Origin of the sequence: Moorena sp. SIO3B2 (assembly GCF_010692525.1) — a bacterium.
Classification (GTDB): domain Bacteria; phylum Cyanobacteriota; class Cyanobacteriia; order Cyanobacteriales; family Coleofasciculaceae; genus Moorena; species Moorena producens.
The window spans coordinates 96,205-148,812 of sequence record NZ_JAAHHE010000022.1 but is presented as its reverse complement, the minus strand read 5'-3'; the positions used below and the strand labels follow the sequence as shown (position 1 = coordinate 148,812).

39 protein-coding genes and 3 pseudogenes are annotated in these 52,608 nt (G+C 44.4%); 33 read left to right on the top strand and 9 right to left on the bottom strand.

Going from position 1 to position 52,608, the window contains the following annotated elements:
* The first annotated feature begins 243 nt into the window (after positions 1-243).
* The 4 genes and pseudogenes from F6K38_RS07720 to F6K38_RS07705 all read left to right on the top strand — a co-directional run bounded on the left by F6K38_RS07720 (position 244) and on the right by F6K38_RS07705 (position 4,980).
* Complete coding sequence (locus F6K38_RS07720; RefSeq protein WP_008186960.1) at positions 244-2,448, top strand: pre-peptidase C-terminal domain-containing protein; 2,205 nt, start codon at positions 244-246, stop codon at positions 2,446-2,448.
* 15 nt (positions 2,449-2,463) lie between these two features.
* Positions 2,464-2,967, top strand: coding sequence for an S-layer family protein (locus F6K38_RS07715; protein ID WP_008186961.1), 504 nt, complete (start codon positions 2,464-2,466; stop codon positions 2,965-2,967).
* A 403-nt stretch (positions 2,968-3,370) separates the two neighbouring features.
* Positions 3,371-3,910, top strand: a complete 540-nt coding sequence (locus tag F6K38_RS07710; protein ID WP_008186964.1) for a universal stress protein — start codon at positions 3,371-3,373, stop codon at positions 3,908-3,910.
* A 535-nt stretch (positions 3,911-4,445) separates the two neighbouring features.
* Positions 4,446-4,980 (top strand): annotated as a pseudogene (locus tag F6K38_RS07705) (adenosine-specific kinase).
* An 845-nt stretch (positions 4,981-5,825) separates the two neighbouring features.
* Here F6K38_RS07705 and F6K38_RS07700 read toward each other — a convergent pair.
* Positions 5,826-5,963 (bottom strand): hypothetical protein, encoded by a 138-nt coding sequence (locus F6K38_RS07700; protein ID WP_008186969.1) that lies wholly within the window; start codon positions 5,961-5,963, stop codon positions 5,826-5,828.
* Between F6K38_RS07700 and ppsA the strand changes: the two genes are divergently transcribed.
* From ppsA to F6K38_RS07675, 5 genes are all read left to right on the top strand, one after another.
* Positions 5,964-8,480 (top strand): phosphoenolpyruvate synthase, encoded by a 2,517-nt coding sequence (gene ppsA / locus F6K38_RS07695; protein ID WP_008186971.1) that lies wholly within the window; start codon positions 5,964-5,966, stop codon positions 8,478-8,480.
* Positions 8,481-9,233: 753 nt separating this feature from the next.
* Positions 9,234-9,491 carry a hypothetical protein gene (locus F6K38_RS07690; RefSeq protein ID WP_008186976.1) on the top strand — a complete coding sequence of 86 codons (258 nt, stop codon included), beginning with the start codon at positions 9,234-9,236 and terminating at the stop codon, positions 9,489-9,491.
* Between the two features lie 82 nt (positions 9,492-9,573).
* Positions 9,574-9,843: a hypothetical protein gene (locus F6K38_RS07685; protein WP_008186977.1), complete on the top strand. Its 270-nt coding sequence runs from the start codon at positions 9,574-9,576 to the stop codon at positions 9,841-9,843.
* A 299-nt stretch (positions 9,844-10,142) separates the two neighbouring features.
* Positions 10,143-10,427, top strand: coding sequence for a hypothetical protein (locus F6K38_RS07680; RefSeq protein WP_008186979.1), 285 nt, complete (start codon positions 10,143-10,145; stop codon positions 10,425-10,427).
* Between the two features lie 86 nt (positions 10,428-10,513).
* Entirely contained in the window at positions 10,514-10,777 is a 264-nt protein-coding gene (locus F6K38_RS07675) for a hypothetical protein (protein ID WP_131827261.1), read from the top strand.
* A 177-nt stretch (positions 10,778-10,954) separates the two neighbouring features.
* On the opposite strand, the gene F6K38_RS07670 is transcribed toward F6K38_RS07675, so the two are convergent.
* Positions 10,955-11,131 (bottom strand): hypothetical protein, encoded by a 177-nt coding sequence (locus F6K38_RS07670; RefSeq protein ID WP_154659857.1) that lies wholly within the window; start codon positions 11,129-11,131, stop codon positions 10,955-10,957.
* Between the two features lie 35 nt (positions 11,132-11,166).
* Between F6K38_RS07670 and F6K38_RS07665 the strand changes: the two are divergent.
* Both F6K38_RS07665 and F6K38_RS07660 read left to right on the top strand, forming a co-directional pair.
* Positions 11,167-11,559, top strand: a pseudogene (locus tag F6K38_RS07665) (zinc ribbon domain-containing protein); the annotation flags it as partial.
* Entirely contained in the window at positions 11,549-14,347 is a 2,799-nt protein-coding gene (locus tag F6K38_RS07660; RefSeq protein WP_008186985.1) for a tetratricopeptide repeat protein, read from the top strand. The pseudogene F6K38_RS07665 and the gene F6K38_RS07660, both read left to right, overlap by 11 nt.
* A 25-nt stretch (positions 14,348-14,372) precedes the next feature.
* On the opposite strand, the gene F6K38_RS07655 is transcribed toward F6K38_RS07660, so the two are convergent.
* Complete coding sequence (locus F6K38_RS07655) at positions 14,373-15,107, bottom strand: hypothetical protein (protein WP_008186987.1); 735 nt, start codon at positions 15,105-15,107, stop codon at positions 14,373-14,375.
* Between the two features lie 187 nt (positions 15,108-15,294).
* Between F6K38_RS07655 and F6K38_RS07650 the strand changes: the two genes are divergently transcribed.
* From F6K38_RS07650 to gcvP, 14 genes are all read left to right on the top strand, one after another.
* On the top strand, positions 15,295-16,686 hold the full coding sequence (locus tag F6K38_RS07650) for an NAD-dependent malic enzyme (RefSeq protein WP_008186990.1): 1,392 nt from the start codon (positions 15,295-15,297) through the stop codon (positions 16,684-16,686).
* A gap of 85 nt (positions 16,687-16,771) precedes the next feature.
* Positions 16,772-17,101 (top strand): YbjQ family protein, encoded by a 330-nt coding sequence (locus F6K38_RS07645; RefSeq protein WP_044494012.1) that lies wholly within the window; start codon positions 16,772-16,774, stop codon positions 17,099-17,101.
* Positions 17,102-17,230: 129 nt separating this feature from the next.
* Positions 17,231-17,764 carry a peroxiredoxin gene (locus F6K38_RS07640; protein WP_287248494.1) on the top strand — a complete coding sequence of 178 codons (534 nt, stop codon included), beginning with the start codon at positions 17,231-17,233 and terminating at the stop codon, positions 17,762-17,764.
* Between the two features lie 229 nt (positions 17,765-17,993).
* Positions 17,994-19,340 (top strand): glutathione-disulfide reductase, encoded by a 1,347-nt coding sequence (gene gor, locus F6K38_RS07635; protein WP_008182520.1) that lies wholly within the window; start codon positions 17,994-17,996, stop codon positions 19,338-19,340.
* Between the two features lie 304 nt (positions 19,341-19,644).
* Positions 19,645-21,159, top strand: a complete 1,515-nt coding sequence (locus tag F6K38_RS07630; RefSeq protein ID WP_008182523.1) for a hypothetical protein — start codon at positions 19,645-19,647, stop codon at positions 21,157-21,159.
* A gap of 643 nt (positions 21,160-21,802) precedes the next feature.
* On the top strand, positions 21,803-21,985 hold the full coding sequence (locus F6K38_RS07625; RefSeq protein WP_131827260.1) for a hypothetical protein: 183 nt from the start codon (positions 21,803-21,805) through the stop codon (positions 21,983-21,985).
* Between the two features lie 405 nt (positions 21,986-22,390).
* Positions 22,391-22,852, top strand: a complete 462-nt coding sequence (gene rimP / locus F6K38_RS07620) for a ribosome maturation factor RimP (RefSeq protein WP_008182529.1) — start codon at positions 22,391-22,393, stop codon at positions 22,850-22,852.
* 170 nt (positions 22,853-23,022) lie between these two features.
* A complete protein-coding gene (nusA, locus tag F6K38_RS07615) occupies positions 23,023-24,309 on the top strand; it encodes a transcription termination factor NusA (RefSeq protein WP_287248488.1) in 1,287 nt (428 codons plus the stop codon).
* Positions 24,310-24,815: 506 nt separating this feature from the next.
* A complete protein-coding gene (locus tag F6K38_RS07610) occupies positions 24,816-25,091 on the top strand; it encodes a YlxR family protein (protein WP_044492698.1) in 276 nt (91 codons plus the stop codon).
* A 419-nt stretch (positions 25,092-25,510) separates the two neighbouring features.
* On the top strand, positions 25,511-28,750 hold the full coding sequence (gene infB / locus F6K38_RS07605) for a translation initiation factor IF-2 (protein ID WP_287248486.1): 3,240 nt from the start codon (positions 25,511-25,513) through the stop codon (positions 28,748-28,750).
* Between the two features lie 451 nt (positions 28,751-29,201).
* Entirely contained in the window at positions 29,202-29,405 is a 204-nt protein-coding gene (locus F6K38_RS07600; protein ID WP_044494522.1) for a hypothetical protein, read from the top strand.
* Between the two features lie 330 nt (positions 29,406-29,735).
* Complete coding sequence (gcvH, locus tag F6K38_RS07595) at positions 29,736-30,143, top strand: glycine cleavage system protein GcvH (RefSeq protein WP_009149787.1); 408 nt, start codon at positions 29,736-29,738, stop codon at positions 30,141-30,143.
* Between the two features lie 3 nt (positions 30,144-30,146).
* Complete coding sequence (locus tag F6K38_RS07590) at positions 30,147-30,317, top strand: hypothetical protein (protein WP_287248481.1); 171 nt, start codon at positions 30,147-30,149, stop codon at positions 30,315-30,317.
* Positions 30,318-30,796: 479 nt separating this feature from the next.
* Positions 30,797-33,766, top strand: coding sequence for an aminomethyl-transferring glycine dehydrogenase (gcvP, locus tag F6K38_RS07585; RefSeq protein WP_287356406.1), 2,970 nt, complete (start codon positions 30,797-30,799; stop codon positions 33,764-33,766).
* A 269-nt stretch (positions 33,767-34,035) separates the two neighbouring features.
* Here the strand turns inward: gcvP and F6K38_RS07580 are convergent, their stop codons facing one another.
* The 6 genes and pseudogenes from F6K38_RS07580 to F6K38_RS07555 all read right to left on the bottom strand — a co-directional run bounded on the left by F6K38_RS07580 (position 34,036) and on the right by F6K38_RS07555 (position 43,601).
* Complete coding sequence (locus F6K38_RS07580; RefSeq protein ID WP_287265406.1) at positions 34,036-34,590, bottom strand: CAP domain-containing protein; 555 nt, start codon at positions 34,588-34,590, stop codon at positions 34,036-34,038.
* A 622-nt stretch (positions 34,591-35,212) separates the two neighbouring features.
* Entirely contained in the window at positions 35,213-35,971 is a 759-nt protein-coding gene (locus F6K38_RS07575; RefSeq protein ID WP_287356409.1) for a DUF4365 domain-containing protein, read from the bottom strand.
* Positions 35,972-36,624: 653 nt separating this feature from the next.
* A pseudogene (locus tag F6K38_RS44110) lies at positions 36,625-36,805 on the bottom strand (hypothetical protein); the annotation flags it as partial.
* A gap of 146 nt (positions 36,806-36,951) precedes the next feature.
* Positions 36,952-38,319 carry a metallophosphoesterase family protein gene (locus tag F6K38_RS07565; protein WP_287356404.1) on the bottom strand — a complete coding sequence of 456 codons (1,368 nt, stop codon included), beginning with the start codon at positions 38,317-38,319 and terminating at the stop codon, positions 36,952-36,954.
* 35 nt (positions 38,320-38,354) lie between these two features.
* Positions 38,355-40,607, bottom strand: a complete 2,253-nt coding sequence (locus F6K38_RS07560) for a GumC family protein (RefSeq protein ID WP_287356402.1) — start codon at positions 40,605-40,607, stop codon at positions 38,355-38,357.
* Positions 40,608-40,811: 204 nt separating this feature from the next.
* Positions 40,812-43,601 carry an SLBB domain-containing protein gene (locus F6K38_RS07555; RefSeq protein WP_287248466.1) on the bottom strand — a complete coding sequence of 930 codons (2,790 nt, stop codon included), beginning with the start codon at positions 43,599-43,601 and terminating at the stop codon, positions 40,812-40,814.
* Between the two features lie 1,941 nt (positions 43,602-45,542).
* On the opposite strand from F6K38_RS07555, the gene F6K38_RS07550 reads away from it, so the two are divergent.
* The 8 genes from F6K38_RS07550 (at position 45,543) to F6K38_RS07515 (ending at position 52,296) form a co-directional block, all read left to right on the top strand.
* Positions 45,543-46,619 carry a glycosyltransferase family 4 protein gene (locus F6K38_RS07550; protein WP_287254282.1) on the top strand — a complete coding sequence of 359 codons (1,077 nt, stop codon included), beginning with the start codon at positions 45,543-45,545 and terminating at the stop codon, positions 46,617-46,619.
* Positions 46,620-46,748: 129 nt separating this feature from the next.
* The gene (locus tag F6K38_RS07545; protein WP_287254284.1) at positions 46,749-46,976 is read left to right on the top strand and encodes a hypothetical protein; all 228 of its coding nucleotides are present in this window, start codon (positions 46,749-46,751) and stop codon (positions 46,974-46,976) included.
* A 44-nt stretch (positions 46,977-47,020) separates the two neighbouring features.
* Positions 47,021-48,370, top strand: a complete 1,350-nt coding sequence (locus tag F6K38_RS07540) for a glycosyltransferase family 4 protein (RefSeq protein WP_502709570.1) — start codon at positions 47,021-47,023, stop codon at positions 48,368-48,370.
* Between the two features lie 255 nt (positions 48,371-48,625).
* On the top strand, positions 48,626-48,814 hold the full coding sequence (locus tag F6K38_RS07535; protein WP_287356400.1) for a hypothetical protein: 189 nt from the start codon (positions 48,626-48,628) through the stop codon (positions 48,812-48,814).
* Positions 48,815-49,194: 380 nt separating this feature from the next.
* A complete protein-coding gene (locus tag F6K38_RS07530) occupies positions 49,195-49,359 on the top strand; it encodes a hypothetical protein (protein WP_154659900.1) in 165 nt (54 codons plus the stop codon).
* 1,231 nt (positions 49,360-50,590) lie between these two features.
* Entirely contained in the window at positions 50,591-51,325 is a 735-nt protein-coding gene (locus tag F6K38_RS07525) for a Uma2 family endonuclease (protein ID WP_287297493.1), read from the top strand.
* A 148-nt stretch (positions 51,326-51,473) separates the two neighbouring features.
* On the top strand, positions 51,474-51,605 hold the full coding sequence (locus tag F6K38_RS07520) for a hypothetical protein (RefSeq protein WP_287356398.1): 132 nt from the start codon (positions 51,474-51,476) through the stop codon (positions 51,603-51,605).
* Between the two features lie 43 nt (positions 51,606-51,648).
* The gene (locus F6K38_RS07515; protein WP_287356396.1) at positions 51,649-52,296 is read left to right on the top strand and encodes a Uma2 family endonuclease; all 648 of its coding nucleotides are present in this window, start codon (positions 51,649-51,651) and stop codon (positions 52,294-52,296) included.
* Positions 52,297-52,608 lie beyond the last annotated feature (312 nt).

Genomic DNA, 52,608 nt, shown 5'->3' with positions numbered 1-52,608 from the left:
AGACGTTCAAGTCGTTAGACCCAATGGAGCAATATGTACGCTCTACATATTTTTTACGTTGCCTACTTATGATTAGATAGTATCTCTCTACTTTTAAAGTTTATTGTTTATGCTTTCATTATAGCACATCTCTTACAAACTTTCATTGAAAGCCGTCGAACGAAGGACGGGGCTTTAAACCCAAAATTTTCGGTAACTAATGTCAATGGCGGAAATATTGCCATCAATGGTGCTAACTTCGACATGTCAGCCAGTGAGTTACAAGCTGGATTGACCTCAGGAGAATCGATACCAGATGCAGTAGCTGGCAATATAACTATTAACGCCAAAGGCAATACCAATCTCAGTGACAGGAGTTTGATTGCTAATGATGTAGAAACTGGAGCGATTGGCAATGGCGGTTTCATAGAGCTAACCACTAGCGCCCTTACCATCACTGGTGGCTCAAGAATTCAAACCATTACCAATAGCAATGGGGCATCAGGAGATATTGAGATTAATGCCAATGGTGCCATTGAGATCTCCGGTTTTACTGAAGATGGTTTATTTAGCGGGATTCTAACTCGTTCCGCTGTTGACACTAGTGGCCCGGGAGGCAACATTACCATTAATAATTCCCAAGGGTCACTGAATCTAGCGAATCGGGGATTTATCGGTACAGTTACCAATAGTAGTAGTAATGGCGGTGCGATCGCACTCCATCTCAATAACTTAGTCCTTGACACTGGTGGACAGATTATCACCGCTACCACCAACCTAGGTAATGCTGGGGATATCACGATTAAGGCTAGCGAAAGTGTCACTATCTCTGGGGAAAGTCGGGATTTTCTCCCTAATCCTTTGTTGGAATTAGAAACCTTTGACCTAAATGCTCTGGAGTTTATTACTGAACCCAATCCCAACGTGGCGGAATCTGGACCTGGAGGAATTCCCTATGTTTCCATTGAACGGACTCCAGAACAGATTATTAATGGCACCACCGTATTGGGTGCAGCAGAAAATCAAATCGATTACTTCTCCTTCAGCATCACCACTCTTCACAGTCGAGCTATTTTCGACATCGACAATGGCTTTACAGGGGGAGACGGCAACGTAGATACCAAGATTTTCCTGTTTAATCAAGGCACAGGAGAATTATTAGAGGTCAATGAGGATTCTTTGACCGCTGATGGTGCCGGTGGAAGTTTACAAGTCTTTGGCAGTTTCACCACAGACTCCTTAATTGATACCACTATTACTGAGCCAGGGGTTTACTTAATCGGAGTCGGTGCCTTCCCCTCTGATGTTAGTAATAATGAATTGATCGAGGGCGCAACACCAGAAGTGGGGGACACTTACACCCTGCAAGTGTCTCTAGAAAACCTTGGCACAGAGGGAGTCTCGTTACCGGAAGACCGTTTCAATCCAGCTAACTTTAATCCTAATGTGGAAGCCAGGAGCGGCTTATTTTCAGAATCGATCGGCACAGGGGATGGTGGCAGCTTAACGATTAATACTGACAAATTGATACTGAACAATGGTGGTAGAATCTCCACCGATACCTTTGATGCTGGTGCTGGTGGCAATATTACCTTCAATGTCGGCTCATTGCTGGAAGTGAATGGATCAAGCTTAATCTCAAGCATTGTCCGGGGTAAGGGAAATGGGGGCAACCTCGTGATTGATACCAAAAAATTCCAGCTGAACGGGGGTATTGTAATTACCGAGACCTTGAGCTCCGGTAATGCTGGTCAGATTACCATGACTGCAAACGAATCTATGATGCTTTCAAGTACCGTTGAAGAGCGTGGGCGCATCGATAGCAACGCCACACTTGAAGCAACTGGCCAGCTTGGGAGGGTGGTTGTTGACACTCCAGTTTTGCAGTTGCGTGATGGCGCTCAAATTCGCTCCATTAATCGGGGTAATGGGGATGGGGACAGTGTAATAGTTAGAGCTAACTTAGTCGAAGCCATTGGTAGCTCACCTGATCGTCTTCTATTTGCCAGCGGCTTTTATACATCTACACAGGGCTCCGGGGATGGGGGCAATTTAACCATTGAAACTCAGCATTTGCTTGTCAGTGATCAAGCAAGATTTTCCTCTTCTACCCGTGGAGCTGGGGATGCTGGCACTATTACCATTCGGGCCAAGGCTGGTAATCTCGACATTACCGCTGAGTCGATTGTATTAGATCAATTAGGGAGCCTTTCTGCTGAAGTCAGTGCTGGGGAGCAGGGCAATATTATCCTGGATTCCCAGCTAATCCTAATGCGCGATCGCAGTAATATCAGTACCAATGCCGAAAATGCTGCCACTGGCGGTAATATTACTATTGATACTGACTTGCTAGTTGCCCTAGAAAATAGCGATATCACGGCCAATGCTGAAGATAGCTTTGGCGGACGAGTGATTATCAATAGACATCTCCAGAAACTCGGTTTTGACCCAGGCAGTGCAAGGGTTTGAGGTTAATTTTTGGAGATGTCTAATGCCTTAGGCATTTTTGGCACTGAATTTCGAGAACAAAAAACCCCAGATAGTGATATTACCGCTTCTTCCCAACTGGGAGCTTCCTTTAGCGGTACTGTGGAAATTAATGCACCTGACCCCGACCCTAGCGCTGCATTATTCCAGCTACCGGAAAATTTTGTTAATCCCAAACTGCTAGTTGCCACTGGTTGCGGTACCGATCTCGGCAATCAATTTACCCAATTTGGGCGGGGTGGCTTACCCACAGACCCCACTAAACCTCTTGTGGGTGAAACCCTGTGGATGGATTTACGGCCATTACCTCGCCACAGAACTCGCCGCCGGAAAAATCCTGATCATGCTGCTAAGCCCAATGCAGTTAACTCACGTCGGTCTAGAATTATTGAAGCTAATCGATGGATTCTTAATAAGGACGGAGTGGTAGAGTTAGTGCCTGATTCACCTCAGTCGAGTCCGTTCATTTCCTGGTTTGAACCTTATTATTGCGTAAGGTAACAGAAATGGGGCAATAACTCTACTTTTCTCTAGTTTTAGGGTTCCTTAATCATTCACCCTAATAATTATCATCTCATTGCTATTTCTAGACCAATACAATAAGTGTTACAAATAGTTAACCAGTATAATATCTGTCAGTAGTTTTTCTATAATTAAATTATAGAACCCTATCACATTGAGTAGCATCTGACTACAGCACTGACTAAACCACTGACTACAATAAATTATTCACTCAACGTCTTCAAGGTCAGGGATTATAGCTTCCAGCGAACCTCAGTATCTTACCCATCTTCCCTATCTTTACCAGACAAGGGCAACCCTTAATTTATTTTCTGGAAGTACTTAAATTCCATGTCTTCGAGCCCCCATTTGAATAATTTGAAGAGACGAGGAAAAACTAATCATGGCTTACAAAAAGATTCTGGTAGCAATGGACCGCTCATCCCAAGCAGAAGCAGTGTTTGAACAGGCTTTAGACCTAGCCGAAAAGGAACAGAGTACTCTGATGCTAGTACACTGCCTTAACTGGGAACCTCAGGAAATGATGACTCCTTACGTAGGTCTTGGCACCATAGCCGATGTAGACGTGTATGGTAGTATCCGAAAGGTTCAGCAAGAAAATCTCCAAAAACACCTTGAGGAAAACAAAGGGTGGCTAAGGAGTTATGCTCAACAGGCAAATGCTGATGGTATCGCTGCCGAAGTATCTTGTCAATTGGCAGATCCGGGTCTAGGAATTTGTGATCTAGCCCAAAAGTGGGGTGCGGATTTAATTGTTCTAGGTCGTCGAGGGCTTGGGGGTTTAAAAGAAATGGTGCTGGGTAGTGTGAGTAACTATGTTGTTCACCATGCTCCTTGCTCAGTGTTGGTAGTTCAAGGGGTAGCAACCCCAAGCATTGAGTTAAGCACTACAGCCACTCCAGTAACTAGAGATACAAAGTAGACATAGACACCCTTGACATTCTAAGGCTTTAGGGATTATGCATTTTTTACATAGATGGCTCAAATAGACTGATTAATCACTAATCATTCTTACTATCACCAGTGGTCTAGTCTCTTTTTGAGAACAGGACTTAGGCAATAACTCTACTAGTAGGGTGCGTTAATAACGCACCCTACTAGTTATAGGTTTTGGAGTCCAGTTTTGTGTAAGTTGTGGGAGTTATTTTGCCGGGAATTTCGCAACAACTGTGGCTTGTTGATGTTAGTTTGCTTGTATAGCAATCCGTGTAGGAATTGTGAGAATTTTGATCCGAAGTTCCCTGTTCCCTTTTCTATATTCATACTTAGGCATTTTTGTCAAGGCTAAGGTCATAATTAGATCTACAGAAGGCCACTTGCCATCAGAAGAAGTATCTATGATGCGGGGATATATTTGGCATTTTGGCAGTTATTTTACTTCGGCTGGGAATATTATATAAGTTTACCGTTTAATTTAGGGTTTTTAGTGTTTAACTAAGGCAGAGAGGTCGGTGGGAATCGAACTGAAAGTGGTTAGCATGGAAATTTCGTCAGGGGGAGTAACATCATCATTGTTAACGCCCACTTTATTAAAACCGTCCTTGACTTATATCAGGTCATGGTCGGAACTTCGACCCAGCTAAAATTTGCCATCACCTTCTGTGAAGCATCTGGCTCATACTTGATCCGAGCTACAGGAAATGATCCGACCCTTAAATCTAATCCAACTCATAATCCTCAAGGGATTGAGCAAAGTTCACCCTGTGCGATTGAGCTTTGCTCACGCTGTGGGAGCGCATCTGGACATAGCTTCCTGATTGTACTCAAAGAAGCATACCCAATCAACTTATTGAATCCTATCCAGCAGTGCCCAGAAGTCTGCCCTATCCATTCTTCCACCCCCCCAATCCGGTAAAGGAAATTGTAGCTGAAACCGAACAAGGGCGTAGCATCAAAGGGGTTATGGATGGGTTTTGACCACAAGGAGTAAAAGGTGCTGAGCAGGTCAAGACACCCAAGGATTTCCTGAGCCAGATCGGCAACAAGCTCTAGTACCAAGTCCAATTAATTACTGTCAAATTAATTACTGCCAAAATAGTCCCTGTATTGTTGAGAATCGATATAGCGGTTTTTAGCCTCATGAGGTACACATATTTTTTTACCTTTTCCCTCTTCTGACTTTACTGCTCCCTACTCCCTGCTCCCTGCTCCCTGCTCCCTAAAACCCAAAAAATTGTACCTTACTAGCTTAAAAAGCGCTATAATATGGGTAATAAGGGAATGGGTGACGGATGATTCTCAACTAGATTAGAAACGATAACGACCCCTTACATTACCCGTAATTAGTACACCTGACCATAAATTTGTGACCAGTTCTTTTGAAGATGAGGGTGTAAAGGGGTGAGGGGGTGATTTGTAGCGATCAGTTATTTCCTTGCCCGTTGCAGCAGAGAAGGGAAATATTAGTATAGATAAATATATGACTATTTTACCCAGCTTTTCTAGCCTATAGCAACTGCCAGAAAAATTATGTAAACTAAAATACAACTGCCAGAGAATTTATGTAAACTAAAATACAAAATTATGGGGAGCTAACCCAAATCATGAAAATTAACAAAAACTCATCCCCTTTTTTATATCTATAAAAAAAATCAATCATTTCTGGCTTATACTTAATCATTTCTGATTTATGTTTAAAAAACCTCTGTGTTGTATATAAAATAAAGTTAAGAAAGATGACCTCCTAAGAGGAAAATTGTCTAAACTAGTAGTATCAGCCCCGATAGAGTAGATAGCTCAATGAAGGGGAGCAATCAATGGCTAGGCTAGAGTTAAGACAATGGCATATTCGTGAACGTTATCATTAGGTAACGTTGAGAGTAGGTGAAGTTGTCTGCCTAAGAGGCTAAGCCTTGAGGTAATGCTAGTTCAGAAACTGCCACAACTTCAGGTGCTTCATCGGACTTTTCACAATCCCATTGAGGCAGAAAACCATTACTACTCCCCTTGGAAGTCAACCTCAGGAGAAGGATCATATGGTCACCACTGCTCCAGAAAAAGCCCCAACATCTGCCAAAGACAAAGCCTTCGTCCTCTGGTTTGAGCAAGTTGGGATTGCCGATATCCCCCTAGTGGGGGGAAAAAATGCCTCTTTGGGGGAAATGATCCGACAACTTACACCAGTAGGAGTTAGAGTACCCAGTGGCTTCGCTACCACAGCCTATGCCTATCGATATTTTATTGAGAAAGCTGGGTTAGAAGCTAAGCTACGCCAGGCATTCTTGGATCTGGATGTGGAAGATGTCAATAACTTGCGGCAACGGGGGATACAAGCGAGAAGCTTAATTCTCAATACCCCATTCCCAGAAGAACTAGCCAATGCGATCGCGCAAGGCTACCAACAACTATGCCAACGCTATGGGAATGATCCCCAGGAATTCTGTGAGCAGTTTGAGCCAGAGGATCGGGACACTTGCCTACAGTCAAATTACAATACAGATGTAGCAGTTCGTTCCAGTGCCACCGCTGAGGACTTACCTGATGCTAGCTTTGCTGGTCAACAGGAAACCTATCTCAACGTCCACGGAGTAAAAGGGGTTTTAGAAGCCTGTCACAAATGCTTTGCTTCCCTTTTTACCAACCGCGCCATCTCCTATCGAACTGTTAAAGGTTTTGACCATTTTGATGTCGCTATCTCTGTCGGTGTGCAGAAAATGGTGCGCTCAGACCTAGCGTCATCTGGTGTGATGTTCTCCATTGACACCGAAACCGGATTTAAAAATGCGGCTTTAGTAACGGCGGCTTACGGTTTGGGTGAAAACGTTGTCCAAGGAGCAGTCAATCCTGATGAATACCTGGTGTTCAAGCCGACTCTCCAAGAGGGGTATCGCCCTATCCTAGACAAACGTCTAGGCAGCAAAGAAGTCAAAATGGTCTATGATGACGGCGGTAAACTGACGAAAAATATCTCAGTTCCGCCATCAGAACGGGGAAAATACGCGATCAATGATGAGGAAATTCTCACCCTAACCAAGTGGGCTAGCATCATTGAAGACCACTATTCCCAGGTGCGGGGTAGCTACACCCCCATGGACATTGAGTGGGCTAAAGACGGGAAAACCGGTGAACTCTTTATTGTTCAAGCCCGTCCGGAAACTGTACAATCCCAGAAATCTGCCAATGTTATTTGTCATTATCAACTCAAAGGCGATGTAGAGACATTGCAAGCAACGCCTGTGCTAGCCACCGGTCGCGCTGTCGGTGAAATGATTGGTCAAGGCAAAGCAAGGGTAATTCTGGATGTTAACAAGATTGACCGTTTCCAAGCCAAAGAGGTCTTGGTCACGGACAAGACAGATCCGGATTGGGAACCTATCATGAAGAGAGCGAGTGCTATCGTAACTAACCAAGGAGGTCGCACTTGTCACGCTGCCATCATTGCCCGTGAGATGGGTATCCCCGCGATTGTGGGTTGTGGCAATGCCACTAACCAATTGAAGACAGGCCAACCAGTGACAGTTTCCTGTGCAGAAGGAGATGAAGGCAAGGTTTATCAAGGGTTGCTGCCCTTTGAGGTGCAAGAAACCCCCCTTGACAACCTACCGCGCACCCGCACCAAAATCATGATGAATGTGGGGAACCCAGAGAAAGCCTTTAGTCTGTCTTTTCTTCCCTGCGATGGGGTGGGGTTAGCCCGGTTTGAGTTCATCATTGCCAATCACATTAAGGCACACCCGATGGCGTTGATTCACTTCGATAAACTCGAAGATCCATCGGTCAAGGAAGAAATTGCTCAGCTGACAGCATTGTATGAGCATAAACCTGACTTCTTTGTGGATAAACTAGCCAACGGGATTAGCATCATTGCTGCTGCTTTCTATCCCAAACCAGTTATCGTCAGGATGTCAGATTTCAAGAGTAACGAATACGCCAATCTCTTGGGGGGTCAACAGTTTGAACCCAGGGAAGAGAACCCGATGCTAGGATGGCGAGGGGCGTCTCGTTACTGTGATGAAATCTACCGGGAAGCCTATGGTTTGGAATGTAAGGCACTCAAACGGGTACGGGATGAGATGGGACTCACAAACGTTATCCCCATGATTCCCTTCTGTCGCACCCCTGATGAAGGTCGCCGGGTGCTGGCGGAAATGGAAAAACATGGCTTGAAGCGAGGAGACAATGGGTTACAAGTCTATGTGATGTGTGAAATCCCCAGTAACGTCATCCTAGCCGACGAGTATAGCCAAATCTTTGACGGCTTCTCCATTGGTTCTAATGACCTGACTCAATTAACCCTAGGCTTAGACCGTGACTCTGCGTTAGTTGCCCATATCTTTGACGAACGCAACGAAGCAGTGAAACAGATGGTGCGGATGGTGATAGAAAAAGCCAAGAAAAATGGTCGCAAGATTGGTATCTGTGGTCAAGCACCAAGTGACTATCCCGAATTTGCCTGCTTCCTAGTGGAGTTAGGAATTGATTCGATCAGCTTGAACCCTGACTCGGTACTCAAGACACTTCTGGATATCGCCAAGGTAGAAGGAGTAAATTAGTGTCCCGGTGTTAGGTGTTAAGAGTGTTAGGTATTAAGAAATCTACATTACACCTAACCAAATACCTCAATCTTTTCCCCCATAGAGATGACTGGAATCTTGTCGCATTTAGGGGCAAGTTGCAGCTAGCTTCTAGGTTCAAAACGCCAACGATGCCGAGTTTGGTGCTTGATGTCGCCGAGTTCTTGATCAACAATCCCAGATCATCTTGGAGGAAGGATGAGTTAATAGCAAGAAATTCTCATGTAATTTCAAATCAAAAATTACATTACAAAACTTTAAGATACGCCAGGGGCGAGGGTGATTAACTGGTCCGAAACCATAGAAAACCCTTGGCTAACCATAAACTTGACGTTTCATCAAGAGTTGTTTGTTTAAGAAATATAAAATAGGAGGAATTGGGGATGATAGCTCCAGAGAAATATAAATAAAATCTAAAGATTAGAAAATAAATCAAGAATGGGTAATTAAATAGAACAAATTCCACCATTTTTGATTTTTCAAAATTTATCAAATGTAGATGAGCTGAAATCACTAGTTTTATTGCTGTCAGCTCAAGGATAAAACCATGCTAGCCACAACTATGGGAGAAACCACCCCTTGTGGTATGGCTAATCAGGCTGTCTTCAATGGCACAGCCTAGGGTAAACAGGATCCACAGACAGCAGTTGAACTAGTGCAAGTAGGCCATAGGTATAAAAGGGTGCATTTTTAGACAATTTTTTTTCGAACCATACTATAAAGGGTGTTGACATGCTAACAACAATTAACGAAACCATCAAACCAACCTTTGCCGTAGTCTGGCAAACGCTCTCATCTGTGCTCGTTGGGATTGCCCATAATCTCCAAGCTATAAAAACCAGGTTTTCAGGCATCTTTTTTAATGAGGTCAACCTAGATGTGATATCTGAGGAAGACAATTGTGAACCCAACCCAGTCATAAAGGTATCAATGTTGACTAATGCTGGCTTGGGCAGTGTGCCGTACTACTGCTTCTTTTGGAAAGGTTGAACCAGTGCAAGTAGGCCATGGGTATTAAAGGGTGCATTTTTAGACAATTTTTTTTTCAATCTATACTATAAAGGGTGTTGACATGCTAACAACAATTAACGAAACCATCAAACCAACCTTTGCCGTAGTCTGGCAAACGCTGTTATCTGTGCTCGTTGGGATTGCCCATAATTTCCAAGCTATCAAAAGCCTGGTTTCAGGCATCTTCTTTAACCAGGCCAACCTAGATGTGATATCTGAGGAAGACAATTGTGAACCCAACCCAGTCATAAAGGTATCAATTTTGACTAATGCTGGCTTGGGGAGTGTACCGTACTACTGCTTCTTGTGGGAAGAACGTAGATTGTACTGATTCCACCTAGTCCAGGCTGGCAGAAATAAGTCACCACTTTCATCTACAAAGGTCGGAGCTGGTCCTACACGCTTATTTCCGTGTCCCCTGTACTAGTACTAAGTTTCCTTGACAGTATACTACATTAAACCAATTAACGAGAATCCCTGCCTTCTGAAGGTAGGGATTCTCGTTAATTGGTGGATGAATTGCACATCAATTTCATCTGGCCATCTCCCGATCTGGCCATCCTCACTTGGGTAGGTTTTTTACCTAGCAGGGCGAGTACGTACTGGCATTGGGAATAAATTTCGCAAAATATGTGGGATTTTCTACCAGAATTTCCACCGATTACCGACCCATCTCCCCATATTCCCCGACTGGTCGGGGTAATGGACCGGTCCGAAATACAGATTACCCATTACCGATTAGCCATTACCCATTACCGATTAGCCATTACCCATTACCTATTACCTATTACCTATTACCTATTACCTATTACCTATTACCTATTACCTATTACCTATCTCCAAAGTAAAAAACCTACCCTTGTCAGATCTGGCCATCTCCCGATCTGGCCATCTGCATCTGTAGTGCTACTTTGAAGACTTGCTATAGCTTGGATAGCGCCATAGCTGATTAGGCGGTAAGCTGAGAAGGAGCTGTTGGTTTAACCAACAGTGTGTTAACTGTGGTCTACGGATTGGTCTACGGATTTGAAAACTGCGATCAAACGGCATTAACCCTTTCAGTCATGGACCAATTACTAAATCTCAGCAAACTTGATCAAATCTGGTTTTTACTGAGTCTTCAGATTGGTCAAGCTCACCTCTGTTGGTACGCTTTCACGCTTGTCGGGAAACCCGACCGGGGTCGCACCGCAAATGGTAAACGCTATCAAGGTCACGATACCCTGGGGTGCGAGCCAGCTTCAGGCTCTATCGCTTCTGATTAAACAGGTGATGAATTAAATTAGTGAAGCCAGTGTCAGGAGGTGGCAAACTAGAAGAAATGGATTTAACAAATCCGGGGAGGCAAGAGTGGTTTCGTCTCTGGGACGAAATTCCCCATTCTTCAAAAAGGTGGGGATGGATACTCCCCCTCAAGAGTTGTCAAAGCGTGTTATTTGGCACTAATTTAGTATTGGTTGTTGACCCGCCTGACTGTCTCGGAACAGATCACCGTTCGTAGCGGTAAGACGCTTGGTACAAAAAGAGCAGAGTTCAGGGAAGACTCTTGCCCCAGCTGGTTGACCATTGTTGTCATACCAAGGTGAGAGTGGCGAGTTGAGTTTAGGACTGTGGGACACGGTTCTGAGCCTGTGGAGGGACAGTAAAACCAAAAGGATTGGCCAGGGGTATGCTGGGTAAGCACTGTTTAGATGCAGGATGGGGTCAGTTTTTCCAAATACTAGAGCAGTGCTGCTTTAAACGTGGAGTTTACTTCCAAAAAGTAGACTCTAAAAAGACTAGCCAAATTTGCCCCAATTGTTTAACTGAAACTGGCAAAAAGACCTTGGCTGAGCGTGTCCATCATTGTGAAAATTGCGGTTATACCACAGATAGAGATGTGGCAGCCGCTCAAGTAGTCTGCCTACGTGGGCTTGCAGCCGTGGGACACACGGTCAAGATGCTTTCTGAGGGCAAGTTCGTCGGAATCCCTGGGAAGAAAGAATTCCCGCGCCTTAAGGCCCGGGGAGTGTCAACAACAGAGAAAGGACGTTCTGATGAAGCGTAAAAATCAAGACATGTTAGCACTGGTGTGGCGAAGCACTATTGTTTTGTCATTTTTCCTGTTGCCTGTTGGCCTTGGCAGTGCCCAATCCATCGAACCTGACCCACCAAAACAGATAGTCGCTCAGGGCTCAAGTCAAAAGCCAGTTCAAACTGACGCTAATCTTAGCTTTAAGCGGGTGACGCTCCTGTCTAATGTTTTGCTGATTGTGCTGGTGACTCTGGTACTGCTACTGGTGGCCGCGATCGCAGCGTTGTGGCTGCTAAGAAGGTCTGTGATTCGTGAGGTTGCGCAAATCGTGAGAGCTCACCTCAATGAAATGACTGACTTGGAAGATAGGATTGCCAGTGCTAATAAAAATGTTCAAAGTATCCTAGAAAAAACTGAAGAGATTGCCTTGGAGCTAGATCAGCAGGCGGCAGAGTTTAAACAAGACCTAAGTTTTAAACGAGAAAATCTATCTAAGCTGCTATCGAAATTGTCTCAGTCCCAGCAACAGGCATTAACGACAATCAAGACGCAAAAAACCGATACTCAACAAGAGCTAGAACAATTAGAGACTGACTTGGCATCAAGACTGTCTAAACTCGAGCAAGACGCTACAAAGCAACGGGATAGTTTTCTGAAGTATCTAGAAAACTTAAGCGCTGAGTTTGCCCCCCAATTATCTGAACTCAAGGGGGATGTGCAAGCCCAGAAAGAGACAATACTGAAGAAACTGAATCAATTAGAGACTGAGTTTGGCTCCGAACTGTCTGCTCTTAAGGAAACTGCGGCAAACCAAAAGGACTTAACTTTAAAAGATTTAGAAAAATTAGGGGCTGAATTTACTCCTGAATTATCGAAAATCCAGGCGGATGTGCAAGCCCAGAAAGAGATAATACTGAAGAAACTGAACCAATCAGAGACTGAGTTTGGCTCCGAACTGTCTGACTTGAAAGCCAAGACTCAAAAACAAAGCAAAGATTACCTGCAAACCATAGAAAAATCAAGTGCTGACTTTGCTCCTCAACTATCTGAACTTCAGGGGAATGTACAAGAACATAAGGATAAAGTCCTGCAGCAACTAAATCAATCAGAGTCTGAGTTTGCTGTTGAACTGTCTGAGCTTAAGGCAAAGGCTGATCAAGAAAGGAACAGTTACCTCAAGAATCTAGAAAAACTCACCTCTGATTTTGCTCCTCAACTATCTTTACTCAAAGCCAATGTCCAAGGGCATCAAGATAAAGTATTGGATAAACTGAACCAATCAGAGACAGAGTTTGCCTCAAAATTGTCTGAACTTGAAGCCAAGGCTCAACAGCAACGGGATTTAATACTAGAAAATCTAAAAAAGCTAGAGACAGAGTTTACTCCTCAGCTATCTGACATTAAGGTGGATGCTGAACAAAAAGCTCAACATAAAATCGATTTAGCTCTTCAGAAGCTAGAGCAATTAGGAAATGACATTACTGAACAACTTTCAAAATCCCAGTCGAAGATTGAAGTGCAAATTGATAAGAATCTCCAGCATCTGAAAGAGCTAGAGGCTAACTTAAACACTGAAGTTTATGACTCTCAATCAGGAATTAAAACCCAGAAGGCTCAGACCATTCAGAGTCTGGAAAAATTAGAAACAGAGGCTAAAACTCAACTTTATGATTTACAGTCGGACATTCAAAATCGAAAAGATATAATCCTTCAAAATCTGGACAAATTGGAAACAACCTTGGCTGCTCAGCTGTCTGAGGTCGAATCTGATGCTCAAACCGAGAAGGATAAGATTCTACAACAACTAGCAGAGATTTCCCCAACATCCATTGCAGAAGCTGCTCTGTCTGAAGTGCTGCAAAACACTCAAACTCTGACAGAACAATTAGAACGCCTCAAATCTAACCATCCTAAGTTGTTCTTGAATCCAGATGACTATGTGAATCAGGGCAATACTCTATTCTCTCAAGGGCAGTATCAAGATGCGATCGCTTCCTATGATCAAGTTCTTGACCTTCAACCGAATAACCCTGATATTTGGTACCAGCGAGGTATGGCATTATGGGAACTACAGCAGTATCAAGATGCGATCGCTTCCTATGACAAAGTAATTGAAATCAAGCCAGATGACCCAGATAGCTGGTATCAAAGAGGCCTGGCTTTAATGGAACTGCGGCGGTATGAAGGAGCAGTGGTTGCTTTTAATAAGGTGGTTAAATTCAAACCAGACCACTACAAAGCCTGGTTAAACCGGGGCATGACCCTAAGACGGTTGAGACGCTACGAAGATGCGATCGCTTCCTATGACAAAGCCCTAGAAATTCAGCCAAATTATCATCAAGCTTGGGTTGACCGAGGAGTCGCACTGGGAATGCTACAAAAGCATGAAGAGGCCTTTGGCTCCTTCGACCAAGCTGTTCAAGTTCAGCCAGATAATACAGTAGCCTGGTTGAATCGAGGCATGGCTCTAGATGTATTAGAAAGATACCAAGAAGCTGTTGCCTCTTTTGACAAGGCTATTGAATTAAATTCCGACTCCCATAAAGCCTGGAATTACAGAGGTTCTACCTTAGTCAAGCTAGAACAGAATGATCAGGCATTGGAAAGCATTAATCGGGCTTTGGAGATTCAACCTGAGTATGCTGCTGGTTATTATAACAAAGCAATAGTTTATTCTTCCCAGGGTCGAGTAACCTTAGCTGTGGAAAACCTAGAGCAGGCGATTGAGCTAAATCCAAGGTATCGGGAAGAAGCCAGTAATGATCCGGATTTTGAGGCTATTTCAGACGATGATCGCTTCTGGCAGTTGATTGGAGGCTAGAATGCTTTTGCTCTCCTGGGTCACCTTAGCCCAGAAGAGCAAACGATAGAAGCTGCTGCCAAATCGGTGCTAGAGTTGCCTTGACTATTATATCTGCAACCACAAAGCCAATACCAATCAGGAGATAGCGTTGAGGAAAGGGATGCTGGGAATTTGATCTGGTGATTTTAGCAACGAGATTAAGTCCCAAAGCAGTTAGAGCCACTCCGGTACAGATAAATCCCACCACTCGCAGCACAGACCAGGGCGGCCATCCCACTAGGGCAGCTAGCCACGGATTGACACTGATCTGTACTAGCTGTGCTACGTAGAAATTCATGTAATTGAGCAAGTAAGTTCCCAGCACTAGCGCTGCACTTCCAAAAGTCACTAGGGATAGAAAGCAAAAAACTGTGTACTGTTGGACATGATCTGGCAGAAACAAACGTAGGGATCCTTCTGTTCCTTCTACTGTACGAATCCAAAGAAGCTGCTCTTCGATGTAGTCAGAGCCATTTAGGATTACCTGAGCTGCGGTTTCTGGAGCCAATGCGGTTCCAATCCCAACCGCAAGACTTTGAAACAATGCCCAAAGCAGCATCCACCCTAGGGCCCTCATGTATTGACGGTGACGAACGTGAAACAAAAAGATCGGATAGGGTACTGCTGCTCCTAAAATTGGCACCAGCCAGGGCACGCCGAAAACGAAACTGGCAATCGTTGCCAGAATAGCACCGATGGCAAGAAAGCTTGCAGTCAGTAGTGGTTTATTAATAATCAATTGACAGTTTTTCCATCTTAAATGATTATCATTACTAGGGATGGCATAGTTGATTTTTTGGAGGTCCCTAAATTATTCCTATCCCATGCTTGCGATCAACTATGAACTAAAGTCTAGTTTAGTCTAGATTGAAATAGCAGGAAATCAGCTTGCGCCAAGATATTTCTAGAATCCCAGATCATACAGCATGGTAGACCTGACCCCAAATCCTAGTTTCAGTTTGACTATTTGCTTAACATACCCCAACCGTGCCGGGATGTTAGCCAGCGTAACTCAAGCGATCGCGTCTGTTGGCGGTCACTTGGGAGAAATTATGGTGGTGGAGAAAACTCGGAAAATTGCTACTCGCGAGATTACCGTAGATGCAGCTAGCACTGAACAGGCTGAACAGATTGTACAAGCGGTTAAGGAAGTGCCCGATGTCCAAATCCTAAATGTCTATGACCGTACCTTCAACCTCCATCGTGGTGGCAAAATCAGTGTAAACAGCAAAATCCCCCTTAAGCATCAATCTGAATTGGCTATGGCTTACACTCCTGGTGTGGGTCGGATTTGTAAAGCGATCGCATCTGACCCACAACAGGTCTACTCCCTTACCATTAAAAGCAACATGGTTGCTGTGGTCACCGATGGCAGTGCAGTGTTGGGGTTGGGTAACTTAGGGCCAGAAGCCGCTTTGCCAGTGATGGAAGGTAAAGCAATGCTGTTCAAAGAGTTTGCTGGTATTGATGCTTTTCCTATCTGCCTAGCTACCCAAGATACGGATCAGATCGTAGAAACCGTTAAAACTATCGCGCCGGTTTTTGGTGGTATTAACTTAGAAGATATCAGTGCTCCCCGTTGCTTTGATATTGAAGCCAGACTGCGGCAGGAGTTAGATATTCCAGTCTTTCACGATGACCAGAATGGTACCGCTATTGTCACCCTTGCTGCCTTGACCAATGCCCTCAAGCTAGTCAAGAAATCCCTAGAAGAGGTAAGAATTGTTATTAATGGAGCGGGCGCTGCCGGTATGGCAATTGCCCGGTTACTCCGTAAAGCTGGTGCAGGTGTAATTTGGATATGCGACTCCCAAGGCATTATTTCCACTAAACGCCCTAACTTGACTGAGCAAAAGCAAGAATTTGCTGTGGATGCTTCGGGTACTCTGGCTGGTGCCATTGGCAATGCTGATGTGTTTATTGGGGTGAGTGTACCTGGGGTTCTCACCCCAGACATGGTCAGGTCGATGGCAAACAAGCCCATTGTCATGGCTATGGCTAATCCTATCCCGGAAATTCAGCCAGAATTGGTAGTAGATGATGTAGCAGTAATGGCTACAGGTCGTAGTGACTATCCGAATCAGATTAATAATGTTCTGGCTTTTCCAGGGGTTTTTCGTGGCGCTATAGATTGTCGGGCGTCAACCATTACCGTGAATATGTGTCTCGAAGCAGCTTTTGCGATCGCATCCCTGATTAATCCCAGTGATTTAGATCGAGAACATATCATTCCTTCAGTATTTGATGAGCGAGTTGCTCCTGCGGTTGCTGCGGCGGTGCAAAGGGCAGCACGTCAGGATGGTGTAGCATGCCATTAAGTAATTATATTTAGATAATTCCATGATTTAGCCGTAGAAATTAGCTATTCTGGTGGCATTTGATCCATTTTTTGAGGCAGGACTGATGATTGTAACCACTACTGATGTTATTCAAGGTGCGATTGTTGAAGAGTATTTGGGCATTGTCACTGCTGAGGTGGTTTACGGCACCAATGCACTGCGGGATTTCTTTGCCGGTATTCGAGATTTAATTGGGGGACGTACTGGCAGTTATGAAAAAGTCTTTGAAAGAGGACACCAAGAAGCCCTCCAAGAATTGAAACAACGTGCCTCACAACTAGGAGCAGATGCTGTGATTGGCATTGGTATGGATACTGGAACAATTAACGTTGATGAAAAGGGGGTGCTGCTACTCATTACCGCCACTGGCACAGCCATCAAATTAAGGAATTAAGGGTTGCTTGACAGTTGACGGGTACCCGTCAACTGTTGTTTAACTAAATCTGCTAAATTTCCTTGACAACTCATACTCGTTACGACTACGATTAAATAGTAACAATCATAAAGGAATGAGTAAGACAAGATGGTTATCAATCAAGTACCCGACGTAGTATTTAAGACCAGAGTCAGAGATGAGTCAGTTCCTGGACCCAATCCCTTCCGCTGGCAAGACCGGACTACACAGGAAATTTTTGGCGGTAAGCGTATCGTGCTATTTTCCCTTCCTGGTGCCTTCACACCCACCTGTTCATCAACCCACTTACCCCGCTATGAAGAACTCTATGATGAGATCAAAGCACAAGGGGTTGATCAAGTGATCTGCTTATCGGTCAACGATGCCTTCGTGATGTTCCAGTGGGGCAAACAGCAAGGGGTTCAGAATATCTTCTTGCTACCCGATGGTAATGGGGAATTCACCCGCAAAATGGGGATGTTGGTAGAAAAAGATAATCTCGGTTTTGGTATGCGTTCTTGGCGCTACTCTATGGTGGTAGATGACGGCAAGATTGAAAAAATGTTTGTAGAACCAGGCTATGCAGATAACTGCCCTACCGATCCCTTCGAGGTCTCAGATGCAGATACAATGCTGGCATACTTGAAGTCAGCTAAAAAGTAACATCCCTCCGACCTTACTTAAAGCTTTATCAGTAGAGGCGTTACCGGCAATGCCTCTACTGTTTTCAGTTTGGTGTGTAAGTCCTGATCATCGTGGATTGACTTGAGAGTGATACAACAATAATTACCTTGGGCGATCAGTAAAATTTTCCCTCCGACAGCTATTGCTTTTATATACCAAGAATCAGTAATCTTTCAACCGAATAGTAATTCAGAAGTTTGGGAGAGTCATGAGCTACGATTTTGATTTATTCGTTATTGGTGCAGGTTCCGGAGGAATTGCTACAGCTAGACGAGCCGCAGAATATGGGGCAAAAGTAGGCATTGCAGAATTTGACCGTTTAGGTGGAACTTGCGTAAATCGTGGCTGCATTCCTAAGAAGCTGATGGTTTATGCCTCCCATTTTCCTGATCAATTTGAAGAGGCACAGGGATATGGCTGGAGTAAGGTACACAGTACCCTCGACTGGACAACAATGATCACAGCAGTCAATCAGGAAACAGAACGCCTCAATAGCATTTACCAACGTATGTTGGATAAGTCCAAAGTGGAACTGTTTCAGGGTTATGCTAAGTTCGCGGATTCCCACACCATAGACATTGGCGGACGCAAAGTAACTGCACACAAAATCTTGATTGCAGTGGGAGCACATCCGGTCAAGCCCGATATTCCTGGCATTGAACACGCGATTACCTCTGATGATATTTTCCACCTCAAGGAACAACCGAAGCGGATCGTGATTCTTGGGGGTGGCTATATTGGTGTCGAGTTTGCCTGTATTCTCAATGGTTTAGGCTCTGAAGTGACAGTGGTTATTCGTCGTGATCAGATTTTACGGGGATTTGATGCTGAAATCGGTTCTGAGATTCAACAAGCCATGGAGAAGCATGGGATCCGGGTGCTAAATAACAGTAGGATCATCGCTATTGAAAAGACATCAGCTGGTCTGAATGTAACGGTACAAGGAGAATCACAAACAAGTATAATTGCTGATGCTGTCAGTTTAGCTGCTACAGGTCGTATACCCAATATCCAGAATCTAGGTTTAGAGAATACTGGAGTAGCAATTGAAAATGGTGCGATCGCAGTCGATAAGTACAGTCTTACCACAGAAGATCATATCTTTGCCGTAGGGGATTGTACTAACCGCATGAACTTAACTCCTGTTGCGATTAATGAAGGTCGTGCCTTTGCCGATACCGTATTTGGTGGCAAATCCCGGATCATGAGCTACGAGAATGTTCCAACCGCAATTTTTACCACACCCGAAGCAGCTACTGTTGGTCTAAGTGAGGCCGAAGCACGAGATAAATATGGGGATGCGGTAAAAGTCTATCGTTCTCGGTTCAGACCGATGTACTACACCCTACCCGGTCGGGATGAAAAAACCCTGATGAAGTTAGTGGTTGACCAAAACACTGACAAAGTCTTGGGTGCTCATATGGTAGGAGACCATGCAGCAGAGATTATTCAAGGAATTGCGATCGCATTGAAAACCGGAGCTACCAAAGCTAACTTTGATGCTACTGTTGGAATTCATCCCAGTTCTGCAGAAGAGTTTGTCACAATGCGCTAAGGGACTCAAAAAGTTTTTTAAATACAGTTGTAACTAGGGCGTGAACACACGCCCTAGTTTCGTACTATAGCGCTTTAAAATCAGATGTGAAAATTTATAGCAATTCAATTCACGAATGCTGCAAACCCGGTATTGTTACTAAGTGCTTAAATACTTTAAGTTCTCAAGATCAACACTACTGAATCAGAATAAATCCTAAAAAAGCCGCTAGAACTGTATTATCAGGAAGGAATGGCTGCGCCAAGAAACTCAATGCATCTGAGTTAAACATCACCATCTAGTGGTATAAAGCCCAAGTTTCCCGATGTCATCTTTACAAAAATTAGAAAAATTCGTCAAAATACCTAATAAAGCTCAAACTCGCCGCATTCTTTGGTTTGAAAGATTAATGGCGATCATCGCCTTGATTAATCTGCTGTTGGTGTTGTTTGACCTCAGCTATATCCCCTTAAGGGATTTCTGGCTAAATCAGAAAATTCAGGTATTTAGCTTTACCATTGGTCCGCTCAAATCCAAAGGCTTTCCCGTCTCGATTCCCATTCCTGATATCACTCCGCTCTACGACCCAGTTAAAGGTATTGAAGACAACCGAGATACCAAAAAATATTTGGACAAAGTTGATCAACTGGAAAACCAGATTAACAAGATAGGATTATCTTCTATAGAAGAATCTATAGAAGTAGAAAAAAAACTCAAGGAGCTGCGCGAACTTAGCTCAGAAATGATTGGCACCAATCCTTTTCAAGTAGCCAATAAAACCGGAAACTTGGAAAAGATTAAAAATAAGATGCGTAAGCAGATACCAAATCCTGAGGATTCAGCAAAAGAGTCATTTATGCAGTTCTGGACTCAAAAGTACTTAGCAAGTCATAGTCAAGAGGAAGGTTTGGTATTTTTTAACACCGAGATTAAACCCTTAATAGAAACTAACTATTACCGTCCAATTGGAGAAAATGGCGAATTTATAGACCTATTCGGACTGATTGACTTCCCATTTTTTATTTTATTTAGTACCGAGTTTTTGGCTCGTACCTGGTTGATCAGTCGCCGTCATTCTGGACTCAAGTGGCAAGATGCCATGCTGTGGCGCTGGTATGACATATTTTTACTAATACCCTTATGGCGGTGGTTACGAATTATTCCTGTTACCATTCGCTTAGGTCAAGCTAAATTAATAGACCTGAGTGCCATTAGCAGAGAAATCCGCTCCGGATTTGTTGCCAGTATTGCTCAAGAGATGACAGAAGTGGTCGTCATTCAAGTTATTAACGAAGTTCAGGGCTCCATTAGCCGGGGTGAAATTACCAAATGGTTGTCTCAACAGGAAGTCCGCCCCTACATTGACCTTAATGACATTGATGAAGTGTCAGAACTCACCACCATCATGGTAAAGATGACGGTTGATCAAGTCTTACCCAAAATTCGTCCTGATCTAGAGGCTCTCATGAAACACTATGTGGACATGGGGCTTAAACAGTCCACACTTTATCAGGGACTTCAGAATGTACCAGGACTGGGACAATTCCAGAAGCAACTAACAGAGGAATTGGTGAAAAACATTTTTCAGGCACTCTATGATGGGATTAATACTCTCATACAAGAAGACCCAGTTGCCGACGAACTCCTGCAACACCTACTGAAAAATTTAAGGGAAGCCTTAGGGGCAGAAATTAAGACCAAGGATAGATTACAGGATATTCAGTATTTGATCACAGCTTGGTTAGAGGAATTCAAAATAAATTATGTCCGGCGCTTATCTGAAGAAGACTTAGATAAAATCTTAGATGAAACCAGAGCAATTCGTCAAAGATTTCAGTAATAACAGTATTAAAATCAAGTTAATATTAGTCCAATAATTATTTTTTTTAAATTCTATGCGGATCTATCAACTATTTTGCTTGACAGTAAAACCATTAAATGGATAATTAAAAATAAAAAAATATGCTCTACCGAACCTAGTATGCATAAAAACGCGCTTATTTACCATTAAAGATGATTGGGCAGTATTTTTATAAAAAAAATTATATCAACAAATAAAACTCCAGCCCCATAAGGATTATAATAATTATTTATTAAAAGTTTTAGATAGCAATTTCGGTAGAGCCAAAAAATATAGAAATTCAAAAAATAAACATTTTTTTTAATTATTGTAAATAGTCAGAGATCATCATACAGTTTGACCGAATAATGCCCATAAGCTAAAATACTTATGGGTCAACAAAAACCAAGTTGACTTCTAGGGTCAGCTTGCTCTGAGGTTAAGGCTCTGGAGTGGGAAAGTGCCGACGCACCAGACACCAAGCAGGGATTAGACGTCAACACTCCCCATGTTCAAGTTTTGATCAGGCAAGCATTTGAGCTGCTAATTGCGTTAGCTTCCGGCAAAAGAAGCCCCACATCTCAATGCTACGCCATGAGTGTGGGATTAATTTTGCACAGGGTATGCATGGAATTGCTATAATATGGGTACTGATAAACAAAGCCAAAAATGCTGGTTTGTCAGCACAACAGTTTTAAAAAAAAGACCAAGAAAACAGAGCGGCAGCGATGCCGAGGTGCGACCCGTGGCGAATTTAATTCGCCTAGGTCAAGGGCACCTAAGCGGTCTTGGGGAGCCAGTGCGGTCTTGGGGGTTCCCCCCATGAGCAACTGTCGTGGTTTCCCCCACTCGCGCTTTGCATCAAGAGAGGGCAGTCCGTTCTTAAAGCCCAGCGGCGACCTTCGCGTAGCGTCGGCTTTGCCGAAAGCAATAGCTGGATTGGCGCTTGTTGCCTACACTGAACTCAACGAGTCAGTGTGGGAGCTGTCACACTCAAACATAGCAACGGCAAGCTGGTAACTCCTAATCAATGATTCTGCGGGAAGTTTCCGGTTTGTCCTAGGGTTTAGAGTCTTCGAGCCCATGACCTTGTGACCAATAGCTCAAGACCAGTAACTAGAGATTGGGCTTGTGCTAACTAGATGTGCAGAAGCTTTTGGGCGGTTAGACTTCTTGGAAAAGATTTTGCCATGAAGTGGGTTGACCCCACTTTTTTTATTGGATTGGTGCCATGACTCATCCCCTGATTCCACAACTAATCGATTTGGCAACGCCATTGGCTCAAGATTTAGGATTAGAGATTGTAGAGGCTCTCTTCCAGACCAACAGACGCCCACCCGTGCTGCGTGTCTATATCCGCAACCCCATCCGTGACACTAGCTTGGATGACTGTGAACGCATGAGTCGTGCTTTAGAAGCTCAGTTAGATGCTAAGGAAATCATTTTAGACACCTACGTTTTGGAAATTTCCAGTCCTGGGATCACACAGGACTTAACCACAGACCGAGAATTCATTTCTTTCAAAGGGTTTGGTGTGATTGTTCAGACATTTGAACCCTATCAGGGGCAGCAAGAGTGGCGTGGGCAGTTAATTCGCCGGGATGAGAGCGGAGTTTATCTCAATCTCAAGGGTCGTGCGTTTGCCATTCCCCGTCAGCTCGTGTCCAGAGTAAAACTCGATGATGGGGGTTAAATTTTGCTTGAAGGTTGGTAGGCGTGCAGTACTTGTAAAGACAATGGCTTGACTATGATCTACAAGTGCTTCTCCCGTACAAGCTTCAAGGCTCAGGATTGAAGTTGAACTTGATTTACTTTAAATCCCAAGACAATTGCCATGGATAGATTTAAGACGGAGATTTGCTGATGTCAATAGTTAGTTTGCCTGGACTTAAGGCAATGATAGAAGAAATTAGTCAAAGCCACAATTTACCTAGGTCTGCAGTTCAACAGGCATTAAGAGAAGCACTGCTAAAAGGGTATGAGCGCTATCGCCGTTCTCAACGGCTAGACCAACGATTTCATTTTGACGAAGAATATTTTGACAACTTTGAAGTCGATCTTGATATTGAAGAAGAAGGCTTCCGCGTTTTGTCTACCAAAACCATTGTCGAACAGGTACAAAATAGTGACCATCAAATTTCTCTCAAAGAAGTCCAGGAAGTTGCCTCTGAAGCACAATTGGGAGACTCAGTGGTTTTGGATGTGACTCCAGACCAAGGAGAGTTTGGTCGCATGGCAGCGATTCAAACCAAACAGGTGCTCTCTCAAAAACTCCGAGACCAGCAGCGTAAGCTGATTAAGGAAGAGTTTCAAGACCTAGAAGGAACCGTTCTGCAATCTCGATCGCTACGGTTTGAGCAGCAGTCTGTGATTATGGCGCTCAGCAGTGGTTTTGGTCGGCCAGAGGTAGAAGCCGAACTGCCCAAACGGGAACAGCTACCCAATGATAACTATCGGATTAACTCCACCTTTAAGGTTTATCTCAAAAAAGTCCGGGAAGGCCCTCACCGTGGTCCTCAGCTGGTGGTATCCAGAGCGGCGGCTGGATTAGTGGTCGATCTGTTTAGCAACGAAGTCCCAGAAATAGACGATGAGGTGGTAAGGATTGTTGCAGTAGCACGGGAAGCTAATCCTCCTTCTCGTCATGTCGGACCAAGGACTAAAATTGCTGTAGATACCCTGGAGCGAGATGTTGATCCGGTGGGAGCTTGCATTGGTGCTAGAGGTTCCCGCATTCAAGTTGTGGTGAATGAATTACGAGGTGAGAAAATCGACGTAATTCGTTGGTCTCCTGACCCATCTACCTATATTGCTAACGCTCTTAGCCCAGCCCAAGTTGATCAGGTGCTACTAGTCAATCCAGAAGAACGTCAAGCTCATGTTTTAGTAGCAGAAGACCAGCTGAGTTTAGCTATAGGCAAAGAAGGACAAAATGTTCGCCTTGCTGCCCGCCTTACGGGTTGGAAGATTGACATTAAAGATGCTGCGGAATACAAAAAAGACACTACAGACATTTCTAAACAGGAGACCCTAGAAGAAGATGATGTCGATAGCAGTGAGTTACAGGAAGATTACCAAGAAGGAGTAGAAACACCAGAAAATGTGCTTGATGCTGAGCCAGTGCTTGATTTGAGTACTCAAGAAGAATAAGTAATTTTAGGGGTTAACCCTGAGGTGAGGAAAGTTTGGCCAAGGTTGAGAATGGGAATGGTATAAAATGATACCCCTAAGCTTGTCGGTTTAGAATGGTAGTGGGGTGCAGGGTCTCGGCTGTGGTCAAGAATTCTTTGACAGTTTTCTTCCAAACCAATGACTTATTCAATCCTTCCACTTCTGCTGGGTTACTCTACCCCCTATCCCATTCTACCCCTTACTCCCGGTGGGTGTGGTGATTTTCTTCTTGTGTTATTCCTCCTTCTCTCAAGGGTGTGACTATCTCTACTATAGTTTTTCATCTTCTGCTCACAGCACCGGTTTCACACCACCGGTTAGCCCACACCCTTTTTACCGCCCTCTGGCATTGATTTTTGGTTTCATTTGGGTAAGTCAATCACGTAAACAGGGTGTTTGCCCAATCGCAAACGCCCTACAAGCCTCCATCTACCGTACCCTTTAAAGAAGGAGGACTTTTGATATTTTCCAAACCGAAAACCCGTATGAAACCCAACTATCGACGTTGTCTTAGCTGCCGGAAAGTAGCACCAAAACAGGAGTTTTGGCGTATTGTCCGAGTCTATCCGTCACGAAAGGTACAATTAGATCAGGGTATGGGTCGTTCGGCTTACTTATGTCCTCAACTGAGTTGCCTAGCGGCGGCTCAAAAGAAAAACCGACTGGGGCGATCACTGCGTGCATCGGTGCCAAAAAATCTGTACGAAACTTTATGGCAGCGTTTAGCTACCATGCCAACCAAACCCAATTTAGGTAATTAAAGGGTGAATCTAGCCGAAAAAGCTTCCATGTATGTTCGTCCGGCGAACATAAGTAATCGTTAGGATAGAAAGGAAGTCATTAGTTCTATTGATGCTCTGGTTTCTTAAGGAGGTGAATTTACTTTGATTATACGCTAGCTACCTTTAAAGGCATACGCGCTGATTAGGCGGTTTAACCGAACCGTCAATGTTGAATGCTGCTTGGCTTTTTTCACAGGAAAGAAGCACGCGATAATAGATAAACTTATCAAACTACCGTTGAGGTGAACACACCAACGAAAAAGCATGGATGGTTGATTATCTGTTGAGCATCGCTTATCTTATCGTTTAAGCTTTCCAATAAAGCTTGATCAAGTAAAAAGTCATTCGAGTAGTTGAGTATGGTTTAACAACAAGTAGGTACGACAGGGGAATAGTGCATGAACAGCGGCAAAGTCAGAATTTACGAATTATCACGGGAATTGAATTTGGACAACAAGGAAATTTTGAGCATCTGTGAAGGACTCAATATTGCAGTTAAAAGTCACAGTAGCACGATTACAGAATCGGATGCCCAACGGATTCGCACGACAGCCGAAAAATATTCTGACCAACTAGCAGCTGTAAGCAATAGCGAAGGTGAGTCATCGGCAAATAAAGGTTCTAAGTTAAGCTCTGGTAAATTAGTTCGACGTCCCAAAGGGGAGCGGAAGCAGCAAATTGTGGAGCTTCGTAAGCACAAACGCAGTTCTGGCAATACTTCTAGCCAGAGAAGTAATCAAATGGCAATCCCACCCCAACCTCCCATCAAGCCGACTGCTATACCCCCACGTCAGCCTAGCACTCTCAATCGACCTAAGCAGGTCACTGAACAGGAGACCAAGATTAAGCAGGATACTAAACCAGAACCAGCCGCTAAATCAGAACTAGCCGCTAAACCAGAACTAGCCGCTAAACCAGAACCAGCCGCTAAATCAGAACTAGCCGCTAAACCAGAACTAGCCGCTAAACCAGAACTAGCCGCTAAACCAGAACCAGCCGCTAAACCAGAACCAGCCGCTAAACCAGAACTAGCCGCTAAACCAGAACTAGCCGCTAAACCAGAACCAGCCGCTAAACCAGAACTAGCCACTAAACCAGTCCAGAACATTTCACAGGAGAGTACACAAAAACCCAAATTAACTGGACCCCCTGTAAGAGTATCACAACCAAAAACTCAGCCTGCTAAGGTTGAGCGACCGATAAAATCAAACCAAAAGGGTTCTTCCGGTTCAAAGTCAGTAAAGAGTCCAACTCCTAACAAATCCCCTGTTATCAATAAACAGTCAACGCCCTCGGAAACATCACCACCAAAGCGTTCTAGTTCACCAAGACCACCCGTTCCTGAACTCCAGCGACCTCCAAAAAGGAGCAAACCAGGTCTTGAGAAAGAAAATTCAGCAATTGATGCTGACTCAACGGGTCTGACAGATGATGTCTCTGATCAAGACACCAACACCTTAGTCAATGAATCCGAGGAACTGCTCAAGGAGGTCAAGCTCCGGCGACCATCTGTCCCCCGACCTGCTAAGAAGAAAGAGTGGGAGGCAGAAAATGGAGAAGACGAAGACAAAGCCCAGAAGGCTAAATCCGCCAAACTCAAGCGGCGACCTAAAATGATTCTGGATGATGAAGATGATCTCGAAACAGGATCAGATCAAATCGATAACAAAATCGATGGTTCATTTTCAGTTAGTCTTTCTCTGGCTCGTCCTCCCAAACCAAAGTCTCTGCAAAAACAGCAAAGCCAAGCAAATACTGCGAGTGTTAGCCACAAGAAGAAGCCTGCTAAAACCAGTAGTAGCAACAAGTCCGATCATCGCGATCGCCGTCGTACACAGAAAAGTCAGCCCAAACGCCCAGAACAAATTGTTTTGAGAGACTCACTCACCATTAGAGACCTGGCTAATGAACTGGCTATTGCAGAAACTGACATTGTTAAAATGCTCTTCTTCAAAGGCATAGCTGTGAGTGTTACCCAGACTTTGGATGTTCCTACTGCCACAATGGTAGCTGAGGAAGTGGGAGTCAAGGTCGAGATGGAAGAAGAAGCCTCTGCTGCGACTAAGGTGGAAATGCTGGATGTCCAAGACCTGGAAAACCTCGAGCGGCGTCCACCTGTGGTGACAATTATGGGTCATGTTGACCACGGTAAAACGACTCTACTCGATGCCATTCGTGAAGCAAAAGTGGCTCAAGGAGAAGCCGGTGGAATTACCCAGCATATTGGCGCATACCACGTAGATGTTGAGCATGAGGATAAAATTCAACAGGTTGTCTTCCTAGACACCCCCGGTCACGAAGCCTTTACAGCCATGCGGGCAAGGGGAACAAAAGTAACTGATATCGCTGTGCTAGTAGTAGCCGCTGATGATGGGGTGCAACCTCAGACCCTTGAAGCCATTAGTCATGCTAGAGCTGCTGAAGTTCCCATGGTAGTTGCTATTAACAAAATTGATAAAGCCGGATCTCAACCTGATCGGGTTAAGCAAGAATTATCAGAACGGGGCTTGGTTCCAGAAGAATGGGGTGGTGAAACGATCATGGTACCAGTGAGTGCTATCCAAAGGGAAAACTTGGATTCACTGCTGGAGATGATTCTATTGGTCTCAGAGCTAGAAGAACTCTCTGCTAATCCGGATCGACCAGCAAAAGGTACGGTGATTGAAGCTCACCTAGATAAAGCCAGAGGTCCTGTTGCCACCTTCTTAGTGCAAAACGGTACTTTGCGGATCGGTGATAGCCTGGTTGTTGGTTCAGTTTTCGGTAAGGTCAGAGCCATGCTTGATGACCGAGGACAGCGAGTCGCACAAGCGACTCCCTCGTTTGCTGTGGAAGTCCTTGGCTTGAGTGATGTTCCAGCTGCTGGTGATGAGTTTGAAGTCTTTGAGAGCGAAAAAGAAGCCCGGGCAGTTGCTGGTGAAAGAGCTCAACAGCAACGTCAATCTCGCCTGCAAACTCGCATGAAATCACGGCGAGTTACCCTCACTGAATTATCAGCCCAGGCTCAAGAAGGTGAACTCAAAGAACTCAACTTGATTTTGAAGGCAGACGTTCAAGGCTCGGTGGAAGCTATTCTGGGATCCCTCGAACAGCTGCCCCAAAGTGAAGTGCAAATTCGAGTTCTACTGGCTGCCCCTGGGGAAGTCACCGAAACGGATGTGGACTTAGCGGCTGCTAGTGGTGCAGTTATTGTTGGCTTTAACACTACCTTAGCTCCTGGTGCTCGACCAGCAGCTGAACAGGAAGGGGTAGATGTGCGGGAATACAACATCATCTACAAACTCCTGGATGATGTTCAAGGTGCGATGGAAGGTCTGTTAGAGCCAGAAGAGGTAGAAGAACCATTGGGTGAAGTAGAAGTTCGAGCTGTCTTCCCAGTGGGTCGTGGTGCCGTGGCGGGTTGCTATGTACTCTCAGGCAAAGCCGTGCGCAATTGCCGTTTACGAGTGCGGCGTGGTGGCAAAGTTATCTACGAAGGAGTTTTGGATTCCCTCAAGCGTGTTAAGGATGATGTCAAGGAAGTCAATGCTGGCTACGAATGTGGTATGGGTGTTGATAAATTCAACGACTGGACGGAAAAAGATATCATTGAAACCTATCAGATGGTAACCAAGCGACGGACTCTCTCCCTGAAGTAGGGCTGAGGGGTGTTCTTACCCAGGGGTCCCTTGCTGGGAAGGTTGTTTTGTTTAAGGTTGAAGGTTAAAGGTTATTTAGCTTCTAGCAAAATTAATCCCACATCTCAATGCCCATTGAGATGTGGGATTAATTTTGCGCTCTTATTGCATGGAATAAGGAAACAATTACAATTGAATATCGTCTATACTAGATGTAGTAGGGAAAATAAATTAAGAGCTAACCGCCACCTACGTGCCTAAAAAATAGAACTTATTGTATTGTTCCGGATTATTGTATTGTTCCGGCGCGGAGGGGCATCCCGTGTCGTTAATAAAGCTTACCGAGTATCCAAACCGTTAGGTGGAGTTGGTAAGAAGCCCACACTGTAATCTTTGATTAAGTGTGGGAGTATGTCACCACTTAAGCATTACCCAACTAGATTCATCTGTATTAAATTTTGGTAAGGTGCATATGGCAAGCTTCGTTAAATCCGAATCCGGACAATTAAATCACGACACTCAAGTTTGGGACAGTCTCAAACAAGCCATAGCAGCTAGTTCAGGATTTCAACGCTGGCAAATGGAACATCCCTTGGGTGAACAATTTCAGGACTATAGTCTTGATAGCCGCGTACGTCGTTACTTACGAGAAACTCTAGAAATGCTTGCCTACTGAACTTCCAGATCGGAGCAGCTCCGATCTGACATCATGTATTTTGATTTTAATTTATTAGTGATTTGTGGCATAAACAGGCAAAGCAATAGCCAGTCTTGGTTAAAATTATTCCTTTTGACGGAATAAAAGGAATAATACCATAGATTGCCAATTAGTGGTGATATTTTAGTAATGGTATTTTAACGATTTAGGTAGGTATAAGTTAACCATGAGTGCATTACTACTTCTTACGGTTCCCTGTCAATAGTCAACGGTCAGTGGTCAAAGAGCTGCTGGACGAAAGACAAATGAGGAAGGATAATTAGCATTGCTGCTGATTTTGGAGTTGACATGGCCTTTGAATATCCTGATGACCTCAAATACCTTGATAGCCACGAATATGTCCGGCTTGATGGCGAAATTGCCACTATTGGTATTACCGCCTTTGCCATTGACCAACTGGGTGACTTAGTTCTTCTGGAACTCCCAGACATTGACGACACCATTGAGAAGGGTAACAAGGAAAATGACAAAAACTTTGGTACCATTGAATCTGTCAAGGCAGTTTCGGATCTATATTCACCGGTATCGGGTACGGTGGTAGAACGAAATGAGGAGATGATTGAGGCTCCTGAACAGATTGCAGAAGACCCCTATGGTGAAGGTTGGTTAATTAAAGTGCGGCTGAATGACCCTGATAACCCACTGGAGGGTGTCCTTTCTCCTGAGGAGTACCGTGCCAAAGTCGATGCAGAGTAGACTATGACACTCCCCGCCCTGAAAGGACGGGGATTCTTGCTTGGCCGTAGGCCACGCTGCGCGAACAATGGGGTGAATTATTTAACCAGGCCGGAGCCAGGAAAAATAGAGGTCGCCTCGACCCAAGCGTATTTGGTTTATAACCTAGGTTTCGGTGTGCCCCACCGTACCTAAACTAATTAACATATTAAGATAAACATTTTCTTAGGGATCTTAGACTTTCATAGACTTCCAAATCGTTAGACTTGATTGTGCAACCTGATTATCTCAAAACAGGTTTTTTACACTGTCTACTTATTTAAGATCATGTTCATCTAGAATACTATTTTTTTGTTATGTCTTTATCTTAGCACAAAGCCGTCCTGGAAGGACGGGGCTAATGACCCAAATTTTTTGGTAAAAATCTGATCAGTAGGGTTGTCATAACTAAACCCGGCTGTATAAAGTTGTGTATCTAGAACCAATCTAGCAATACCTCTAGGTTGTAGTATCCTAGGTTTTCATAGTGTATATTTAGAACTAAATTGCTTTAGGTCTAAATCTCTTTAGTTATACATCCGGGCTTTGTGTATCTATAGATTTACCAACTTAGGGGGTCACAGCCCTCAAAAGTGACCCCCTCCTTCGCTGCTTAATTCACAAATGGGTTTACTATGCAGAATTTGGATATCCAGGATCAAAAAAATAGAGCAAATACTCAGTCGTTGCTGAAATCTGACCCTATTCTTTCCGCATCGCAAATATTACCATCTACCGATGCTTTTGTCAATCGACACATAGGTCCAAATCCAGATTCAATAGAGCAAATGCTCAACGTCCTGGGTATATCCAGTATAGACAGCCTGATTGAGCAAACTGTACCCGCCGCTATTTGGCTTAATCAACCCCTGCAGTTACCACCAGCCCAAAGCGAGTATGCTGCCCTAGCTCAGCTAAAAGAAATTGCATCTAAGAATCAAGTATTCCGGTCTTTCATTGGCATGGGATATTCCGACTGCATTACCCCACCTATAATTCAACGGAATATCCTAGAAAATCCTGGTTGGTACACAGCTTACACCCCTTATCAAGCAGAGATTGCTCAGGGACGACTCGAAGCACTACTCAACTTCCAGACTATGATTATAGACTTGACTGGTCTGGAAATTGCTAATGCTTCCTTGCTGGATGAAGGAACAGCAGCAGCGGAAGCGATGAGCATGAGCTATGGTCTGTGTAAAACGAAAGCCAAACATTTCTTTGTTTCCCAAACCTGTCATCCCCAAACTATCGCAGTGGTAAAAACCAGGGCTAGACCTTTGGGCATTGAGGTGATTGTTGGTGACCACCGCACCTTTGAATTTGACCAAGAGATTTTTGGAGCTCTGCTTCAGTACCCAGCAACGGATGGCACCATATACGATTATCGGGAATTTATTGATAAGGCTCATGGTGCTAAAGCTTTAGTAACTGTGGCAGCTGATATTATAAGCCTTGCCCTGCTTACACCCCCTGGAGAATTTGGGGCTGATATTGCCATAGGTTGCACCCAGCGCTTCGGTGTTCCCCTAGGATATGGGGGACCTCATGCAGCTTATTTTGCTACTCGGGCAGCTTATAAACGGCAAGTACCAGGACGTATTGTTGGTGTGTCAAAAGATGCTAATGGTAAACCAGCACTGCGCTTGGCACTGCAAACCCGTGAACAACATATCCGTCGTGACAAAGCCACAAGCAATATTTGTACTGCGCAAGTGCTTTTGGCCGTGATAGCTTCAATGTATGCAGTTTATCATGGGCGACAAGGCATCAAACGTATTGCCGAGAGAATTCATCAATTAACGGTTATCCTAGCGGAGGGACTTAAACGCTTAGGTTACAGTATTAGCTCAGAACCGTTTTTTGATACTTTGCGCGTAGAATTAAGCGATCGCTCTGTGTCAGAAATTATCGAAGCAGCTGAAGCACGTCAAATTAATCTACGTATTATTGATTCAACTACTATCGGGATTTCCCTGGATGAGACAACGACGGCTAGGGATTTAGTAGACTTGTGGGAAATTTTTGCAAGTTTAGGGGAACCAAGCAGTGCATCCCTACTCTTTACTGTGGAAGAGTTGGCGGCTGAGGTAACACGTAAGGTGGCAGCTGATTTTAATGAACCGTTTGCTCGCCATAGTACCTACTTAACCAACCCAGTATTCAACCGCTATCACTCAGAAACGGAGTTACTGCGCTATTTGCACCGCCTGGAAAGTAAGGATTTGGCTCTAAACACGTCGATGATTCCTCTGGGCTCGTGTACCATGAAGCTGAATGCCACTGCTGAGATGATGCCAGTGACATGGCCGGAATTTGGTAAGATTCATCCGTTTGCTCCGGTCTCCCAAACTCAGGGATATCAAATTCTATTCCAGCTGCTGGAAGAATGGTTAGCAGAAATTACTGGCTTTGCTGGCATTTCTCTTCAACCTAATGCTGGTTCCCAAGGGGAATATGCAGGATTACTCACTATTTGTAAGTACCATGAAAACCGGGGAGAAAGCGATCGCAATATCTGTCTAATTCCTACTTCTGCCCATGGAACCAATCCCGCCAGTGCGGTGATGGCTGGTTTAAAGGTGGTGGCTGTTGCTTGTGATGAGATGGGCAACATTGATTTAGATGATTTGAGGAATAAGGCCGAGCACCATAGCCAAAACCTAGCTGCTCTGATGGTGACTTATCCCTCTACCCATGGTGTGTTTGAAGAAGAGATTAAAGGGATCTGTGCCATTGTCCACAACCATGGGGGACAGGTTTATATGGATGGGGCGAATATGAATGCCCAAGTGGGACTGTGCCGTCCGGGGGACTTTGGGGCAGATGTGTGTCACTTGAACCTGCACAAAACCTTCTGTATTCCCCACGGTGGGGGTGGACCTGGTATGGGACCAATTGGGGTGATGCCTCACTTAGTACCATTCCTGCCCAAAACCTTACAGCCTCAACCTTCAAATTTATCTATTGGTGCCATTTCTGCGGCACCTTGGGGAAGTGCCAGCATTCTACCTATTTCCTGGATGTATATTGCCATGATGGGGAGTGGGGGGTTAACTGAGGCGACTAAGGTAGCTATTCTTAATGCTAATTACATGGCTAAGCGGTTAGACCCTTACTATCCTGTTCTGTACAAGGGGAACAATGGATTAGTGGCTCATGAGTGTATTGTGGATTTGCGATCGCTTAAAAAGTCTGCGGGCATCGAAGTGGATGATATTGCCAAACGCCTGATGGATTATGGTTTCCATGCTCCAACGGTATCCTGGCCTGTAGCGGGGACAATGATGGTGGAACCTACTGAAAGTGAGTCGAAGGAGGAACTCGACCGTTTCTGTGATGCCATGATTGCCATCCGCCAGGAAATTGAAGCAATTGAATCGGGTCAAGTAGACCAAACCGACAATCAGCTGAAGAATGCTCCCCATACTGCAGAAGCCTTGATGGTCAGTGAATGGTCCCATCCCTATACCCGTGAGGAAGCGGCATACCCGGCACCTTGGTTAAGGGAACACAAGTTTTGGCCTGTGGTAGGGCGCATTGATAATGCCTTTGGGGATAGGAATTTGGTTTGTTCTTGTGAAGGGATGGAGGCATATATCTAACCCCAGAGTCAAGCGGGGAGTGTGGGGAGTGTGGGAGGTGTGGGAGGTGTGGGGAGATGGGGAGATTTTTATTAAGGGTAATTATCCTGACATGATATAACTCCCTTACTTATTAAGGGGGTTTACGAGGATTCCGACTCCCTCGGTGCGCTTACAGTCGTCGAATTAAATTCGCCACGGGTCGCACCGCTCCCGACTCCCTCGGTGCGCTTACAGTCGTCGAATTAAATTCGCCACGGGTCGCACCGCTCCCGACTCCCGACTGAGTATTAACGAGGGGAACCAAACACCTGCACCCAGTAGTGGCGATAGGGACTGGAAGGGTCGCTGACATAACCAAAGCCAATTTCTTGATACTGAGGCTTGAGTATATTACGGCGATGACCAGAGCTTTTCATCCATTGCCTAATGGTTTGAGCAGGAGTCGGGTAACCTGCGGCAATGTTTTCACCAACATAGGAATAGAGGTAACCTGCTGCTTTAGCGCGATCGCTTATTTTAGAACCATCTGAACCAGTATGGCTGAAAAAACCATTGCGCACCATATCTTCAGCGTGTAGCTGTGCGGCTTGAGTTAGCTCAGCAGAAAGCTGTAATGGTGGCAAGCCAGCTTTTCGCCGTTCAGCATTGGTTAGTCCAAGCAACTCAGTATTGAATTTAGCTAAGGATGAGCTACTGGTTAGCACAGTTATCTGCTCCTGAGAACCTCTCTGGAGAGTGTTATTGGAGTAAGGGTTAGCCAGAACTGAGCTAGACTGAAGCGCTATTTCAAATAATCCGAGCAAACTAAGCGGAGCAATTGCCCAAAAATGGATTTTATGCATAAATTACCTCATGGGTCAATATCTGCAACAGATCTGATTGCACCCGGTAGCCATTAATATGGCGCTAGATATATATAGCAATCCGATTCAGCTTTTCAAGGGGATTGCTCTATCTATCGACTAAGCCTCCCCTGAAAAGGTTCCCTAATTTTGAGGTTTATGGGAATTTCCCAGAGGATGGTTTTGTGCGTTCGCGTAGCGTGGCCGAAAGGCCAATCGCTTAGTGTGGCCGAAAGGCGATCGCATTTTCATTCCTTGATTATCATGCCTTTTTATAACTATTAATAGTTAAATTTATATCAGCTATTATTTATCAGTTATCATCTATCAGTTATCATCTATCAGTTATCATCTATCAGTTATCAGTTATCATCTATCAGTTATCAGTTATCAGCATTCAGCTTATGGGCTAATTCACAGGCTAGAAGCCTGTGCCACGCTACTTGAGATGCTTTTGAACAAGCGATGCAGCGCCGACCTGCGGGGGTTTCCCCCACTCGCGCTTTGCATCAAGAAAACAGGTAATCATTTTTTTGATCTGCTCAGAGCTGACCGCTGATAGCTGACCGCTGATAGCTGAAGGCTGAATGCTGACTGCTGACACTCTTGAAAAATAACTTTTCTAAGCACGATGACGAATTACTCCCGGTAACTGTCGCAGCACATCATTTTTATATCGAGCGAACTTTTTAATGGCATCTTGATTGACAATATTCTTTTTAGGAAGATTAACCGTAATCGTTCCTTCCATTTGCCATGGGTCAAAGTTTTCCCAGTTTTCAAAGTAGGCTTGCAAGTACAGCCAATAGGCTAGATCGATTTGAGCATCGTATACAATTAGGATACATGGCATTGGTTCTTTTAACCATTGCTCTATGTCTGAGCGTCCTAGGGGAAAGCCTATGGTTTCTTGGTCGGCGGCTAGCATGCTCAGAAAATCCGTTGCCTTTAGCTTGACGTAAATTTTACCATTTTCAAGTTCACAATTGGCATCATAGGTAAAGATAATCAGGTCAAAACCATAAGTGTACTCAAGCTCAACTCGTTCTACTGAGTAACCACATAAGAATATATATCGTTCCACATAATTGATACTGAGATCAGCAATAATTTGTTCTCTCGGTCGTTTATTTTTATTCATTGACCGGAAGGAATAAAAATGGTTTACTCTATAGCTTACAGCAGTTTTCAATTGGGTCAGTACTTTCGTTCTGGGTTGCGCGGGAGTCGGGAGCGGTGCGACCCGTGGCGAATTTAATTCGACGACTGTAAGCGCACCGAGGGAGTCGGGAGTGGAAAAAAATCCTGTGTACCTCACTCCTGATGACAATTGGTATAGATCATCATAGTTTAGCTTGAAATAAAAGCGATCGCTTATCACCGTAGACAAGCGATCGCTTTTATTATTCAGAGATTATCCAATGAAAAATCCGATTTAACTACCAGCTAGGACAAAATCCACTTCATCAGCTCCGCCAGTTTGATCTTGACCGGAGGTAATTTGTTCCCCATTCACTTCAACAGCGAAGGGTGTGCTGTGTGACAGCTCCTACACTGATTCTATAGAATCAGTGTAGGCAACAAGCGCCAATCCAGCTATTGCTTAGGAGGCGCTGGGCTTTAAGAACGGACTGCCCTCTCTTGATGCAATAGCGAGTGGGGGAAACCCCCAAGACCGCTTAGGTGCGCTTACAGTCGTCGAATTAAATTCGCCACGGGTCGCACCTCTGCATCGCTGCCGCTCTATTTTCTTGGTCTTTTTTTTAAGACTGTTTTGCTAACAAACCAGCATTTAAGGCCGTAGGCCACGCTACGCGAACGGCTTTGTTTATCAGTAAATATATTATAGCAATTCCATGCATACCCTGTGCAAAATTCATCCCTGGAATTACCGTAAGTAGACGGGAGCCTTATTTCAGACAACTTAAAACTATTACTCATAACCTACCGATTAGTTTGGCTCCCGTCTACAAGGTTTCGTCCCCCACACTCACGTAACACGATCGCAGTTATGGGGCTTCTTTTGCCGCAAGCTAAATTGATATTGTAATCCGTTGCATCAGGAGTATATCCCACGCTAGCCACCATCTTACGACCCTCATCGGTATAGATGAACGCCAACACGGTTGCGGAAATAATCCACAGCCATTTTAGTTCCGACCGCACCTACTGCTGCTATACCAGCACCCATTAGTATGTTGCGCAGTTTACTCATTTGTTGTTTTGACCTATGACTATATAAATAGTACCAGATTAAGACAGGTAAGTGTGGGAGGTGTGGGAGGTGTGGGAAGTGTGGGAAGTATGGGAAGTGTGGGGAGATGGGGAGATGGGGAGATGGGGAGCTAGCATTGAGAACTACTATAAATTCTGGATCACAAAGGGTTTGATGGCACTACTACTCCACTGATTCTGGAGTTTCTCAACTACAAATGGCCGAATTACAAACTTAGGGGGAACACCGTTATGTACATCAATCCGTAGGAAAGTATGAGGAGAGCGCACTGTTCTGCCTTTACCTTTGCGTCCGATAAATAAAAGCGATCGCGCCACCATTTGAACATAACCTCCCCCACTAATTTCCATCAGTTCAACCCCATCTTTGCGCTGACGCCGCAAACCAGCACCACTGCCGCCACAGACCAGCCAATTTAAATTGGAGTCAGCATGTTTAGTATCAAGGGTACGCAAATGCTCAAAACAATGGGCGTGTCCACTTAAGATGAAATCTACCAGTGGGCGTTTTTCCGGTAGGGAACCAAGAGCAGCAGCCACCTGAGCGAATACTTGGCGTAAATGGCCACGAACTGCGATCGCATCTGGCTGCTCCCATCGGGTTGTTTCTGTTGAATAGGGAGAGTGATGAAGATAGATCACTCGTCCCCTTACCTGAGGATCATGCCAAGAATCAATTAACCGTTGCTGTAACCAGTCTAGTTGCTCTCGGTCAGGAGCAGCCTTAGGTTTAGACGAAGAGTCAGAACTACAAAAGGTATTGGAATCAAGAGCAAAAAAGTCAATGCCACCATATCTAAAGGTATAGTAGCGATTGGGTAAGCGGGTAAAGTGACCAGGTTGGTAGCGCAGGCATCTTCCCGTTTCGGTCTTGGCCGTATAGTGTTGGTTGAGGTACTCAGCTAAATTACTGCGCTTGTGAGGTTGACTCAAGCAATCAAGAAAAGCTTGAGCATAGGCTTTGCCTTGGTTAGAACTATCCCAACCTAGCGTCAACCCTAACTGAGATTTTAACCAACGGCGTAGAGGTAAACTTAACTGAGCAAATAATCTGGGCAGAAAAGTCAGGTCATAGTAATCATGATTTCCTGGTACAGGGAAAATCGGGTGATTAAAGACTAGTCGAGTAGTGTCAGTTTTTTTGACAGGACTCCTAATACCAAAAACCTCTCGGTAGAATTTAAGAAATTTCTCCAGATAAAACTCACCCGACCCAAAGGGATAAACGAGATCCCCTGTGTGTAACGTAAAGCAACAAGTATCCATGTGCTCACGTAATTGTTGAGCAATTTGTGCTTGCAGCTTCTCTCCATATTTCGTATCTGAATCCGTATCCCCAAGGACTAGAAACGAAAAGTCTGGACGTTCATTTTCACCATCATCAAGCACTAACTGAGTTTGGTCAATTCCCTCCTTGATAATCCCAGGATTACGCCAGCATAAGCACTGGTTGATTGTAGCGATTTTAGTAGCAATAGGTGGGTCATATAGCATGTTTAAAATAGGTGAGGTAGATTCCCGATTCCCTTTTACTTGAACAATGTCGGGGTAAGGTTCTCCTCCTCCTCCCAATCCTGTTCTTTGTGATTGTTTCCGTAACCGGATTTGTAGTACTTGTAAGGGCTAATAGAGTCACCTTTAACACCATTAGCAACAATGCCTAAAACGTGAATTTGAGACAGTTTCAGATTCTCAAGAGCTTGGGTCAGAGCAGAACGATCTGTTTTCCCAATGCGACTTACCAGAATCAACCCATCGGTGTGAGAAGTAAGCAAGCTAGCGTCTGCTAATCCCAAAACTGAGGGAGTATCATAAATTACGAGGTCAAAGGTTTCGTGGAAACCTGCCATCAATTGTGTCATTTTATGGGAATATATCAGCTTGGTAGGATCTGGAACAAGTTGACCTGAGGTTAGGACTGATAAGCCAGCTACAGGTAACTTTTGCTCAATTACGTCTTCAGGGGATAGGGTTTGGAGAATTAAATTACTTAATCCCAACTGGTTGGATAATTGCAATCTTGGATGAACTTGGGGTTTACGCAAATCTGCATCAACTAATAACACCTTTTTCCCTATGGCTGCCGCTGTTTGAGCCAGGTAAATAGCAATGGTTGACTTACCATCCCCAGGCAGAGCTGAACTGATTGCCAGAGAACGGATTGGGCGGTCTGAACTCAGTAATTGAATATTGGTATAGAGTACTCGTAGGGCTTCCAAAAAGTGTGAGGATTGGGAGTCCCCATAATAGATGTAAGGCGTTGATTTTTGCTTCAAAGCTGGTATTAGCCACGTAAAAGGTTTAGACAATAAACCTCCTACTTTGGCTAGGGAGTTATTACTTGGCGTTGCTGCTATTTGTTTATTAATGGGGATATTCCCTAACAAATGGAGTTTGCTTTGCTGTTTTAGTTCCAGGGCAGTGTGATAAACGTGATCTAATTTTTCCAATATTAAAGCAACACCAATGCCTACAGCAAGACTAGCTACAGCTCCCAAGGTTAGACTACGTTGGATATTAGGAGAGATGGGAGCCACTGGCCGAACTGGGGCTTCAATTACTTCCCAAGGAATCTCAGTTTGGGCGGCTTCGATTTGCAAGGTTTCCCAGGTAGCCCGAAAACGGTTTAACCCCTCAGTAGCAATTTGTATTTCTAACTCTAAGTCGGTATATTGTCTGGTTAAAGCAGGCATTTGTTTAGCCTGTTGTTTTAGCTGTTTTTGGGCAACTAATAAGGTTTGACGTTGGGTTTCAAGCCTTTGCACTTCAGTTACAGCTTCTGCTAACTTGGATCCTAAAATTCGCTCTGCTTCTTGCTCTAGGATCGGCAGGAGGTTTTGCCGTTGATTTTGCAGAAGTCGAATCGCCGTGCTTTGTGGTTGGAAGCGAGTTAATTCCGCAGCAATTTGCGTTTCCACCTCTCTTAACTGACCAATAATTTGCTGATATAGTGGAGCTTCGCTAAGAGCGGCCACAGCCCCAGTTTCTTCTTGTAGAGAACCAAGATTGAAGCGGCTTTTAGCTAATTGTTGTTCAAGGGCTAAGTTTTCCTGCTTCAAGGCGGTAATTTGAGAAGCGATTAGTTCAGCTTGGCTGTCTGGGTTAGTAAACTGATATCGCTCTCGAAAGGCTTGTAATTGGTTTTGCAGTTCATTTCCCCTGGCTTGTAAAGATGGTAACTGGTTTTCAATGAATTGAATCCCTTGGCGTAAGTTAGTCTGGCGCTCGTTCAGGGAGTAGTTCAGGTAGACTTTGGCTAATTGCTCTAAAATAGTGAGGATCAGATCCGGATCGTTTCCCTGGTAGCTGATTTCCAAGATCTTAGTTTTCCCTAAGCGAGTAATTTTTAAATTGCCAATTAGGGAATTATAACTAATTTCGGGATAGGTTTTTTGTACTTCTGCGAGCACTACTTCCATTAGCTCAGGACTACGCAGGACTTGAATTTGGGTTTGGTAGTCTAAACTAGATTTAATGTTTTGGTTCCCTAAACCAGGCGTTAAATTGCCTAAGTCATTTTCAGCATTAACAGGCTCTACTAAAATCCGAAATTTGCTTTGGTAACTTGGCTCTTCATTTAAAGTTCTCGGGATGACGAAGGATATCCCTGTCACTGTTACCCCTACAATGACTACTCCTCGCCGTCGCGCCACCGCAAACCAACGGCCCAAATCCCACTCACTGTCTTCTGATTCTAACCACGGTGACCCTTGAGGTAAAGGGGGAAAGCTACCGTTACTACTCGGAACTGAGGGAGGAGAGGGAGAAAAGTTATGAACCATTGAGTTTCGCTTCCAATTTAATCAAGGGGATGCTAGAACAGTTGACTACACAAGAGTTTGTTGGTACCGGTTATACAGAGATATGGCACCTTCAATTAAAAGCTCTAAAATTTATAATTCAGCAGTCATGATTCAGGATTAATAATAAATAATTTTTAATGGTTTTATTATCAATACTTTTTAAGGTATTTATATAGATCTAATTTAAAACAAGGAACGTAAAGGATTAAAAATTTTTAAAATTGGTTCTAAAATGTTAGATATGGTATCAGTAATTTGGGTATAACTGGAGCGACCAGCAATGATAATATCGTTCTGGGATAGCAGAGGGTTAGTTTGGGGATCAATTCCTTGTTTAAAATTGACTTCGATTTCCCTTCGCGTTAGGCTACCATCAGGATTAAAACGAATTAGCTCCACAATTTTTTCTGCTCGCTCATTAAATCCACCCACAGAAAGCAACGCTTCATTAAGAGTGGTATTAGATGGCATTTCGACTGTTCCTGGTTGTTTCACTTCTCCAGCAACATTGACCCGAATTACATCTGGAGAAAGGTTAGTCGAGGCAATTTGAGCAGCTTCTACGGCGGTAATTTCTGTGGCAGTAGGAATAATCACTGTGTCTCCCTTTTGCAAGGCCAAATCTTGACTGAGGTCGCCATCTTGTAATAATTTCCAGAGGTTAATGTTAATCAGCTGTTCTGTGCCATCGCGAGTGGGGCGACGCACTTGAATTTCCCGCACGTTAGCTGAGGGTTTAATGCCTCCGGCGGTTTGAATCGCTTGACTAACTGTGGGGCGACTAGTGCCGTTTTGTCCTCCTTCTAGGCGGTAAGCGCCTGGTCGAAAGACTTCCCCTACCACAGCAACATCAGATATTTCCTCAGTGCTAGCCAGGTTAGACGCTGCGAGTTGAGCGGTTTTGGCTAAGTCCACCTCAGTGGTGGTTGGAATCATAATTACATCCCCATCCCGCAAAATCAGGTTTTGACTCAAATCACCTGCTTGCAGCAGTTGTGAGAGATTGACGGTAATAGTGTCGGTGATACCAGAAGGTTGAGTACGCCGAATTTCGACTCGCTCTAAATCCGCCGATTGGGTCATACCTCCAGCAAGCTGCACCGCTTGAGCGAGACTGGGAAACTGAGCATTATTGATTAAAGGTAAAACGTAGGAGCCTGGTTGTTTAATTTCCCCAGAAATAGCGATTTGTAACGGGCGGGGTTGTAGTAAACTAACCGTGATCGCAGGAGAACGCAATTCCGATTGATATTTAGCTGCGATCGCGATTTCGGCTTCTTCTAAGGTCATGCCGTCAACGGTCAGTTTCCCAACTAAGGGCAACTTCAGAGAGCCATCCACACCAACCTGTTGTTGGCCACTAAACTCCGGAACCCTGAAAATAGTAATTAGAATCAAATCACCTGCACCAAGGGTATAAGTCTGGTCTATAACGGGGCTAACTGGCTCTACAGCAGGTACAGGAGTGGTAAAATCAGTAGGATAGGGGGATGGTAGTGTCTGGGTAGGTTTACCAAAGGTCGGCAGAGGTACGATTTCTGTGGGACCTTGGGACGATGGTAGTGTCTGGGTAGGTTGCTCAAAGGTGGGCACAGGTAGGGTTTCTGTGGACTGACCTTGGGACGACTGACCTTGGGACGACTGACCTTGGGACGGTGTTGGTGTAGATTGAGCAATAGTCGATTGAGCAATAGTCGATTGAGCAAGAGTCGGAGCAGGTAGAATCTCCCTCAGCTGTTCACCATTAGGCAGTAATTCCCTGAATGTAACCATAGCTAACTTCCCAGAAGCAGCTAAGTTGGCATCGGCAAGGATAATCTCAGGATGATCCTCTACTTGATTAGACCTCTGGGACAATAGACCTTTTGCAAAAGTATTTTTCTGATACTGTTCTTGATGGAATAGCGAGTGGGGAGGAGCTGTGTGGGTCACCTGCGTCCGCACCTTGTAAACCCCTTGGGAACCCTCTTTGGCCGACTGCATCGCTTTTCGTGAATTCTTGTTCACTGTTGCCTGTTCCCAGATCCGCTGTTCCCTCTTCTGAAAGAAGTCTAATGAACCACTAACCCAAGTCACGTCTGAGCTAAAGCTTAATTTCCCCAGAGGTCTATTGGTATTGTTGGCATTTGCTACCAACTCCGATTTCGTTTGTTTCTCCACCTTAGCTATCCCTGGAGCTGGTATTTCAGATTGTGCTGTCACTAATTCTGGAGTGGGAGCACCTGGCAAAGGGAGGGAACTTTGGCTAACTGGGGTAAACGTGGAAATCATCTGAGCTCGGGGTTTTTTCGGTACCTTCACTGGAGCTGCATCGACTGTAAAGACAATCTCGGGATGATCCTCTGCTTGATTAGACATCTGGTAAAACGAGCCATTAACCCAAGTCACCTCTGAGCTAAAGGTTAATTTCTCCAGAGGTCTATTGGTATTGTTGGCATTTGCTCCTAACTCCGATTTCTTTTGTTTCTCCACCTTAGCTATTGGGGAAATCATCTCAGCTTGCGGTGTTTTCGGTACTTTCACTGGAGCTGCATCGACTGTTTCAAATCGCATTGTGAGCAAATCACCGCCAACGGAGCGAGCAACAATTCGATCAATCGGTAGTGTTTTAACTATCTCTGGCGGAATAACGGTTGTAGGAGGAAGGGATGGTTGAATCTTTGCAAAGTTTTTTGGGCTAACGGTTTGTCGGGTGAGCCCTGGTAGGGTTGGCTGTGAATTACTTTGGTTTAACTGAGATTGGGTAAGGGAAAACTTTGGCTTAGCAAACGTTTGTGGTAAAGTAACGGTTGGTGACTTTGGCAGATTGGTATCGTTTTTTCCTTGATTGGAGTAACTGACCTTTCTTGATTGATCACCAGAAATCAGTTGGACAATAGGATGATCGTTGTAATTCCAATTGTTACTCAGCCCAAACCCTAAAGAATAGCTAGCGGCGGCTGACATCGGAATCAGTACTAAGGCTCTAAGCATAAGATTATTTTATCGACTTCAACAAACTCCAATTTTTGGAATAAGCACCTCGAAAATTTGATCACTAAGGTTTATCCAGCAACAGAAAATTTGCTGATTATACAGTAAAAAAATTTATCTAAAACCAGTTATGGATTTGTTAACCTAACGTTGTTAATCTAACTTGGGTTAGTTTTGTCTTGGCAGTAATGTTGAGCTGTTACCAATAGCTTTTGAAAGTTCAATACTACTTATAGTAACTAAATATAGTTAAAGAGTCACTACGGGGAGATGCTGAGGGTAACTGTCACGGACCTAAGTTAATGCACCTCTATCCTTAATACTGGTCTTAGTGTAGTTATCAGGATTATTCCCTACAGGATTCTTTTGCTGCAATCATTAGACCTCTTGCAAAAGTATTTTTCTGATAGTGTTCTTGATGCAATAGCGAGTGGGGGAAACCACGGCAGTCGCTCATGGGGGAGACCCCCAAGACCGCGCTGCCTTCCCAAGACCGTAATGGTGCGTTTTCCGTAGGCGAATTAAATTCGCCACGGGTCGCACCTCTGCATCGCTTTGCGTCAATTTTTGTCCACTGTTCCGGTGATCCGCTGTTCCCTGTTCCCGACAACTGCCGCGAAGTCTATTGAGAACCCTGCCCGGATGATAGCATTGCTAAGACGTTAAAGTGACGGTTCTTTTGTCAATAAGTAATTATACTTGATTATAGCAGTTTGACCTTGGGTGAGGTACTTTCGTCTTGGGTTAATGGGAATAGGGAATAGGGAACAGGGAATAGGGAACAGGGAATAGGGAACAGGGAATAGGGAACAGGGAATAGGGAATAGGGAAAAAATTATGTGTACCTGATTACTATGAGAAACGCTATATTTCTAAAATAGTCTCTAAATCTTGGCCAAGAAATATAATACCAATTCTTCGCGCTCACACCGCTACACATCAATTTCATCTCCCCATCTCCCCATCTTCCCATCTGCATCTGTAGTCCACCTTTGAAGAATTGGTATAATTTTTAGGGAGGCGATCGGTAAAATTTAAACTTATCATTAATTTTAGGCTCAAAATTCGGGATGAAAGTGAAGGTAATAGTGAATTTAATACTTCATATTTACCTAATTTTTAAGGATAATTACGGATTGAGCAAATTAAGTCGGTTTTAACTGGTCACGAATGGATATCGAGTGCTTATCAAGCAGCTTTTCCTTCTCTTATCCCTATCTTAACCTGATTAATAACATTTTTATTCAGAGAATACTTTAAATTAATCATGATGTTATCCTTAAGGTTAGTATAAGTGATAGGATAACCCAAGGGAGCAGATTATTCATCAGCTAAGAGGATAAACTCTATTCCTAGAGTCACTAAATAATCGGCTCCGAGTAATTAACAGGTTTTGATTTAATCTTATCTTAATTAATCATTTTTTGATTTGGTTGCGCTAACAATTTTTAATTAAAAATATAAGTCATGGCATTTTAAAAAAAATATAGATTTTTTGAAAAAAAACCTGAGGTTATTGTTAATTTGAGTAGAAAGTATCGGATAATAAAATCTAGCCGATTATTCATCAGCTCAGAGAATAAAATCTATTCCTACAGTCACTAAATAATCGGCTCCGAGTAATTAACAGGTTTTGAGTGCATCTTACCTTAATTACTGAATCTTTTGCCTGGGAGTGAACTACACTCTGGTAATTACGACCGCCGTAAGAAATATTGCTGGTGCAGGTGACGGACTTGGTTTTGTTTTGGGTCTTAGCAGATCCAGACTATTCAACAGCTTATGGAAAATCTAGATGCTTGTATGGCTTCTAATTGTGCAAATTTACCAAGTTTATTAGAGCAAGCAAATCAGCTTGCAGAATAATTAGAGGCTTCTATAATACGAGGGTCTAGAGGTAATCCTGGTTCTCAGATGTAGTAATTCTTATGCTATTACACCATGGTTTCCCCTGGATATTATGTACTTGCTTTCATTATCGCGGCTTTAATTGTTTTCAAGACTATTCCTTTAGTTAAAGCGGCTGCCATCAACTATCAGTACACGGATTTACCAGCCGAGCGTAAAGTGCATCGACAACCGATGGTGCGTTTAGGGGGAATTTCTATTTGTGCTAGCACCTTAATCGCTCTGTTTTTAGTATGGAGTCTAGGAGGGTTGGCTGATTTTCCCCCTGAAGTCACCTTAGAGGTTTGGGCAGTTTTTCTCGGCAGTTTCTGCTTTTTCTTGATTGGCGTCACAGACGACTTGGTGAATTTATCGCCGTTAACGCGCTTGTTACTGCAAGCAGCAGTTGCCAGTTTAGTTTGGAAAATGGGGGTGCGGATTAGCTTTGTAAGTCTTCCAGGAGTGGGAATAGCACACTTAGAATGGCTCAGCTTACCTATTACCGTCCTCTGGCTGACAGGGGTTGTCAACGGGATTAATTGGATTGATGGACTGGATGGCTTGGCTTCAGGAGTCGCTGGTATTGCTGGCGTGATTATTTTCGTCCTCAGTTTGTTCATCGGTCAAACCGAGGCAGCACTAATTAGTGCGGCATTAGTCGGGAGTTTATTAGGATTTTTGTACTACAACTTCAATCCAGCCCAAATTTTTATGGGAGATGGTGGCTCCTACTTCATCGGTTTCACTATCGCTAGCCTGAGTGTGATTGGATTGGTTAATGGTGCCGTAGCTACAACAGTCCTCTTACCCTTTCTGGTCTTGGCAGTACCCCTTTTAGACATGTCTGCTGTGATTACCCTGAGATTATGTCACGGCAGTTCACCTTTCCAGGCTGATCAACGCCATCTCCATCATCGTTTGTTAAAGGCAGGTTTGTCTCATCGACTAACGGTGTTACTGATTTACGCCCTCACGTTATGGGCTGGCAGTTTAGCCCTAGTCTCTGTTCAGTTTCCTCGCAGTCCGGTAATTGTCGGTAGTACAACGATTTTACTGGGATTGGTGATTTGGAGAGCATGGCAGTCTGTTCATGGCTCTTCCATGGAGCAGGGAGTGGGGAGCAGGGAGTAGGGAGTAGGGACTTCGGAGCAGGGACTTCGGAGCAGGGACTTCGGAGCAGAGAAAAAATTCTTTGTACCTGATTAGTACGAGAAACGCTACAGATCTTATTACATCTGAATTTTAAGCATGGCTGGGGAGATGGCCATCTGGCCATCTCCCCATACTCCGCGCGCTATCTCCGCGTGCCTCCTCTTCCCGATTCCCGATTCCCGATTCCCGACTCCCGATTCCCGATTCCCGACTCCCGATTCCCGATTCCCGACTCCCGATTCCCTGCTTCCTGCTCCGAACGCGCCCCGCGTGGCCTACGGCCTCAGTCCCTGCTCCGTAAAACAAAAATACTTCAACCAACTGAAAAGACTATAGCTGGACTTATGGTTCTAATTAAACAACCAAAAACATCGAAACATATGAAAGACTGCTTACCAACAACAACACTTAGTGAGCAGTCTGTTCAGCTGTCTGTACTAACTCAATTTTTTCCTCCTGACTATGCTGCTACTGGGCAGCTAATCGAAGAATTAGTGATGCAATTGGGCAAACAAGGCATGGACATTAAGGTGTTTACTGGGCAACCAGGCTATGCCTTTGGGACTCCCACTGCACCAAGGTATGAAAAGTTGGGAAAAGTACAAATTAAGCGATCGCGTTCAGCTCAACTGTGGCCTCAGCGGATTCGTGGCAAAGCTGTTAATGGCTTAATTTTCGCTGTGCGAGCTTTCTTGCACTTAGTTAAAAACTGTCGTCGTCGTAATTTGGTGTTATTAACGACTGCGCCACCGTTTTTCCCTGTGGTTGCCTACCTGGCTCGTAGGATTTTTGGTATGCGCTATGTTTGCCTAATTTACGATTTTTATCCAGACATTGCTGTGGAGTTAGGAGTCATTGGTCACGATCATCCCTTGGCTCGATTTTGGAGAGGTCTCAATCGTCGGGTTTGGCGTAAAGCCGAGGCAATTATTGTCCTTAGTTCAGCCATGAAGCAACGAGTCATAGATACCTGTCCTAAATTGGCTAACAAGGTGGCAGTGATTCACAGTTGGGCTAACCCAGATGTGATTGTGCCACTCCCCAAGCCAGATAACTGGTTTGCCCAGAAGCACAACTTAGTTAATAAATTCACGGTGCTTTACTCTGGTAATATGGGGCGCTGCCATGATATCGACACGATTCTTGAGACTGCTAAATTACTGAAAGACGAACCGATTCAGTTTGTCTGTATTGGTAGTGGTGCGAAGCGAGAAGCCTTAATCGAGGACGTGAAGCGCTTAGGTTTAACTAACTTTCTGTTTTTGCCCTACCAAGACAAAGACATGCTGCCTTACTCATTAACCGCTTGCGATCTCTCCTTAGTAAGTGTGATTCCTGGTATGGAAACCTTAGTGGCTCCTAGCAAACTCTACTCTGCGTTAGCTGCTGGGGTTCCCGTGGCGGTAATTTGCTCTCCTCAAGCGTACTTAACTGAGCTGATTGCCAAGGCTAAGTGCGGTGCCAGCTTCGTGAATGGAGACAGCCAAGGTCTGGCTGACTATATCCGCTCTCTGGCCGCTAATCAGGAGTTAGTAAACTCCCTAGGTCAGGCTGGTCGTGAGTATTTACTAGAGAATTTTACTCCTGAAGTGATTGCTAAACAGTATGATCAGGTTCTTTGTGAAGCCTTGAGTCGGGAGTCGGGAGTCGGGAGTCGGGAGTCGGGAGTCGGGAGCGGTGCGACCCGTGGCGAATTTAATTCGACGACTGTAAGCGCACCGAGGGAGTAGGCAAGAGGCAAAAGGCAAGAGGCAAAAGGCAAGAGGCAAAAGGATAAGCAATTTCCCCTGGTTGACTGACTTTAGATCATGGCGTAGGTTGGGTTGAGGCAACGAAACCCAACAAAGCGTGAGGCTTTTGTGGGGTTACGCTATCGCTAACCGCTCCCTACAGCACTAGCTTGCCTATTGCCTATTGCCTATTGCCTTTTGCCTTATGACCTTGACTTATGCGCCGTTTTTTGATAGTATTAATTCCTGGAAACATTGTCCCATAAAATTAAATTAAGGATTAAACAAAATTATCCCACAAATGTCAGCTATCAGCGATCAGCTATCAGCTATCAGCTATCAGCTATCAGCGATCAGCTATCAGCTATCAGCTATCAGCTAAAGGCTTATGGCTTATGGCCACACTACTGTTCGCGTAGCGAATGGCTGACTGCTGACTGCTGACTGCTGACTGCTGAATGCTTACCCACAAATTATTCCACCAATTTACTCAATTGTCCTGAAATATCTCAGTTACTAAGAATAAATAATTGGTGCCTAACGCCTAACTCATAAGCGTTTGTTTGACTATTTTTTTTGACTGGCTTTAGTAAATAATCTATTTCAATCGGTGCTCGCTATAGCGCTAGGCGCAAGTCAGAAGTAAGAAGTCAGAAGTCAGAAGTAAGCTATGACTAAGTTTCGGAGTTTAGGAATGTTAAACATCTGAATGCGTAGTGCTATATAAGTTATTAATTAACTAGTAAGCATTCAGCCGTCAGCGGTCAGCCGTGAGCTAAAAGCTCACGCTGCGCGAACAGCTTTCCATAACTCAGATTAAACTAATGCTTACCTGTTGTCTTGATGCAGTCGCTCATGGGGGAAACCCCCAAGACCGTAATGGTGCGTTTTCCGTAGGCGAATTAAATTCGCCACGGGTCGCACCTCTGCATCGCTTATTCAAAAGCTGTTCCCTTTGCTTACCCTATGCCCATAAGCACCTCAAGTAGCCTGTCCATAGCCCATAAGCTGATAACTGATAGCTGATAGCTGATAGCTGATAGCTGAATGCTTACATTAACTAATTTCATAAAAGCCAATTAACAACTATATTATTATCTAGTTATTAATATCTAGATAAAGGGTAGGATGGGGATTATATGGTTTAATAAAAGTATGTTTAGGATTAAACAAAATTATCCCACAAATTATCTCACCAATTTGCTAAATTATCCTGACAGATATCAGTTACTAAGAATAACTAATTGGAGCCTAACTACTAATAGTTTAGTTTACTAGTTTGTTTGACTGGTTTGTTTAGGAAATCATCTAAAAAATAAAATTGGCAACCCGCGCTAATTAAAAAGCGTCCGTAGTCAGGCGCGAAATTTAAAGAAGGTGGGTTACGGCGCGGATAAAAACTGATTGGTAATCTCTCAAAATCCTTGCCCAGCCTAACCCACCCTACGAACTAAAATTAAATACTAGCTAGTTATTACTATCTAGATCCTTAAGTTTTAGGAGTGGGCTTCGATGGTCCTGTTGATCTCAGTCTCTCCCCACACCACTTTTCATTAGTTGTGATGTCAACAGCAGGAAAGTGATTAAGGGGGAGATTGTGTGTCTATTATTTTAGGGAGCAGGGAGTCGGGAGCGGTGCGACCCGTGGCGAATTTAATTCGACGACTGTAAGCGCACCGAGGGAGTCGGGAGCGGTGCGACCCGTGGCGAATTTAATTCGACGACTGTAAGCGCACCGAGGGAGAAGAGTTTTAGGGTGAGTTATCAGCTATTAGCTATCAGCTATCAGGGCATTGCTGAGGGGCGGAATGAATAGGAGTGGGGTGGGCATCCTGTCTGCCCGGAAATGAAACAGGCAAGATGCCTGTTCTACAGTTGAGGCAACAGGCAAGATGCCTGTTCTACAGTTGAGGCAACAGGCAAGATGCCTGTTCTACAGTTGAGGCAACAGGCAAGATGCCTGTTCTACACTTGCCACTCTTGTCCCCCCTGCTCCCAATTCCCGATTCTAAATTCTACTTGGTGGTGCGTTACGGGGCGGACTATCCCAACGCTGGCTACGAGGTTTAAAATCAGGGCAAGCCCGCCCCTAACGCACCCTACGCACTAAATTCCCGATTCTAAATTCGCGCATTCTAAATTCTAAATTCCCGACTCCCTGCTCCCTATTCCCTAAAGCTCAAGATGCTATGCTCAAACTATCAGGTTCAACAGAGGATCATGTACCACACTGACCCACCCCGTCCTCCCAGGGAAACTATGCCCACTATGTATGATCTACCTAGTGAAGACCCAGAGGAGCCTGGTTTGCCTGACGAGTTTCATGACTTCCAACCCCAACTATTGCGAGAAACCTGCCAACCTCCCAACTACCCTAGGGAGGAAATGTTCATTGGTACAGACCTGAATTTATATTACGATAGCCGTAATTCGTTATGGCACAAGCGACCGGATTGGTTTCTGGTATTGGGTGTGACTCCCGCTCAACAACAACTAGACCTGCGCTGGAGTTATGTGGTTTGGCAGGAAGGAATAGCCCCATTTTTAGTGGTGGAACTCCTATCACCAGGTACCGAAGCCGAAGATTTAGGACAAACCCTAAGGTCTGCGAACAAGCCACCTACTAAATGGCAAGCTTATGAGCAGTACATGCGGATTCCTTATTATGTGGTTTTTGACCGTTATGACAACCAGTTCCGGGTGTTTCAATTAATGCCCATACAGTATCAGGCGGTAGAACTTTCTGAACCGAAATTTTGGTTTCCAAGGCTGGAATTAGGGTTAGGAGTTTGGCAGGGGAAATATCAAGAAACAGAAGGGTTGTGGCTGCGTTGGTATGATGAAGCTGGTAATTGGATTCCAACTTCAGCAGAACGGGCTGAACAGGAACACCAACGGGCTGAACGATTGGCAGAACGATTGCGTAGCCTTGGGGTCAATCCTGATGATTTGTAATGTAGGGAGTAGGGAACAGCGGATCTGGGAACAGGGAACAGGGAATAGGGAGTAGGGGGAAGAGTTTTAGGGTAAGCTATCAGCTAATGCGCTACTTGAGGTGCTACTTGAGGTGCTATCAGCTATCAGCTATTAGCTTTTAAATAAAATGAAACAGGCAAGATGCCTATTCTACACTTGCCACTCTTCTTCCACCTGCTCCCGATTCCCGTTCCCCTCCTGGGAGGGGTTAGGGGTGGGTTCCGATTCCCGATTCCCGATTCCCGATTCCCGATTCTAAATTCGCGCATTCTAAATTCTAAATTCCCTGTTCCCTTTGCGATATGTTGCCCACCATCACCCCAACCACTATTGATCTAGCTCCTGGAACTCAATTGCGGTTCCCAGGAACTTGGGAAGACTATGAGCAGCTGTTGGTAAAGCTTGGTGACCGGGCTAGTATTCGCATGCGATTTCGAGATAATCAGATTTTGCTCATGGCTCCTCTTCCTGAACACGGTAACCAAGCTGATATACTGACTGACTTAGTTAAAGCACTGCTACGCTATGAAGGAAAAGATTGGCAGAGCTTTGATCCGATTACCCTCAGGCAAGGGGGAATGCCTGGAGTAGAGCCAGATGCTTGTTTCTACATCCAAAATTACCAAGCAATTTTAGGAAAGCGAAGACTAGACCTGAGCCAAGATCCACCACCGGATCTCGCCCTAGAAATTGACCTGACTTCAATTACTGATATTAACGACTACATTCCCCTAGCTGTTCCAGAAGTTTGGATTTACAAAGCGGACACAATTCACATCTATCGATTTGAAAGTGGCCGCTATTTAGAGGTTCAAACCAGCCAAATTTTCCCAAATTTCCCCGTCAAAGAAACAATTCCCCAATACATTAATAAGGGATGGCAGTTTGGTTCTAGTGTAGCTCTGCGAGAATTTGTGGGACTTCTTGGAGAAGAAGGGAGTAGGGAGTAGAGAATCGGGAATTTAGAATGCGCGAATTTAGAATGCGCGAATAGTGGCAAGAGGCCGTATTCAGAAAATTTTGTGAGTTGAATGTAAGCTATCAGCGTGTCGCGTATCAGCTATAAGGGCATTGCTGAGGGGCGGAATGAATAGGAGTGGGGTGGCCATCCTGGCTGCCCGGAAATGAAACAGGCAAGATGCCGGTTCTAGGGTTGGGCAACAGGCAAGATGCCTGTTCTACACTTGCCTCCCGATTCTAAATTCGCGCATTCTAAATTTTTCATTCTCAATTCTTCATTCTCAATTCTTCATTCTAAATTC

Bases quoted from the DNA above. Each gene is read 5' to 3' on its own strand.
- F6K38_RS07720 (WP_008186960.1), top strand. From the start codon at position 244: ATGTCAGCCAGTGAGTTACAAGCTGGATTGACCTCAGGAGAATCGATA.
- F6K38_RS07715 (WP_008186961.1), top strand. From the start codon at position 2,464: ATGTCTAATGCCTTAGGCATTTTTGGCACTGAATTTCGAGAACAAAAA.
- F6K38_RS07710 (WP_008186964.1), top strand. From the start codon at position 3,371: ATGGCTTACAAAAAGATTCTGGTAGCAATGGACCGCTCATCCCAAGCA.
- F6K38_RS07700 (WP_008186969.1), bottom strand. From the start codon at position 5,963: ATGATCCTTCTCCTGAGGTTGACTTCCAAGGGGAGTAGTAATGGTTTT.
- ppsA (WP_008186971.1), top strand. From the start codon at position 5,964: ATGGTCACCACTGCTCCAGAAAAAGCCCCAACATCTGCCAAAGACAAA.
- F6K38_RS07690 (WP_008186976.1), top strand. From the start codon at position 9,234: ATGCTAACAACAATTAACGAAACCATCAAACCAACCTTTGCCGTAGTC.
- F6K38_RS07685 (WP_008186977.1), top strand. From the start codon at position 9,574: ATGCTAACAACAATTAACGAAACCATCAAACCAACCTTTGCCGTAGTC.
- F6K38_RS07680 (WP_008186979.1), top strand. From the start codon at position 10,143: ATGTGGGATTTTCTACCAGAATTTCCACCGATTACCGACCCATCTCCC.
- F6K38_RS07660 (WP_008186985.1), top strand. From the start codon at position 11,549: ATGAAGCGTAAAAATCAAGACATGTTAGCACTGGTGTGGCGAAGCACT.
- F6K38_RS07650 (WP_008186990.1), top strand. From the start codon at position 15,295: ATGGTAGACCTGACCCCAAATCCTAGTTTCAGTTTGACTATTTGCTTA.
- F6K38_RS07645 (WP_044494012.1), top strand. From the start codon at position 16,772: ATGATTGTAACCACTACTGATGTTATTCAAGGTGCGATTGTTGAAGAG.
- F6K38_RS07640 (WP_287248494.1), top strand. From the start codon at position 17,231: ATGGTTATCAATCAAGTACCCGACGTAGTATTTAAGACCAGAGTCAGA.
- gor (WP_008182520.1), top strand. From the start codon at position 17,994: ATGAGCTACGATTTTGATTTATTCGTTATTGGTGCAGGTTCCGGAGGA.
- F6K38_RS07630 (WP_008182523.1), top strand. From the start codon at position 19,645: ATGTCATCTTTACAAAAATTAGAAAAATTCGTCAAAATACCTAATAAA.
- F6K38_RS07625 (WP_131827260.1), top strand. From the start codon at position 21,803: ATGGGTACTGATAAACAAAGCCAAAAATGCTGGTTTGTCAGCACAACA.
- rimP (WP_008182529.1), top strand. From the start codon at position 22,391: ATGACTCATCCCCTGATTCCACAACTAATCGATTTGGCAACGCCATTG.
- nusA (WP_287248488.1), top strand. From the start codon at position 23,023: ATGTCAATAGTTAGTTTGCCTGGACTTAAGGCAATGATAGAAGAAATT.
- F6K38_RS07610 (WP_044492698.1), top strand. From the start codon at position 24,816: ATGAAACCCAACTATCGACGTTGTCTTAGCTGCCGGAAAGTAGCACCA.
- infB (WP_287248486.1), top strand. From the start codon at position 25,511: ATGAACAGCGGCAAAGTCAGAATTTACGAATTATCACGGGAATTGAAT.
- F6K38_RS07600 (WP_044494522.1), top strand. From the start codon at position 29,202: ATGGCAAGCTTCGTTAAATCCGAATCCGGACAATTAAATCACGACACT.
- gcvH (WP_009149787.1), top strand. From the start codon at position 29,736: ATGGCCTTTGAATATCCTGATGACCTCAAATACCTTGATAGCCACGAA.
- F6K38_RS07590 (WP_287248481.1), top strand. From the start codon at position 30,147: ATGACACTCCCCGCCCTGAAAGGACGGGGATTCTTGCTTGGCCGTAGG.
- gcvP (WP_287356406.1), top strand. From the start codon at position 30,797: ATGCAGAATTTGGATATCCAGGATCAAAAAAATAGAGCAAATACTCAG.
- F6K38_RS07580 (WP_287265406.1), bottom strand. From the start codon at position 34,590: ATGCATAAAATCCATTTTTGGGCAATTGCTCCGCTTAGTTTGCTCGGA.
- F6K38_RS07565 (WP_287356404.1), bottom strand. From the start codon at position 38,319: ATGCTATATGACCCACCTATTGCTACTAAAATCGCTACAATCAACCAG.
- F6K38_RS07560 (WP_287356402.1), bottom strand. From the start codon at position 40,607: ATGGTTCATAACTTTTCTCCCTCTCCTCCCTCAGTTCCGAGTAGTAAC.
- F6K38_RS07555 (WP_287248466.1), bottom strand. From the start codon at position 43,601: ATGCTTAGAGCCTTAGTACTGATTCCGATGTCAGCCGCCGCTAGCTAT.
- F6K38_RS07550 (WP_287254282.1), top strand. From the start codon at position 45,543: ATGGTTTCCCCTGGATATTATGTACTTGCTTTCATTATCGCGGCTTTA.
- F6K38_RS07545 (WP_287254284.1), top strand. From the start codon at position 46,749: ATGGCCATCTGGCCATCTCCCCATACTCCGCGCGCTATCTCCGCGTGC.
- F6K38_RS07540 (WP_502709570.1), top strand. From the start codon at position 47,021: ATGAAAGACTGCTTACCAACAACAACACTTAGTGAGCAGTCTGTTCAG.
- F6K38_RS07530 (WP_154659900.1), top strand. From the start codon at position 49,195: ATGCTTACCTGTTGTCTTGATGCAGTCGCTCATGGGGGAAACCCCCAA.
- F6K38_RS07525 (WP_287297493.1), top strand. From the start codon at position 50,591: ATGTACCACACTGACCCACCCCGTCCTCCCAGGGAAACTATGCCCACT.
- F6K38_RS07520 (WP_287356398.1), top strand. From the start codon at position 51,474: ATGAAACAGGCAAGATGCCTATTCTACACTTGCCACTCTTCTTCCACC.
- F6K38_RS07515 (WP_287356396.1), top strand. From the start codon at position 51,649: ATGTTGCCCACCATCACCCCAACCACTATTGATCTAGCTCCTGGAACT.